The organism is Limnohabitans sp. Rim8 (assembly GCF_945901735.1).
GTDB lineage: Bacteria > Pseudomonadota > Gammaproteobacteria > Burkholderiales > Burkholderiaceae_C > Limnohabitans_A.
Genome location: NZ_CAMDLM010000008.1, coordinates 55458 through 111451, shown reverse-complemented (window position 1 = coordinate 111451; position 55994 = coordinate 55458). Strand labels below are relative to the sequence as shown.

Below are 55994 nucleotides of genomic sequence, written 5' to 3'. Positions count from 1 at the left end.
GACGCCCATTTTTTATCCGGCATCTGCGCTGCCCGCCGCCTACCAACCGCTCATGTTCATGAACCCGCTGACAGCCCCCATCGAAATGGCGCGTGACCTGATGTATTGGGGAAAACTGCCAAGCCTGAGTTTGCTCGCCGTCTACGGAGCAGGAGCGCTAGGTTTTGCCCTGCTGGGCTTTGCCTGGTTTCAGAAGACCCGCAAAGGATTTGCAGATGTTCTCTGAACACACCACCCCAGACAGCACCGAATACGCCATCGAAGTCAATGCCTTGAGCAAGTGCTACCAGATCTATGACAAGCCCAGCGACCGCCTTAAGCAAATGCTGATGCGCGGACGCAAGCAGTACTACAAAGAATTCTGGGCACTCAAAGACGTCAGCTTCAAGATCAAAAAAGGCGAGACCGTAGGCATCATTGGCCGCAACGGCTCGGGCAAGTCCACCTTGCTGCAAATGATCTGCGGCACGCTCAACCCCACGGGGGGCGAAGTCAAAGTCAATGGCCGCGTGGCAGCGCTGCTGGAGTTGGGGGCAGGCTTCAACCCGGAATTTTCGGGTGTAGAAAACGTCTATATGGCGGCATCGCTTTATGGCCTGAGCAAAGAAGAAGTCGATCAGCGCTTTGATGCGATTGCCGCCTTTGCTGACATTGGCGACCACATCCACCAACCCGTCAAAACCTATTCCAGTGGCATGTTTGCTCGCTTAGCATTTTCGGTTGTGGCCCATGTTGAACCAGATGTTTTAGTGGTTGATGAAGCTTTAGCTGTTGGAGATGCTCGTTTTGTTGCCAAGTCAATGAAGAAAATAAAGAAACTTCAAAATTCTGGGTCAACAATAATTTTTGTTAGTCATGATGTCGGCTCCGTACGAACCCTATGTCAACAAGCTATTTGGTTGCATGCTGGGCACTTAATGGATTTGGGTGAGGTCTTCCCAGTGACCGGCAAATTCACAGAATATATTTTTAAAGATCCTGATTTAGACGATACAGCCGAAGATAAAATAAAAGCAGTTGAAAATCAACTCGCAAATAATATTATTTCTAATAAAGATGATATAGATTTTAATGAAAAAATTATAAGCAATTCAATTAAATTTATGCCAATTAGAAATCCGAGACATTTGGCGCATTGGGGATCGCATCAAGGTTTGATATTGAGCTCCAACCTCACCAATTCCGAAAACCAAGAACAAGACGTTTTCAACTTTAGCGAATCATTTAAAATTTATGTAAAAGTCAAAGTACCAAAAACAATCCCAAGGAACACGCTCGGCGTTGCAATATCCATAAAGGACCTAAAAGGTACAGATTTGATTGTTTCATCAACTTATGACTCTCAAGTGAGGATATTACCAGAAGGTGAAAATTTCCAAGTTGTTTTTTCAATGATAAATATATTAGCTGAAGGAGAGTACTTGCTTGTTGTAGCACTGGAAAGCAGAGAGCATAACAGCATACATTACTATGAATACATTGAGGGAATTCAATATTTTAAAACTTTATCAAATAGAAAAATATTTGGAATTTTTCAACCACAAATCGATCAACAGGTATTGGCACATCCATGACAAATACTGATGAAATAAATACGCAAAGATACTGGGATGGCCGCTTCAATGAAGACTGGGAGCAGTTTGACGGTCCGGCACAGTCAAGATTTTTTTCAACCATTGCTCTTCAAAATATACCCGATTGGCTATTGAATGAAGCAAAAGGCAATAAATTAACCATTGCTGATTGGGGGTGCGCTCAAGGTGATGGAACTAGTGTTTGGGCTGACTATGTAGCATCGATTCAGATTACAGGTATAGATTTTTCGGAGGCGGCAATCCAAATTGCAAAAAAACGTTATCCAGATATTAAATTTTTGGCTGAAAACTGGCTGGAACCGAGTTTTAATTCAAATTTAAAATATGATATTGTTTTTTCATCAAATACGCTGGAGCATTTTCACAAACCTTTCGATATTTTAAATAACATATCCAATCATGCGGAAAAAATATTAATTCTTGCGCTGCCATACAAGGAGCATCAAAGAATTGATGAGCATTTTTTTACATTTATTCCGGAAAATATCCCCAGTGTAATTAAAAGAAAATTTCATCTAGCTTGGTCACGAGTTATTAATTGCAAAGACATTCCGGCCAGCTATTGGCCTGGCGAGCAAATAATCTTGATTTATATAGATTCCGAATGGATGGAATCTTTGAATTTGAAGTTATCAGATATTTCATTGGAGCGAGATGATTCAATTTTTTTGCGAGAGAATCATGGTGTATTACTGGCCGAGCGTGATCAGGCAATAAATGAGCGTAATCTAGCGATAAATGAGCGTGCTCGTGCTGATGTAGTGCGCGAGCATCTACAAATGCAGCTTCAAACGATGCTGACAAGCAATTCATGGGCAATAACAAGACCGCTGCGTTTCCTTGGCCGGATTGCCCGATACGGGCTGACAAAAAACGATACTCACCGTCTCGCAATCATCGTTAAACCTTACTGGCACATGCTCCCTATATCGCATGAGCTTAGGCAAAGCATCGGCAAGCGCATGAGACGTTTTCTTGCTCGCGTTGCAACTGTGGCATCGGTGAACTTGAAAAAACCTGAATCATTGCCAGAACTTGCAACTAACGAGGTCGGCAAGCCTGACTACTTTGTTTTTTCAGTTATTGACTGGCATTTCCGTCACCAGAGACCGCAGCAGTTAGCGCTCCAGATCGCGGAGACTGGCCGCAGAGTCTTTTACATCTCAGTCGATTTTGTAGACCATGCAGAGCCAGGCTTTGCGCTGGAATCACTTGATTCAAGTGGCCGGTTGTTCAATCTGCACCTGCACCTGCAAGGTGCACCCTCGGTGTACGGCAAACCACCTACTGCTGCCCAAATGAGTCAACTCACTCTCAGTATGGGGAGCTTGCTCGAGTGGACTCAATCGACCTCGGTTGTCTCTTTGATACAGCACTCCTTCTGGTCAGGGCTGGCCGCCCAGATGCCCAATAGCCGCTTGGTGTATGACTGCATGGATCATCACGAAGGTTTCGGCGGTGTATCTGATGAAATGATCGCCCACGAACGGGCCTTGCTTGCAGCTGCGGATTTGACGGTGACGACCTCCTTGTGGCTTGATAACGAGGTCGGCAGCAAAACTAGCCGTCATGTCTTGATACGCAATGCGACAGAGTTTGAACACTTTGCCAAAGCGCCCACTGGCGACATCTACAAAGATCCGCAAGGTCGTCGCATCATTGGTTACTACGGTGCAATTGCCGAGTGGTTTGATGTGGATTTGGTGGGCAAGGTTGCACAAGCATTCCCTGACTGCGCCATTGTGTTGATTGGTGCAGACACAGTAGGCGCGCAGCGTAAGTTGTCAGCATTTACAAACGTCAAATTCCTTGGCGAGATTCCATACAAGCAATTGCCATCTTACGCGCACGCATTTAATGTGTGCCTTTTGCCCTTCAAGGTGATTCCGCTGACTTTGGCGACAAACCCTGTTAAAGCCTACGAGTACCTCAGCATGGGCAAGCCTGTTGTGTCTACAGATTTGCCTGAAGTGCGCGAGATGGGCTCCGTTTGCACGGTAGCCACTGACGCCAGCGATTTTGTGGCTCAGATCAAGAAAAGTCTTGATAACTCTGGTACGCCCGAAACCCGGCAGACTTTTGCACAAGAACAGACATGGGCACATCGCGCACAAGCTTTGATCGCGGCCAGTGAGGACGCCTCGTATGACCCCCTGGTAAGCATTGTGGTGGTCACTTATAACAATCTGGACTTGACCAAGAAGTGCCTTGCCAGTCTGGACGCCTACAGTGACTACGCCAATATGGAAATCATTGTGGTTGACAACGCTTCTAGTGATGGTTCGCAAGCTTGGTTAACCGAGTGGGCAAAAGAAGCGCTCAATCGCAAATTGGTGTTGAACGAGGACAACCGTGGCTTTGCTGCCGGCAACAATCAAGGGCTTACATTGGCCGGTGGAAAGTACCTTGTCATGCTCAACAACGACACCCATGTTACGCCAGGGTGGGTACGCACAATGGTTAACCATATGCGTTGCGACGCAAGCATAGGTTTGCTTGGCCCAGTGACTAACAACATTGGTAACGAAGCGCGTATTGAAATTTTTTATGACGACATGGCGCAGATGCTCCAGCGTTCTGCCAGCTACACCCACGCACACGTTGGCCAGTTGTTGCCTTTGCGCACAGCGGCCTTTTTCTGCGTCATGCTGCGGCGTGAAGTCTTCGAAAAAATTGGCCCGCTGGACGAAGCGTTTGGTCGTGGATTTTTTGAAGATGACGACTATTGCCGCAGGATAGAACAAGCTGGCCTGAGTGTTTATTGTGCTGAAGATGTGTTTATTCATCATCATTTATCGGCCTCTTTCAACAAACTGCGCAGTTCAGAACGACAGGCTTTGTTTGAAAAAAACAAGGCCACTTACGAGGCAAAGTGGGGGGCATGGATTCCCCATGAATTCAGGCAATAAAAGTAATGAGCAAGAAAATTCTTTGTGTAGTAGGTACCCGCCCTGAGGCCATCAAAATGGCCCCCGTCATCCTCGCACTGCAACAAGAACCCTGGGCACAAGTGCGAGTACTTGCCACAGCGCAGCACAGGCAAATGCTCGATCAGGTTAATGCCTTCTTTGGGATTGAGCCTGATATTGACCTCAACATCATGCGTCCCAATCAAGCGCTCACCACCTTGGCGGCACGCTTGCTGCTGGAAATGGACGAAGTGCTGCTGTCCGAAAAACCCGATGCCGTGCTTGTGCAAGGTGACACCACCACCGTTATGACCGTCGCGCTCGCTTGTTTCTACCATCGCATTCCCATTGGGCATGTGGAGGCAGGCTTGCGTACATGGGACATGCAAAACCCCTTCCCGGAAGAAGCCAACCGCGTGATTGCCAGTAAATTGGCGCGCTGGCACTGGGCGCCGACCGAAGGCTCTAAGCAAAACCTGCTGAAAGAGGGTGTTGCCGAAGAAGACATCGTTGTCACTGGCAATACCGTGATCGACGCTTTGTTGATGACTGCCGCCAAAGACCTGAATGTAGGTATCGAACTGGATGCAAACAAGCGCTTGATCCTGGTCACCTCGCATCGCCGCGAAAATTTTGGTGAACCCTTTCGTAACATTTGCCGGGCCTTGCGCACCTTAGCCGAGCAAAACCAGGACGTTCAATTTCTATACCCGGTGCACCCAAACCCGAACGTCAAAGATGTGGCATACGAATTACTGGGGTCGCTACCGAACTTCTTCCTCTGTGAGCCGCTGGACTATGCACGCTTTATTGCTGCGATGAAGCGTTCTTACATCATTCTGACCGACTCCGGCGGCGTGCAGGAGGAGGCGCCAGCACTTGGTAAACCTGTCTTGGTTTTTCGTGAAGAAACCGAGCGCCCTGAAGCCGTAGACCAAGGGGCGGTCAAACTGGTTGGCCCCAACTACGACCGCATTGTTTCTGAGACCCAGCAGTTGCTCGATGACGAAAATGCTTACAAGGCCATGGCTCGAGGTGTGTCGCCCTATGGAGACGGATTGGCAGCGCAGCGTATCGTACAAACCTTGCGCGCACACTTCGTTGGTGAATGATGCTGTGGTTGGCGCAATGACAGTCGTAGCACGCATATTGATTTTGCGCGCACTGCCCTACGGTGCTGACTCACGTGCCGTGAGGTGGGGGCAGATATATTCTGCACACCCTACGTCTTGGGGTTGTTGGGGGTCAAAAGATCCGGCACATCAAGCCAGCAATATTCTGAAAAATCGCCCCAGTACTGGTTACTGGGGCTTTGTTTTTGGCTATTGCAAATTCATATTTGCCGCTTTTTTCTTTGCGTATCATCGATTGTCTGCTGGCGACACTGTGGTGTGTGTAGACCTTGAAACTGCTGTTCCAGGCATGCTGGCGGCAAGGCTGCGCGGTGCGCGTGTTCACTTTGATGTAGCGGACCCGTTTGATTTGGCAAAGCCCGTTCCACTGAAGCGATTTTTCCGTTGGCTGGAGTGGTGGGTGGCTAAGCATGCAGATGTTGTCACGGTGCCCCATTCCTCACGCCTTGATCTTTATGGCAGACCTTTAACAAATGCGCAGATTGTAGAAAACGTACCGCTGTTACCTTTTATGCAACAGCTTCGAACATTTTTAAAAGATGCCAATGGTCAGGCTGCCATGACCTTTGGCTACTTTGGAACGCTTGAAACCCATCGTGGACTGGAAGACATTGTAAAACTGGCCATGGAAAACGAAGCGGTGTGCTTCAAGGTAGGCGGTCGGGGTGCATTGGAATCCTTTATTCGTAAAGCCAGCGCATCTTGTCCTCGTATCGAATTTGTAGGTGAATATCTTCCGGCTGATCTGCCTGGGCTTACGCGAGGCGTAGACGTATATTGCTCCCTTTATTATTTAAGCAAGCCCTTGCACCGCTATGCTGCACCCAATAAGTTTTTTGAGCACCTTGCATTAGGGTTGCCTGTATTGATGTCAGCCAATACGCCCTATGCCAAGGATGTTGTGGAAGGCGAAACTGGTTGGGTGATTGAGGATGGGTATGAATCATTACAGGCTTGGTTTGCATCTACGCGCCTGTATAAAAGTGCATTCGAAAGCGCCTCGGAGAATGCACAGAAAAAATGGCAAAGTAGTTATCAAAACTGGCTTACTCAACAAAAAGAGAAGTTGCTCGCTTTCAACACGTAATGCGAACAGGTCTTGTTGTCCCCACCCGAAACCCCGGCACCCTGTGGCCTCGGTGGCTGGCTGCAGTGCAGGCGCAGGCTTTGGCTGGGGGTGTGGCGCTGATCGGCGTGGTGGTGGACTCTGGTTCCACCGACGGCACCACCTTTTCCGATTTACCTCAGGGCTGGCAGTTGCAGCCTATTGCGGCTTCAGACTTCAACCACGGCGGCACCCGCAATATGGCGCTTTCACATTTGCCGGCTGGCACAGATGTAGTGGTGTTCACGACGCAAGACGCCTTGCTCTCAGACCCACACGCCATCTCGCGCTTAGTGTCGGTGTTTGCAAACCCTTCGGTGGCCTGTGTATACGGCAAGCAGTTGCCCCATACCGATGCTACGCCCGTGGCGGCGCATGCCCGCTTGTTCAATTACCCCGCAGAATCCCGTGTAGTCAGCCTGGCCGACAAGGCAAGGCTGGGCCTCAAGGCCTGTTTCATGTCCAATTCTTTCGCGGCCTACCGTGTGGCAGATCTGCAGGCGGTGGGGGGCTTCCCGTCCGATGTGATTTTGGGCGAGGACATGTCGGTCGCGGCGCGCTTGCTCATGGCGGGCAAGTCGGTGGCTTATGTGGCCGATGCTTGTGCCTACCACTCGCACAATTACAGCGTGATGCAAGAGTTCCGCCGGTATTTCGATACCGGCGTCTTCCATGCACGAAGCCCTTGGCTTTTGGCTGAGTTCGGTTCTGCCGGTGGCGAGGGATTGCGCTTTGTGCGATCTGAGCTGGCTTATTTGTGGCGTCATGCCCCAGGGTGGATTCCGTCGGCGCTGGTGCGCACGGCTGCCAAACTGATCGGTTACCGCCTGGGGCGTTTGGAGTCGCATTGGCCTTTGTGGTTCAAGCGCTGGTGTAGCATGCACAAGGGGTTTTGGGGCTGAGCAGCCAAGGCAGATCATCCTGTCGTTTGAACAGCGGGGCAATCAAACAGACATCCTTGACCAAGTCTGTCGATGTGAGTTTGGACATTGAAGGTGTTGCCGAGCTGTGATGAATCTACAAGTTTGCCGGCATCAATGGCCAACATACACTGTCGTTGTCAGGCAGTTGTAGAGATGTGTATTTTGCGAACAGTAACAGCCGGTTAGACCGGCTTTTTTGTTATTTGGGGTGGATGTGTTGGATAAGAAAAGTCAAATCTGGCGACGATTAAGCCCGCTGCAGATCCGCATGACCAAGGCGGTTTTACTAGGGGTTGATGTGGTGGCCTTGCTGGTATCGGGGCTGCTGGCGGCACTGCTGGCGCAGTTGTGGGCTGAGCCCCCAAATGCGCAGTGGTTGGTGACGCAGGATGTGCAGCGGTATTGGGCTTGGCTGGGTGTAGCGGGTGTGGGCTTGGGTTTCTTTTTGGTGCGCTTTCGCCATTACAGCGACCGCAAACCTTTTTGGTCTGAGTTGGGCGAGACGATGATCGCTTTGCTGGTGTTGGCCGTGCTTGATTTGGCGGTTCTGGCCCTGACGCGCTGGAACTCTTCGCGTTTGTGGTGGGCCCTGGTGTGGCCGTTGGCCATGCTGTGTGTGCCGCTGGGCCGGGGCTTGGCGAGGTCGCTGATGCGGCGTGCGGGCGTATGGCAGCGCCCCACCTTGATCGTGGGCAATGGGCCCAATGCGCACGAGGCGGTGGCCGCCCTGAACAGCGAGCCGGCTTTGGGTTTTGCAGTGGTGGAGTTCATCGATGCAGCCCAGGCTTCAACGGCATTGACAAAAAAGCTGAAGCAGTGGGCCCAAGTGCCCGGCGTGCAGTTTGTGCTAGCTTTGGAGCACGGTCAAAACGATTTGCGCGAAGACTTGCTGCGGCGCTTGGCGCACTGGAAGGCCGAAGACGTGAGCGTGGTGCCGGCCATGCGGGGTGTGCCTTTGTTTGGCACCGACATGTCGTATTTCTTCTCGCACGAGGTGGCGATGCTCAAGTTGCGCAACAACTTGCGCTATTGGCCCGCTCGCTTGCTCAAGCGGGTATTCGACTTGTTCGCGGCTTTGGTGCTGCTGGTGTTGGGGGCCTTGCCTTTGCTCTACATCGCCTTGCGCATTCGGCGCGACGGCGGCCCGGCCATGTTTGCGCACCAGCGGGTGGGGCAATCGGGCAAGGTGTTTCCGTGCTTCAAGTTCCGTACCATGCAGGTAGATGCCGAAGAGCGCTTGCGCGAACTGCTGGCCAATGACCCGGCCGCACGCGCCGAGTGGGAGCGCGAGTTCAAGCTGCGCAACGACCCGCGCATCACACCCATCGGCCAGTTTTTGCGCCGCACCAGCCTGGACGAGCTGCCGCAGTTGTTCAACGTGATCCGCGGCGAGATGAGCCTGGTGGGCCCCCGCCCTGTGATCCGCGCCGAGCTGGCACGTTATGGCGACGATGTTGATTACTTTTTGATGGTGCGCCCAGGCATGACAGGCCTGTGGCAGGTCAGCGGACGCAACGACACCAGCTATGAGACCCGGGTGTACCTGGACACTTGGTACGTGAAGAACTGGTCCCTGTGGTATGACATTGCGATTATGTTCAAAACAATACGCGTGGTGCTGAACAAGGACGGCGCATATTGAAGCCTGTAGCCCTGACTTGTGCCAGTCTGGGTCAGTGGTGGTGGCCCACCACTTCGCCGGCTTTGAGTTTGTAAACCGTACCGCAATAGGGGCACTTGGCCTGGCCGGATTTGGCCACGTCCAGGTACACCTTGGGGTGGCTGTTCCAGATTTTCATGTCAGCCTTGGGGCTGGGGCAAAACACACCGCCCTGGGGGTTCAGGTCGGCGGTCAGCAGTTCAACAGTCGCGTTGCTCATGGGTCAAACCTGGGTCAGCCAGTGGGCGTATTGGGGGTTGCGGCCGTTGACGATGTCAAAGAAGGCGCTCTGGATTTTCTCGGTGATGGGGCCGCGGCTGCCCACGTAATCGCCCTTGCCCAGCTCGATGCGGTCAAGTTCGCGAATTGGGGTCACTTCGGCGGCGGTGCCCGTAAAGAACGCTTCGTCGGCGATATAGACCTCGTCGCGGGTGATGCGCTTTTGCACGATCTCTAAACCCAAGTCTTTGGCAATGTGGAACACCGTGTTGCGGGTGATGCCGTTCAGGGCGCCGGCCGACAGGTCGGGCGTGTAGATCACGCCGTTTTTCACCACAAAGATGTTCTCACCCGCGCCTTCAGACACAAAGCCCGAGGTGTCGAGCAACAGGGCTTCGTCGTAACCTTCGTCGGTCACTTCCATGTTGGCCAAGATGCTGTTGGTGTAGTTGCTCACCGCCTTGGCTTGCGTCATGGTGATGTTGACGTGGTGGCGGGTGTAGCTGCTGGTCTTCACGCGGATGCCGCGCTTCAGGCCTTCTTCGCCCAAATAGGCCCCCCAAGTCCAGGCGGCCACCATCAGGTGGATGGTGTTGCCCTTGGGGCTGACGCCCAGCTTCTTGTCACCAATCCAGGTCAGGGGGCGGATGTAGCCCGACTCCAACTTGTTCTCGCGCACCACGGCGCGCTGGGCTTCGTTGACCTGCCCTTGCGTGAAGGGGATATTCATGCGCAAGATCTTGGCGCTGTTGAACAGCCGCTCGGTGTGCTCTTGCAGGCGGAAGATGGCGGTGCCTTGCTCGGTTTTGTAGGCGCGCACGCCTTCAAAAGCGCCGCAGCCGTAGTGCAGGGTGTGGCTCAGCACATGGATCTTGGCGTCGCGCCAATCGACCATCTGGCCGTCCATCCAGATTTTGCCGTCACGGTCTGACATGGAGGGGATGACAACGCTCATGAAAGTGTCCTTTGAAGAAGGGGCATTAAACAGTGCAAAAGGGAGATTTTAAGGGCTGACCTGCTCGGGCCGCTGCAGCGTCCATTCGGTCAGCTTGCCGCCCACAAAAGTGCAGCTCACGCTCGACTGGCCAGTGTCGGTCCAGCGGTACACCTCGGGTTGGGCGTCTTTTTCGGTTTTCAGCTCGCCCAAGGCGCGGGTCATGGCGATCACATGCATCAAGGTCGCGCCTTTTTTCAGCTTGGCGTTGAGCATCACCGCACTGGCCACATGGCCGATCGGGCGATCGGCGGCTTTTTTGAGGATGGTGAGCAGGCGCGTGAAGTGCAGCAGCACCCACATGACAATGCCGCCCACGGCCAGGGCGATGCCCGGCCATCCAAAGGCATGCCAAGCCCCAACGGTCAGGGCGGCGATGGCGGTGAGGGTGAGGATTCGGGTGAAATTCATGGGGGCCGATTGTGCCTTGCTGGCGCGACTGGGTGCGCCATCAGCTGGATTTTTTCAGGGCCAAGGCCTGATCGTACAAGGTGTTTTTGGATTCGCCCGAGATCTCGGCCGCCAGTTTGACCGCTGTTTTGAGGGGCAATTCGGGCAGCAGCAGCTGCAAGACCCGCAGGCCTTCGCCCGTGGCGTCGTCTACCGGCGCGTCGTGCAGCACCAGCACAAATTCACCCCGCAGGCGCTCGGGCTTTTCGGCCAGCCAGGCGCTCAAATCTTGCGCGGGCAGGGTCTCGATTTGCTCGAATTGCTTGGTCAGCTCGCGCCCCAGCGTGACGCGGCGCGGGCCCAGCAGCGCCAGCGCCTGGGCCAGGGCTTCGATGCGGTGCGGTGCCTCCAGCAGCACCACGGCGCGGCTTTCTTGGGCCAGCTTTTGCACGGCCAGTTGCCGCTCGGTGGCTTTGCTGGACAGGAAACCCGCAAACACAAAGCCGCCGTCACCGGTCATGCCCGCTGCGCTCAGGGCGGTGGTCACGCTGCTGGCCCCGGGCAAGGGCATGACCCGAAACCCGGCTTGACGCACGGCGGCCACCAGCCGGGCCCCTGGATCGCTGATAGCGGGCGTGCCCGCATCGCTCACATAAGCCACGCGCTGGCCTTGCCCCAAGCGCTCCAGTACGTTATGCGCCGCTTCGGCTTCGTTGTGCTGGTGCACCGCCAGCAGTTGGCTGCCCGGACGGTCCAGCCCATAGGCGCGCAGCAATTGCTGGGTGTGGCGGGTGTCTTCGCAGGCCACCACGTCCACCTTGGACAGCACATGCAAGGCACGCAGGCTGATGTCGGCCAGGTTGCCAATCGGGGTGGCCACGACATACAGTGTGCTGGCCGGGTGGTTTTGTGCACCAGCGGCTTCGTGCGCAGCCGCCAGGGCGTTGGCAAACGAGGCAGACAAGGGAGACGGAGTCAATGCAATTCCTCAAAAAAGACAAAGTGGGTCAGCCCTCGGCCAAAGCCCGGGGTGATGCGGGCGAAGACGAGGCGCTGGCCTTTTTGCAAGCACGCGGCTTGCGGTTGTTGCAGCGCAATTATCGGACCCCCGGCCGAGGCGGGGGCGAAATAGACCTGATCATGCAAAGTCCAGACGGCACCGTGGTGTTTGTCGAGGTGCGGCAACGCAGCCGAAGTGACTTTGGCGGTGCGGCCGCCACCATCGGCCATGTCAAGCAACGGCGCATTGTGTTTGCAGCCCGGCATTACCTGCTCAGCTGGCGTCAGTTGCCGCCGGCCCGCTTTGATGTGGTGGCCCTGGATGCCGCCGGGCCGCAGTGGCTGCAGGCGGCCTTTGACGCCAGCTAGCGTTCCGGTTTCCCGTAGGTCGGTGGCTTTAGCCCCGACATTCCGGGCTAAGGCGCGGGCTGAACCGGGCTGACGGGGTTATCATCCCGGCCTATGTTAGACCTGCGCATTCAACAGCATTTCATCGACAGTGCCGATCTGCACTACCAGGTGGCCGATGGCTTGGCCAAGCCTGTTGATTCGGCCGTTCAGGCCGTTTTGGCCTGCGTGACCGGTGGCGGCAAGGTGCTGACGGCTGGGCTGGGTGCATCGGCAGGTCTGGCGCAATATTTGGCGGGGTTGCTGGTGGGCGGCTTTGAGCGAGAAAGACCGGGCCTGTCGGCCATGGCCTTGTCGGCCGATGCCCAGATGGCCACTTTGTGGCCCGAAGAGCAGGCTGTGGCCAGCCAGGTGCGTGCCTTGGGCCACACCGGGGATGTGCTCTTTCTCATCAGCGCCCATGGGACTGAAAACACCCTGGTGCAGGCGGTGCAGGCCGCGCACGAGCGTGAAATGAGTGTGGTGGCACTCACCGGTCACCAAGGCGGCGCATTGGCCAGCCAACTGCGCGAGACCGATGTGCACGTGTGCGTGCCCCATGAGCGCGTGGCCCGAATTCGCGAGGTGCAGCAGTTGGTGCTGCACTGTTTGTGTGATGGCATTGACACCCAGTTGTTGGGTGAACAGGAGTCTTATTAAATGAAACGTCAACTTCAAACAGTGGTCTACAGTGCCGTGATGCTGGCCACTTTGGCCAACCTGAGTGCTTGCGCACCTTTGATCGTGGGGGGCGCTGTCATGACCGGTGTGGTGGCCACTGACCGCCGCACCACGGGCACCCAGGTCGAAGACGAAAGCATTGAGATCAAAGTGGCCAGCGCCGTGCGCCAAGAAATGGGCGATCGCATCCACCTGAACGTGACCAGCTTCAACCGCCAAGTGCTGCTCAGTGGCGAGGTGCGCACCGCTGCGGACAAGGAGCGCGCCGAAAAACTCGCGTCGAGCCAGGAAAACGTGAACGCGGTGGTGAACGATTTGACGGTGATGCCCGTCAGTTCACTGACCCAGCGCTCCAAGGACATCGTCATCACCGGCAGGATCAAAGCGGCCTTTGTGGACGCCAAAGATCTGCAGGTCAACGCCTTCAAGGTGGTGACCGAGCGCGGCATCGTCTATCTGATGGGCCGCGTGACTGCGCGCGAGGCCAAACGCGCCACGGACATCGCCCGCGGCATGAGCGGTGTGGCCAAGGTGGTGCGCGTATTTGAAGAAATTCCCGAGCAAGAGCTTCAGCGCCTGAGCCGTCCGACCCAGTAATCGGTCCGATGTCAGCCGGCGCGCCGTCTTGGTCGACCGCCTCACCAGGTTTCTATGGCCAAGCTGCCATCAGAGGGCTTCACGCGCCCGGCTTCCAGACCCGCCACCAACCACTCCCGCGTGGCGGCGGGATCAATCACCGCATCAATCTCTAAGGTGGCCGCCATGTTGATGGCGCTGCCGTTGTCGTATTGCTGCGCCAGCAGCTGCTCAAACAGCGCTTCGCGCTCGGGGCCTTCGGGCAGGGCCTCCAGTTCTTTGCGGTAACCCAAGCGCACAGCCCCTTCCAGGCCCATGCCGCCAAACTCGCCTGTGGGCCAGGCCACAGTGGCCAGCGTTTCATGAAAGCCCCCGCCGGTCATGGCCATCGCGCCCAGGCCATAGCCTTTGCGCAGCACCACGCTCAGCAGTGGCACCCGCAGGTGCGCGGCCGCCACAAACATGCGCGAAACATGGCGTACCTGCGCCGTGGCTTCGGTGTCCGGCCCGACCATGAAGCCGGGCGTGTCCACCAAACTCACCATCGGCAAGCCATGCGCGTTGCACAGCTGCATGAAGCGGGCGGCTTTGTCGGCGGCGTCGGCGTCGATCGCGCCGCCCAGGTGCAGCGGGTTGTTGGCCATGAGGCCCACCGGGCGCCCCGCGATGCGCGCCAGCGCGGTGTGGATGCCCGCGCCAAAGCCGGTGCGCAAAGGCAACAGACTGCCTTCGTCGGCAATGCCCTGCATGGCGGCGCGGGTGTCGTACACGCGCAGGCGGTTTTCGGGCACCACATGGCGCAGGGCTTCGGCGGGTGGGGCGTGCCATTCGGTTTGCGCACCCTGAAAACACGACAGGTAATGCCGCGCTGCCGATACCGCCTGCGCTTCGTTGTCCACCAGGATGTCAATCACGCCGTTGCCGTGCTGCACGGCGCTGGGGCCAATCTGTTCGGGCTTGAAGACACCCAGGCCCCCGCCTTCAACCATGGCCGGGCCACCCATGCCGATGTTGCTGTCTGCCGTCGCAATGATCACGTCGCAGCAGCCCAACAAGGCCGCGTTACCCGCAAAGCAGCGCCCCGCCACCACGCCCACCACCGGCACCCGGCCGTTCAGACGCGCAAACGAGGCGAAAGTGGCCAGATTCAGGCCCGCGACGATGGCGACATCGACATCCCCAGGTCGTCCCCCGCCGCCTTCGGCAAACAGCACCACAGGCAACTTGTTTTGCAAAGCGATGCCCAACATACGGTCGGTTTTTTGGTGGTTGCGCATGCCTTGCGTGCCGGCCAGCACGGTGAAGTCGTAGGCCATGACCACCACGCGCTGGCCGTGGATGCAGCCGATGCCGGTGACCATGCCGTCGGCGGGCGTGTTGCGCACAAGATCCTCGGCACTGCGGCGGCGGCTTTGCGCGGCCACGGCCATAGCGCCATATTCCACAAACGAACCCGCGTCACACAGATCGGCGATGTTTTCGCGGGCAGTGCGCAGGCCATTGGCGTGGCGCTTGGCCACCGCTTCGGGGCGCTGTGCGTCGAGCGTGAAAGCCAGGCGGTCTTGCAGTTTTTTCAGGTCAGCCCGTTCGGCAGGTGCCACCGGCGGTTCATCAAGCTGGGGCTGATCAGGCACGGCGCTGGCCACAGACTCAGACAAAGGCGCCAATGTCACCAGCACATCGCCATCCCCCACCGTCTCGCCCGCCTGGAAGAACAGCTCGGCCAAGCGCCCGGCATGGGGGGCACGGATTTCGTGCTCCATTTTCATGGCTTCCAGAATCACCAGCACATCGCCCGTGGCCACGGCATCACCGGCGGCCACCAGCCACTGCACCACTTGCGCTTGAAGGGGGGATCGAATGTCTTGCATTCGGCCATTGTGCGGCGCGCCCCGAAGGGCAAACGGTCAAGTTCGGGACAATGGGCGCGGCCTTTTCATGCCCGGCAGCCCAAGGGCCGCCAGCATGGCGGGTCAGTGCCCGCTGGTGGCGCTGCGCACCCGCGCCACAGCTTGATCAAGCCCTGTCCAGGCGGGCTGGCTCGGGGCATAACGCTGGCGCATGTAACGCGCCAGATCGGCGATTTGCTGGTCGTTGAGCGCATGGCGGAAACCCGGCATGAAGCCCACTTGTGGCCCCGGCACCTCTTGCACGCCATCCAGGATCACGCGCAGCAGGTTGTCTGGCCGCTCACTGTGCAAGTTGGTGTTCAGTGCCAAAGGCCGGTTGACGCCCAACAGCTTGGGGCCGTCGCCTTCGTGGTGGCAGGCGCTGCAAGCGCCATCAAACAAACGCTGACCGGTGCTGCCCACCAGCCGGGTGCGCTGCTCGGCCGCTTGTTGCACCACCTGGCGAGCCAGGCTGGCGCTGTCGGTCTCGGGCGGGTTGAAGCTGGCCAAATAGGTGGCCATGGCGCGGATGTCGCTGTCGGGCACCTGGGCCAGTTGCTGCACCACCGGGGCCATGGGGCCTGCGGCCATGCCATGGTGTTCGGTGTGCCCATGGCGCAGGTAGCGGAACAGCTCTTCAGCGCTCCAAGGCACGGGCGCACGCGACAAGGCCGTCAGAGCCGGGGCTTCCCAGCCGTCCACCATGGCGCCGCTCAAAAATGCCTGGCCGCTGCGCTCTGCGCCCAAGGCGTTGCGCGGCGTGTGGCAAGCACCGCAGTGGCCCACACCATTGACCAGATAGGCACCGCGGTTCCATTCGGCAGACCGGTCCGGAGCGGGCACCCAGGGCTTTGCATCGAGAAACAGGCCATTCCAGGTCGCCATGAAGGCCCGCTGGTTGAAAGGAAAGGCCAGCGAGGTGGTGGGCGGCGCCGACGCCACGGCAGGCTGGGCCATCAGGTAGCCATAAATCGCCATCAGATCGTCGTCGCTCATTTTGGCAAACGACGTGAAAGGAAAGGCCGGGTACAGATGCCGCCCATCGCGCGAGATGCCCTCGCGCATGGCCCGCTGAAAGGCACTGAAGGACCACCGGCCGATGCCGTGCTCAGGGTCGGGTGTGAGGTTGGTGCTGAAGACCGTGCCAAAAGGCGTGCTCATGGCGCGGCCCCCGGCGTTGGACACGCCGCCTGGTGCGGTGTGGCACACCACGCAGTCCCCGGCTGCCGCCAGTTGACGGCCCCGCTCAATGGTTTCGGCGGTGTACAAAGTGCCAGGGCTGAAGGCGACCGGCGCAATGGCCGCCCGCCCGCCCAGCAGCGCCAAAGCGGTGCCCAAGACCCCCAGCAAAACCGCCCCCGCACGCGACCAGACCGGCCAGCGCTGGGGCCAGCGCACGCCTTGCGGCATCACCGTGGGTGCACGTGTGGGTTGGGGCGTGGGCGACTCGGTGGGGGGGGCGTCGCCGTGCAAGGCCGCACGCACCCGCTCGGGGGTGAATGGTGGCTCCCGAAAGCGCACACCGGTGGCGTCAAAAATCGCATTGGCAATGGCCGCCGTGCCGGGCACCGACGACGACTCGCCCGAACCCAAAGGCGCTTCGTGCTGGCGGGGCAGGGTGACGACTTCGACCACCGGCACGTTACGGAAATTCAAAATCGGGTAACTGCCCCACTCCTGTGTGGCCACGGTGTTTTTGAGCGGTTCGATCTGCACTTGCTCATGCAATGCGCGGCTGGTGGTTTGCAACACGTTGCCGTGGATTTGGTGTTCCACGCCAGCGGGGTTGATCATCATGCCGGCGTCATGGCCCACCACCACACGGCTGACATGCACCTCGCCCGTGCGCCGGTTGACCTCGACATCGGCCACCCAGGCCGCCCAGGCCGCGCCAAAGCCCGGCCATTTGCTGTGCACATAACGCGCATAGGCCACGCCTTGGCCCCGAACCACCTCACCGTTGGTGCCGGCCACAGCTTGCTGCCGGGGTGCTGTGCGCACCTGCCATCCAGCGCGCTCGGCGGTGGTCGCCAGCAGCTCGGCAGCGCGCGGATCTTTGAGGTACTGCAAACGGAATTCGACCGGGTCTACCCCGGCAGCCGTTGCCAACTCGTCGATGTAGCTTTCGTGCGCAAACGAGTTGGGCAAGGCCGACACACCGCGCAGCCATGAGGCCCGCAAAATCGGGGCCATGTCGTTCACACTGACCCGCAGGTGGGTGTAGTCGTAGGGGGGGCGTGCGGTGCGGTCACCCATTTCATAGGCTTGCGCCAGTGGCTCCACCGTGCGGGTGAGCAAGAGCGCCAAAGTGGGCGCTCCGTTGGAGGGGTAGCTGGTTTCAAAATCATAGGCCGCCACCGAACCATCGGCGTTCAGCCCGCCGCGCACATCCATCAGCTGGGCTGCGCCCTTGGGCTCCCAGGCATGTTCTTGTTCGCGCGTGAGTTGCACCCGCACCGGTGCCCCCACGGCGCGGGCCAGCAAGGCGGCATCGGCGGCCACATCGTCGGCACCGTTGCGACCATAGCAACCGGCCGCTTCCATGCGGACCACATCGATGGCGGTGTCGGCCAGGCCCATGAGCCGTGCCAGGTCAGCGCGCAGCACATGCGGGTTTTGCGTGCCCGCCCAGACGATCAGGCCAGGTTGGTTTGGATCTGCCGCATCAGCCGCATCCGGCGCTTGACCCTGCCACAGCGCCACGGCACAAGACGGGCCAATCGAGCCGTGCAGCTGGTAGGGCCACACATAAGTGCGCGACAAATGCTGCGACGCCTGGGCCAGTGCAGCGTCCACATCGCCCTCGTCCACCAGTCGGCGCTGGGTGGACGGGTTGTTGCGCAAGGCTTGCTCAACATCGCCGAGTTCAGGCAGTCCGGGCCAGTCTTTCCATTGCACGCGCAACTCGCGCATGGCTTGCTCGGCCTGTTCTTCGCGCTCGGCAACCACCCCCACAAAATCACGGATCACGACCACCGCACGCACACCGGGGATGTGCGCGATGGAAGACTCGTCCACCGACGCCAACGTGTTGCCGATGAAGTCACCATGGTCAGCCCCGGCATATGGAGGCCGCACCACGCGCCCGTGCAGCATGCCAGGCACACGCATGTCGTGCACAAACACCTGCTCACCGCTGACCTTGGCCGGAATGTCCACCCGCTGCACGCTCTGGCCGATGAGGCGGTGCTCGCTGACAGGCTTCAAAGGGGTCGCCAGCGCCAAAGTCAGCGCGACGTGTTGTGCCTGCAGCAGCTGGCCATAGGGGCAGTGCCGTGATGGGTCCGAACGCGAGGACACCACACCGTCTTGCGCTAGCAGGTCATCGGCCGGAACACCCAGCGCAACGGCCGCCTGAGCCAGCAACCAAGCCCGGGCCTGCGCCGCAGCGGCGCGCAAAGGCACGGCATGAATTTGCAGCGTGGCACTGGCAATCGTGGCCCCCTGGTTGGGGGCCAGCGTGGTGCTGCCCAGCACTGTGTGCACTTGGGACAGCGCCACATCCAGTTCATCGGCCACCAACTGAGACAGCGCGGTGCGAATGCCCGTGCCCAGGTCCACATGCCCATTCAGGGCTGTCACGCTGCCGTCGTCCCACACGGCCAACAAAATCTCCACACCCTCGGCCGGATTGCCCGGCACCGCCGAGGGTTGGCCTTTGACGGGCGGCGGCGGGGGTGGCGGCTCACGCGTGATGAGCAACACGCCTTGTGCTGCATGAAAATCAGCGCGCCGCTTTGGCAGTTCGGCTCGGCGTGTCATGTCGACTGGCCCATGCGCTGGGCAGCCAACAGCACCGCCTGGATGATTTCTAGGTGTGTGCCGCAGCGGCACAGATTGCCGGACAACTCTCTGCGCACATCGGCCTCACTCGGGTTCGGATTTCGGGCCAGCAAGGCCGCGGCCATCATGACCATGCCATTGAGGCAATAACCGCACTGGGCAGCCTGGGCATCGACAAAGGCTTGTTGTACCGGGTGCAAGGCACCCGTTTGCCCATGCAATGCGGGCAAGCCCTCGAGCGTGGTGATGCTGCGCCCGGCGACCCCATGCGCAGGGATCACGCAGGCCCGCGCAGCCACCCCGTCCACCCACACCGTGCAAGAACCGCATTCGCCCAAGCCACAGCCGTATTTCGGGCCGTTGAGCTGCAGATCATTGCGCAGCACATGCAACAAGTTGGCACGGCGCGTGGTCTCGGTCAAGGCATGCCGGACCTGATTGACTTGGACAAAGGCTTCGGTCATGGCGAGGGCAGGGTGGAATCAGGCAGTTCAAACGCTCAGATACGAGCGCCTGACTTCTTCGTTGGCGGCCAATGCCTGCATGCTCGCTTGGTAACGGATCTGGCCTTTTTCAAGCACATAGGCCCGGTCTGACACCAGCTCGGCAAAGTGCATGTTTTGCTCGGACAGCAAGATGCTCACGCCCTGGGCTTTGAGCGCCAGGATCATCTGCACCATCTGCTCAATGATGACCGGCGCCACGCCTTCAGAGGGCTCATCGAGCAGCACCAAAAACGGATTGCCCATGAGGCTGCGGGCCACGGTGAGCATTTGTTGTTCGCCGCCGCTCATGCTGCCACCGTGGCGCTGGGGCATTTCACCCAGGTTGGGAAACAGCTCAAACAGGCGTTCGGGCGTCCAGTGGGGTGCGGTGGTGCCATCGGGCCACTGGCGAATGCGCTGCCGACCCACTTCCAGGTTTTCCATCACGGTGAGGTCGGTGAACACCCGGCGGTCTTCCGGCACAAAGCCCAAGCCCAGACGGGCCGCATGGTGCGGTTCGCTGTGCGACAGGTCATGCCCCATGAATGTGATCTGTCCGCGTCTGCGACCGATCATGCCGATCAAGGCTTTCAGGGTGGTGGATTTGCCCGCGCCGTTGCGGCCCATGAGGGCGACCACCTCGCCGCGGCGCACCTGCAGGTCCACGTCGTACAGGATTTGCGCTGCGCCATACCAGGCGGCCAGGCCTTTGGCGTCGAGCAGAATGTCTGGAGTGCTCATGCCTTGCTCTTTTCAAATGTCTTGCCAGTGCCGAAATAGACTTCCTGCACCTTGGGGTGGTCCCGAATTTCCAGGGGTTTGCCTTGCGCAATCAAGCGGCCCCGGGCCAGCACGATCATGCGGTCGGCATAGGCAAACACCACGTCCATGCTGTGCTCGGTGAACAACACCGCCATGCCGCGCTGGATGACCAGATCTTTGGTCAGGGCCATGAGCTCGTTGCGCTCTTTGGGCGCCATGCCTGCGGTGGGCTCGTCCATCAACAACAGCTTGGGATTGTTGGCCATGGCCACCGCCAATTCCACCCGCTTGACATCGCCATAGGCCAACACATTGCAAGGCCGGTCGGCCTGCGCCTTCATGCCCACCTGGTCGAGCAGGGCCAGCGCGTCATCGCGGCGATGGTTCGCAGCGCGCCGCCACATGGAAAACAACAGGTCGTCGTGCGAGAGCAAAGCCATTTGCACGTTTTCCAACACCGTGAGCGAGGCGAAGGTTTCGGCAATCTGAAAGGTCCGCCCCACGCCCTGACGCCAGATGTCACGGGGCTTTCGGCCCACCAGTTCATGGCCTTGGAGCTGGATGGAGCCCTGGTCGGCAAGCAGCTGACCATTGACCATGTTGAAGGTGGTGGTCTTGCCTGCCCCATTGGGGCCGATCAGGGCCAGCAGTTCGCCCGGGGACAGATCAAAGCTGATGCCGTCGACGGCCTTGACGCCGCCAAAAGACTTGCCCAGGTTGTTCACTTGCAAAAGCGGTGCAGTCATGATGAAGCACCCCCTGCAGTCGAAGATGTGGCCGAAAATCTGGACCGCAGTCGCTCCCACAGCCCTTGCACCGATCCGGCAATGCCTTGAGGAAACAACAGCACCAAAATCAAGATGATGGCGCCCAGCATGGCGCGCCAATAATCGGTGTTGCGCGCCACCACGTCATGCAGCCAGGTGAAACTGAAAGCGCCCACCACCGGCCCTGCCAGGGTTTGGATGCCACCCAGCAACACCATCACCAGGCCATCCACCGACTTGCCCACACTCAAGGATTCGGGCGAGATGCTGCCCTTGGAGAAGGCATACAGCGCCCCCGCCAGCCCGGCCACACCTCCCGCCAAAATGAAGGCCAGCCATTGCATGCGCTTGACATCGATGCCAATCGCATCGGCGCGCAACACCGAGTCACGCCCTGCGCGCAAGGCATAGCCAAAAGGCGAAAACAAAATACGGCGCAACCACAGCACACCCGCAGACACCAAGCCCAGGGTGAGCCAGTAGTACATGCGCTTGTCGCTGAACAACTCGGAAGGCCACACGCCCGTCAAGCCATTGCTGCCACCGGTGAAACTGTCCCACTGGAAGGTGATGGCCCAGGTGATTTGCGCAAAAGCCAAGGTGAGCATGGCCAGGTAAACCCCCGACAGACGCACGGCAAACCAGCCAAAGATCAAGGCACCGAAGGCCGCGACCAGCGGTGCCACCAGCAGCGCCATCTCCATGGACAAGCCTAAAGAGCGCACCAGCAGCGCCGCGCCGTAAGCGCCCAGGCCGAAGTAAGCCGCATGTCCGAAGGAGTGCATGCCCGCAGGCCCCATGATGAAGTGCAAGCTGGCCGCAAACAAAGCGGCAATCAGCAGGTCAATCAAGAGCACCGTGGTGTAAGGCGAGCTGGCCGTGAGCATGGGCATGGCCACCATCACCAGACCCAACACCGATGCAACCACCAAGTAGGCCTTGCTGGCGGGGCGCAAAGGCTCCTCGCGCATGCCCACGTAGCGGCTAGGTGCCTGGGCTTTGCCCAGCAGCCCCCAGGGCCGCCACACCAGCACCACCGCCATGACCAAAAAGTCCACCACCAGGGTGAGCTTGGAAAAAGACACCGACACACCGAACACATCCACCACACCCAGCCAGATGCACACGGCCTTGACCTCGGCAATCAGCAAAGCTGCGAGATACGCGCCGGGGATGGAGCCCATGCCCCCTACCACCACCACAACAAAGGCCGCACCGATGATGTGCAGGTCCATTTCGAGGTTGGCGGGCTCGCGGGGCAACTGCAAGGCACCGCCCAATCCGGCCAGCAATGCACCCAGCGCAAACACGGTGGTGAACAACCAGGCCTGGTTCACCCCCAGGGCGCTGACCATTTCGCGGTCTTGCGTGGCCGCACGCACCAAGGTGCCAAAGCGGGTGCGGGTGAGCAGCAGCCACAACAAGGCCAGCACCACCGGCCCCGCCACAATCAAAAACAAGTCGTACATGGGAAACTGCCGACCCAAAATAGACACCGAACCGGCCAGGCCCGGCGCGCGCGGCCCGAGCAACTCTTCCGGGCCCCACAGCCACAGCACCGCGTCCTTGAGCACCAGCACCAGGGCAAACGTGGCCAGCAACTGGAACAACTCGGGTGCCTTGTAAATGCGGCGCAACAGCAGCATCTCGATGATGGCCCCCAGAACACCCACGGCCAGGGCAGCCACGGCCAGCGAAGGCCAAAACCCGATGCTGCTGGCAAAGCGCTCCACCACGCTGTAGGCGATGTAGATGCCCGCCATGAAAAACGAGCCGTGCGCAAAATTCACAATGCGCGTCACACCAAAAATGAGCGACAGCCCTGCTGCCACAAAAAACAAGGACGATGCAGCCGCCAGTCCGTTGAGGAGTTGAACTAAAAATCCGGAAAAGCTCATGAGTCGGTCATTTCTAGAAAGGCCCAGCGCGGCATCCCCATGGGGCATGTTCCCAGGGGATGTCACACACTCAAGCGTGGAACAAATCCATCAGTCGGCGTTGCGCGTCTTCTTGACTTCGGCGGCTGGAGGTTGGTACTGCGCACCATCCAGATAACGCGCATCCACCATCACGCCTTTGCCACCTTCGTTCTTGGTGCGGCCCACAAAAGCGCCCATGGTCGACTGGTGGTCTTCGGCGCGGTAGGTGATCTTGCCAAATGGTGTGTCCACCTGCAGGCCACGGAAGGCCACGCGCAGTTTTTCAGAATCGGCGCTCTGGGCCTTGGCCACACCGGCCGCCACCGACTTGATCATGGCGTAACCCACCACCGAGCCCAAACGAGGGTAGTCCTTGAACTTGGCTTGATAGGCCTGCAAGAACGCGTTGTGCTCTCGGGTGTTGTGGTTGTTCCAGGGGTAACCCGTCACGATCCAGCCGTTCGGGGTTTCGTCCTTGAGCGGGTCCAGGTACTCGGGCTCGCCGGTCAGCATGCTGACGACTTCACGGCCCTGGAACAAGCCACGGGTGTTGCCTTCACGCACAAACTTGGACAGGTCGGCGCCAAACAACACGTTATAGATCGCATCGGGCTTGGCATCGGCCAGGGCCTGCACCACGCTGCCCGCGTCGAGCCTGCCCAGCGGTGGCGCCTGCTCGGCCACAAACTCCACGTCGGGCTGGGCGGCTTTGAGCAAGGTCTTGAATGCGGCAGCGGCAGACTGGCCATATTCATAGTTGGGGTAAACCACAGCCCAGCGTTTTTTCTTGAGCTTGACCGCCTCAGGCACCAGCATGGCGGCCTGCATGTAGGTGCCGGGGCGCAAACGGAAGGTGTAGGCGTTGCCGCCTTGCCAGGTCAGCTTGTCGGTCAGCGGTTCCCCGGCCAGGAAGAAAGCTTTTTTCTGCTTGGCAAAGTCGGCAACGGCCAAACCGGTGTTGGACAGGAAGGTGCCGGTCAGCACATCGATCTTTTCACGCGAGATCAGCTCTTCGGCCACGCGCACGGCATCACCCGGGTTGGCGTTGTCGTCGCGTGTGATCAGTTCGAACTTCTTGCCCATCACGCCACCCGCCGCATTGATCTCTTCAATGGCCAGCTCCATGCCCTTTTTGTAGGGCTCTAGGAAAGCGGGTTGGGCTTTGTAGCTGTTGAGTTCCCCGATCTTGAAGGTGTTTTGGGCCTGCGCGGGCACGGCGACCCAGGCAAGGGCTGCCAGCGCAAGGGCGCGGCGTAGAGGGTTGGCTGCTTTCATAAAGGATCTCCTTGGGTGGGGTGAAAAAAACGATTTTTTGAACGAGGGGCCTGCACGTCAACGCAAACCGTCCTGACCTTGTATCTCATGCACTTGTAAACCGCCGATGCGCGGCAGTGGACGTCCGCTGTCCGTCACCACCACCGCGACCACAATTTCTTGCGCGCGCGGTGCATCGCTCACACGTGCTTCCATGGCATCAAAATGACTGCGCACAAAAGCCGCATCCTTGTGGCCCAAGGGCACATCAATGGCTGTGCCCATGCCGCCACGTTTTTTGGCGGAAGGCACCAATGCAGCGCCTTTTTCGACGGCTGCACGCAAAGGCGCGCCCAGCTTGGGGTGCAAGATGGCGGCGGCGTGTTCCAGCTCACCGGCTTCCCCCACGATGGCGGCTTTGCCATAACTGTGTGCCTGGCCAGGCTCAATGCCCAAAGCCTGCACGCATTTTTGACCCAGCAAAGCACCCAACTCTTCACCGATGGTGATCAACTCGTCCAGGTTTTCGCTGTAGCGCCCAGCATAGGGGTTGGCAATCACGGCCATGGCCAAAGCGCGGCGTGTGGGGGGCGTGACGGCACGGCCCATTTCAAGCCGTGTCTCGTCCACTTGAACAATGATTTTTCGGATGTGTGCGGTCATTGAAGACGTCTCCTTGAGGGGTTGTGGGGTGGTCGTGCGGAATCAGCGCAGGCCGTTCCACTGGTGGATGTCTTGGGCACGCAAACCACCCACGCGATCATGGATGCGGTAGCCGGTGGTCATGGCCAGAATGAAGACGATTTCATCGGCCAGCGGTGCGCCAGGGACACGCACCTCGATGGCGTCAAACTGGCCGCGCACGTAAGAGGCGTTGATGTTGGTCAACGGTACATCCAGCGAGGCCCCGGGGGGGCCGACTTTTTTGGTTGACGGCACGATGGCCAAGGCATTGCCTGGCTGACCCGTGGGCTTTTCATCGACCTTGCCCGACTTGTAAGCGGCGCGGTCCCCCTTCCAGCCCAGCAATTCGCGCATGGCATAGCCTCCCGGCACATGCCACAGTGCACCATGCTCCAGTTCACCGAATTCACCCACAATCGCCCCCTTGCCATACGTGGCGATGCGCTCTGCAGGCACTGCCATGGCCACCAACAGCTGGCGCGCCATGTCAATGCCAACGTCCTGCAAGGCCTCCATCATGGGCAGGATGTTGGGCTCGTAGCGGCCGGCATAGGGGTTGGCCAGCACCGCGCCAATGGCCCCGCGCAGCAGTGACTGGGCCGGTGCAGGACCGAACTCATGGAAGATTTCTTCCACCTGGGTGAACACGCGTCGTATTTCAATCATTTCATCACCATAAACATTTCTCAGGCCAAGGCCAGAGGATTTTCCTCATAGGAGATGGGCTCAGGCGTAGCAGCCATGGCTAACAACCGCGATTGCCCCTGACACACCAGTGCCGCCGCTGCGATCAAGCCCTGCGCCTGACATTCTCGTGCGCGCTGCCACCCTGCATGAAGGGCACATTGAACCCACTCTACAGGCAAGCTCGGCACCGCCACTGTCACTTGCAAATCACCCAGATCGGTCATGTCCCGCAGGCTGTTGGCGGGCTGACGAACGATGCCTGGATGCGCCACATTGACGGCATTGGCAATGATGCTGGCTGCCGCATCGGCTTGCGCAGCCGTGGCGGCCAGCACCGTCACGCTGTCGGCAATGCCCAAAGAAAAACTGCGCCCGCGCCAACCACTGGTGGCAACGCCACGCACCGGCAAGGGGTGCGCAATTTCGAAAGCACCATCAAGGTTCAGCCCTTGCATCAACTCTTGCACTTGCAAACGCGCCAGATCGGCGTACAGGCCCACCCGCACCGACTGGCCTGGTGCCAGGTGCAAGGCGATGTCGCCCCCGTTGTTGACCCAGGCCCGCGCCACGCCTGCACGGGCATAACAAGCCAACAACTCTTGCGCCACGCTGCCCGCCACCGCCGCCATGGGCGTGATGTGGGTCTGGTCTGCCCAAGGTGCACAGGCCCGCCACATGCGCCGCGCCACGCCACCTTGCAAAGGACATGTTGTGCCCGCTTGCACCGGCAAGCGCAACACCGGCCATTCATCCATCAGCTCTGTCAGCAAGGGCTCAAAACGCATCCAGGCTTGTTCGTGCGCGAGCGCCACGGCCGCTTCGCCGTCTGGACCCCAAGGGTCAGCGCCGATCACGATGTCCATGGGGCCATGCTGGAAATGCCAGCGACCGCCGGGCAAGCGATGACGAGTAGCACCCACGCGCGGCCCCTTATCCGAGCATCGGGTCTTGCCCGAGCGGCCAGGGGTTAGCCTGTGGCTGGGCCTGCCACGACAGGGCTGTTGGGGCGCCGTCGCTGTGCCAGGACCCTTGCTTCAAGACCTCTTGCAGCGAGCGCACATGCGCCATGTGCCCCCCCAAAGCTTGGTAGTCCGACAGTCGCATGCTGAATTCAATCGGGGCAATGATGGCCGGCGTGGGCACCGTGCCGAAACTGTTGTCTGGCATGCGCAGGACATCCGACATCACCGTGATGCCACCGCCAGGCCAGACAAAGGCGGGCGCACCGCCACACGTCACATTGACCAAAGCCTGCTTGATGGCGCGGGTGAGCAGCACCGGATTTTCGGTGACGCCGGCTCGCAAACTGCCGCCTGCGCCCGCCAGAAACATCACGCTGCACAGCGAGGGTTCGCAATTCTCGCCAATGCGTTCCACGATGTCCCGCACCGCCGCAGGCATGTCTTGCGGCACGGCCTGCAATTGCTCGTTGAGCACATACCAAGCCGCATGCTCACCCGTGGTCGAGGTCATGAGCATGCGCAAGCCCGGCCAGGCCACCTGCGGGTCCCAGCCTTCGATGATGGACAAGGGGTCTGCAATGTCGGTGCCACCCCAGCCATTGCCCGGATTGGCCACCTGAAAATACCGCCCCGGCGTCGATTTTCGCCCCCGCATGTCAAGGCCCGAAGGCTTCATGTCCAAGCAGCGCCCCGCCTGGTGCTCGGTCAGGACGCCGGTGATGTGGTCGTCCAGCACCACCACCTCGTCGGCCAATCCTAAAAATTGCTTGGCAAAAATACCCACCACGGCCGAGCCACAGCCCACGCGCATGCGCTGCTCCAGCACGCCGTTGACAATGGGTGCAAGTCCCGCTTGGATCACCAGCTGCGCGCCGCCATCGATGGTCAGCTCCACCGCTTGCTTGTTGCCTAAAGCCTGCATCATGTCCACGGTGACACGGCCTTCTTTCTTGCTGCCACCGGTCAGGTGGTGCACCCCACCGAGCGACAGCATTTGCGAGCCATATTCGGCGGTGGTGACATGCCCCACCACCTCGCCCTTCATGCGCACATTGGCTTGCTCCGCACCCAAGAAGCGATCGGTGTCGATCTTCACCTTGAAACTGCAGTAGCTGAAAATGCCTTCGGTGACCACGGTCACCATGTCCACACCGTCGACCTGCGAAGACACGATGAAAGGTGCCGGTTTGTAGTCGGGATAGGTGGTCGACGCGCCGACGCCGGTGACAAACACCTGATCGGTGTGCAGCAGGTCACCACGCCACTCGGCAGGCCCTTCATCAGACGCACCCGCCGCAAACGGCACGAGCAACGGCTCGTCTTTGTCGAGCGTGCGGCGCAAAAAAACCACCGGGTCCACACGCACCAGCAGACCTTCGCGGTTGGCATAACGGTCACAAGCACCCAACCGGCCCTCAGAAATTTGGCAAAGGACGGGGCAGGCATTGCACTCGATCTTGGCACCGCTCATGCGCTCATTGCGCGGCTGGGCACGTTCAGGCACCTGCTGCGTCGCAGGGGTCTCCATGCCGGGAAGCCCATCGGTTTTTGAGTGTTCGGTCATCTCGGGTTTTGCTTGTCAAAAAGCCGAAGTGCGCACTTGCACGACGGATTCATTCTGTGTAGCATTCACAACACCAAAATGTTGCGTTCACTACATTAAAGTCAATGTAGCGCATCCTGTTTTGCTGTGCAACAGTGTTTTCCCCAAGCTGTCGCGCACTGCCCTGCAAAGGGTTTTTGCTTTGTCCAACCTGACCTTGATCGACCATGAGCGCCTTTCTTGAAGAACGTGTCTTGAGCGTGCACCACTGGACAGACCGCCTGTTCACCTTCACCACCACACGCGATCCATCGCTGCGTTTTTCCAATGGCCACTTCACCATGATTGGCCTGCGATTGAATGGCAAACCGCTGCTGAGGGCCTACAGCATCGCCAGCCCCAACTACGAAGAACATCTGGAATTTCTGAGCATCAAGGTCGAGGAAGGCCCCTTGACTTCCCACCTGCAACACATCCAGGTGGGCGACACCATCATCGTCGGCAAAAAGCCCACAGGCACCTTGCTGATCGACTACCTGACGCCAGCCAAACGCTTGTACCTGCTGTCGACCGGCACCGGCTTGGCACCCTTTCTGAGCATCATCCGCGACCCCGAGACCTATGAAAAATTTGAAACTGTGGTGGTGGTGCATGGCGTGCGTCAGGTGGATGAACTGGCCTACCATGACCTGATCGTCGATCACTTGCCGCAACACGAATTTCTGGGCGACATGATCGGCCAACAGCTGCGCTACTACCCGACAGTCACACGCGAGACTTACCGCAACATGGGCCGTGTGACGGCGCTGATTGAAAGTGGCAAACTGTTCACGGACTTGGCCTTGTCCCCCATGAACCCGGCCCAAGACCGGGTCATGTTGTGCGGCAGCCCGGGCATGCTCAACGACCTCAAGCGCATGCTGGAGGCACAGGGCTTTGTGGAGGGCAACACCAGCACCCCGGGTGACTTTGTCATTGAACGGGCATTTGTCGAGAAATAAACACCCATGGTGACTGCAGCACGCCAACCCAAGCCCAGCCTGGCCAAGCCAAGTGCCAAGCGCGTAGTAGGGGTGCGCGAACACAACGCGCAACAAACACGCGAGAGCATCTTGCGCGCCGCGATCAAGGTGTTTGCGCAGCACGGTTATGAAGGCGGCAGTGTCGAAAAAATTTCTCGGCAGGCCATGTCCTACGACCGCATGATCTATTACTACTTCGGCAGCAAAGAGGGCTTGTTCATCGAAGTGCTGGAGACGATTTACCGCCGCATGAACGACGCAGAAGCGCAATTGGCCATCGATGTGAGCACGCCGCGGCTTGCCTTGGAGCAAGTGGTTCATTTTGTGTTGGACTATTACCGCAGCCATCCGGAATTCGTCACCCTGCTCAACACGGAAAATTTGCACAAAGGCAAGCACATCGTGAAATCGCTGCGTGCGCGCGAATTTTCTTCGCCAGCCATCGCTGTGATCCATGACATCTTGCGCGCTGGTGTATTGCAGGGGCTTTTTCGCGCCGACATATCGGCCCGCGATGTTTACTTGTTGATCGCAGCCACCGGTTATTTCTACATGTCCAACCGGTACACGCTGTCGGCCTTTTTGGGCGAAAACATCGATGCTCCGCAGGCTGTGGCGCAGTGGAAATCTTTCGTCATTGACACCGTGTTCCGCGTGGTCAATGTCCCCCTTGCATCCCACCCTTAAGGAGACTCCTCATGGCAGACATCAGCACCACCGGCGCATCCGGCAAAGTCGTCATCAAAAACATTGGCTTGCTGCTCTCGGGCGACCTGGACCAGCCCATCTTGCAGGCGGACACTATCGTCGTGCATGACGGCCTCATCACCGCCGTAGGCCACGAAAAAGATTGCGATCTGGAAGGCGCCCAGACCGTCATCGATGCGCGTCAAACCTGTGTTTGCCCGGGTTTGATCGACAGCCATGTGCACCCGGTGTTTGGCGACTGGACTCCACGCCAAAACCAGATCGGCTGGATCGACTCGACCATGAATGGCGGGGTGACCACCATGGTCTCGGCTGGAGAAGTGCACTTGCCTGGCCGCCCCAAAGACATCGTGGGCCTCAAAGCCCTGGCCATCACGGCACAACGCGCTTTTGACAACTTCCGCCCCGGGGGCGTGAAGGTGATTGCAGGCGCGCCCATCATTGAAAAAGGCATGACCGAGCAAGACTTCAAGGACTTGGCCGATGCGGGCGTCACGCTGCTGGGTGAAGTTGGCCTGGGTTCCGTCAAGGCCGGGTACGAGGCCCAGCAAATGGTGGCTTGGGCCCGCAAGCACGGCATCCAAAGCACGATCCACACCGGCGGTCCCTCCATTCCGGGATCGGGGATGATCGACAAGGATGTGGTGCTTGAAGCCGATGCCGACGTCATTGGCCATATCAATGGCGGGCACACCTCGCTGCCTGAAGCCCATGTCTGCGAGTTGTGCGAAAAGTCTTCCCGTGCGATCGAGATCGTGCACAACGGCAACGAGCGGGTGGCCATCGCGGCGGCACGGGCGGCCCTTGAACTGAAGTGCCCGCACCGCGTCATCTTGGGCACCGATGGGCCTGCAGGCTCTGGCGTGCAACCGCTGGGCATGCTGCGCATGGTGGCGCTGCTGTCCAGCCTGGCCAACATCCCCGCCGAGCTGGTGTTTTGCTTTGCCACCGGCAATACGGCCCGCATCCGCAACCTCAACTGCGGCCTGATCGAAGTCGGACGGACAGCCGATTTTGTCTTTATGGACCGCGCCCAGCACACCGCAGGCAAAACCCTTCTGGAGAGTATTCAGCTGGGTGACATCCCCGGCATTGGCATGGTCATGATCGACGGCATCGTGCGTTGCGGCCGCAGCCGCAACACGCCTCCCGCCACCGAAATCCCGGTGGTGCTGGGCAGCCATTGACGCTGTGGCTGCAACGCTGGCCGCTGTGTGGCATCCCGCTGATCACCCTGCTCCAGCGCTTTCGCGGTGACAGCGGCGCAGCCGATGGGCGCCTTCCACTTGTTTTCAATACCGACCTCCAGCCCATGAACTTTGAACCCCTGATCGAACTGACCCGCAATGGCATCCAGGAATGCGTGCACATGGGCGCACTGGCCGTGACCGACACCGAAGGCCGCGTGCTGGCGCAAGTGGGCAACCCGCATTGGCTGTGCTTCACCCGCTCGACCCTCAAGGCCATGCAGGCGCTGCCGCTGGTGCAGTCGGGCGGCGTGGCGCATTTCGGCTTCACCCCCACCGAGCTGGCCATGATGTGCGCCAGCCACAACGGTGAAGACATGCACGTCGAGCAGGTGGCGTCCATCTTGCGCAAATGCGGCAGCACCACGCGGCAGATGCGCTGCGGCTGCCATGTGCCTTACCGCTTCACGTTTTTTGACCAACCCATGCCCGAAGGCTTTGCGTACGACGAGCGGCACCACAACTGCAGCGGCAAGCACAGCGGCTTTTTGGCCTACTGCGTGCAGCATGGCCTGTCCACCGACAGCTACACCGAAGTTGACCACCCTTTGCAGCAGCAAGTGCGCCGAGCCGTGGCGCATCTCGCGGGGTTGAGCGAAGCAGAACTGTCGTTGGGCATTGACGGCTGCTCGGCCCCGAACTACGCCATGCCTTTGTCACGCTTGGCGCGCAGCTATGCGCGTCTGGCGCAACCCGAATCGGACGGGCTGTACGGCGAGAGCCTGCAACTGCTAGGGCAGGCCATGACTGCGCACCCCGAGCTGGTGTCGGGCACCGGACGCAACGACGCCGACTTCATGCGCGCCGGTCGGGGCGACTGGGTCACCAAGGTGGGGGCCGATGGGGTGCAGGTGGTGGGCAGTCGCTCGCGGGGCCAAGCCCTGGGCATCAAGATCATGGACGGCAACAAGGCGGCGTTGTTTGCCGCCACCGTGGAGGCCTTGGACCGACTGGGTTGGTTAGACGATGCGCAACGCACCGCACTGGAGCCTTGGCGTGCGCAGGTGCTGCTGAATGTGGCGGGCGCGCCGGTGGGCGAGCGGCGCAGCGTTTTTAAGCTGCGCTTTGGTGAGACCGTTTGAATGACGGTGGCGGGCCGGTGACCGGTCGGTGATGGGGCTGAGAGGGATGGTCAGGGTTGGCCCCGAGCCGCTCAGCGCTGGCCAAAAATCGCCGTGCCCACCCGCACCATGGTGCTGCCTTCGGCGATGGCCGACGCCATGTCGGCGCTCATGCCCATTGACAAGGTGTCCAGCGGCAAGCCTTGCTGGCGCAAGGATTCAAACAAGGCTTTGGCCTGGGCATGCACAGCCCGCATTTGCACGTCGGTCTCGGCAGGTTCGGGAATGGTCATCAGGCCGCGCAGTTGCAGGCGCGGCAAAGCGGCCACGGCCTGCGCCAGCGCGGGCAGCTCTTGTGGGCTCACGCCCGATTTGGTGTCGCCGCCGTCCACATTGACCTGGATGCACACCTGCAAGGGGGGCAGGTGTTCGGGACGTTGCTCGGACAGACGCTGCGCGATTTTCAGGCGGTCCACACTGTGCACCCAGTCAAAGTGCTCGGCCACCAAACGGGTTTTGTTGCTCTGAATCGGGCCGATGCAATGCCAGACCAGTGGCAAATCGCGCAATGCCGTGATCTTGTCCACCGCTTCTTGGATGTAGTTTTCGCCAAAAGCGGTTTGCCCTGCCGCATGGGCTTGGCGCACCGCTTCAGGCCCCCAGGTTTTGGAGACAGCCAGCAATAGCACGCTGTCTAAGGCGCGCCCTGATGCCTGGCAAGCGGTCTGAATCTGCACCCTGACGCGGGCGATGTTGTCGGCAATGGATGGGCTCATGGATGGAGCGTACCAAAAGCAGCGATGTCACCCAATGGTCAGCCCAAAGCACCCGGTGCACACCAGACCACCCACGGGCTGCCAAAATAGCCTATTTATCCACTCCACAACGAGACACGCCATGAGCCAAATTGCTGCCAAAACCTACGAAGCCGCCCCCGCCAAAAAAGTCGCCTTTTTGGGCCTGGGTGTGATGGGCTACCCCATGGCGGGCCATTTGGCCCGTGCCGGTCACCACGTCACCGTGTACAACCGAAGTGCGGCCAAAGCCGCCGCCTGGACGGCCGAATGCCCCGGTAACGCCAGTGCCCCCACGCCACGCGAGGCCGTTGCCGGTGTGGACATCGTGTATGCCTGCGTGGGCAACGACGCCGATTTGCGCAGCGTGGTTTTGGGCCCGAACGGCGCCTTTGTCGGCATGAAGCCCGGTGCCATTTTTGTAGACCACACCACGGCGTCTGCTGAGATTGCACGCGAGCTGTACGCCGAAGCCCAAAAGCTGGGCCTGCACTTTGTCGACGCCCCCGTCTCGGGCGGCCAGGCGGGTGCGCAAAACGGCATGCTTACCGTGATGTGCGGTGGCGACGCAGTCGCCTTTGATGCCGTCAAGCCAGCAGCCATGGCGTTCTCGCGGGCCTTCACTTTGCTGGGCGCATCGGGCGCGGGCCAGCTGGCCAAGATGGTCAACCAGATCTGCATCGCGGGCCTGGTGCAAGGCCTGTCCGAGGCCATCGCCTTTGGCCAGCAAGCGGGTCTGGACATGCACCAGGTGCTGGAAGTGATCGGCAAGGGTGCCGCGCAAAGCTGGCAACTTGACAACCGCGGCAAGACCATGGCCGACGACAAATTTGAATTCGGTTTCGCAGTGGACTGGATGCGCAAGGACTTGGGGCTGGTGCTGGACGAAGCCAAGCGCAACGGGGCGCGCCTGCCGGTCACCGCGCTGGTCGACCAGTTCTATGCCGATGTGCAAAAAATGGGTGGCGGCCGTTGGGACACCTCCAGCCTGATCCGCCGCTTGCGCTGAATTCGCACTGAACCTCAGGGCTTGCGCAAGCCCAGCCACAGAACGGCGGCCACCACCACGGCCGCCCCCAGCAACTGCATGGGGGCGATGGCCTGGCCCAGCAGTGCCCAGGCCAGCACCAGCGCAAAGATGGGCTCGACGTTCATGATGGCCGAGTTGCCCACCACGCCCAACTTGGGCAGCACGGTGAACATGATGGTGAAAGCCGTACCATACAGAAAAGTCAGCATCGCCAGACCCCACCAACCGGGCACGGCCTGCGGCCACTGAAAGCTACCTTGCGTGATGGCCACGCTGGCGGCCAGCACGCCCACGGTGGCCATGGTGGTGAAGGTGCGCAGACGTCCGTCCACCCCCACCGTCTCGTGCTGGGTGAGCACCAAGGCCAGCCCAAAGGTGGCCGAAGCAGCCAGGGCAAAACCCACGCCCGCCCCAATCTCTGTCCATTGCCGCGCCGCACCCAGGCCCGAGGCCGCGCCCAGCACGTCCAGCGCCAAGGCCAGACCAGCCACCATCACCGGCATGGCCCACAGCACGGCGCGCTCGGGTCGGTGGCCGTACAACATCCTGGCCCACAGGGCCGTGGTCAGCGGGTAAGTGTTGAAGGCCAGCAAGGCCAGGGCGACGGGCAAACGCGCCACCGCCGAATACAAACACACGCTTTGCACCGCGATCAGCAGGCCCACCGCGGCCAGGTATTTGCGCTGCGCGGGCAAAACCCGAAAGGCCACTTTTTGCTGCCACAAGATCAGCGCCACCACGCTGGCGGTGACCACGCTGCGCACCGTCACCGCCGTCACCACGTCCAGCCCATGGTTGAAAGCGGTGCGGGCAGCCACATGGTTGGCCCCCATCATGAAGGCGATCAGCAGCAAGGTGCCAAAGGCGGCACCGGTCAAACCCGGCGGCGAGGAAAGGCGGAGTGAGCTCATGCGCTCATGGTGGCGGGTAGAGCCCCAAGCCCCTGGCATGCAGGCGGCTGAGGCCCAGCAAGGCGTCGGTGAAGGGCGTGGCCACACCGGTCAGCTGGCCCAACTCCCGCACCGAGGCCACCAGGGCATCGAGTTCGACCGGCTTGCCCGCGTCCACGTCTTGCAGCATCGAGGTGCGAAAGGCCCCGAGTTTGCGCGTGACGGCGTGGCGGTCTTCGGGCGTCTGCGCGATTGGGATGCCGATGCGCTCGCCAATGGCCTTGGCTTCGAGCATGACGCTGGAGACAAAGCCGCGCACCAGCGGGTCGTCCAGGATCACGTCGGTGGTGGCCCCGGTGAAGGCGCTGATGGGGTTGATGGTCATGTTGCCCCAGAGCTTGTACCAAACGTCTTTCTGAATTTGGGGTGAGGCTGTGGCGTTGAAACCCGCCTGCACCAACAAGGCCACGAGCGCCTGCACACGCGGCGTGTCGGCCCCACTGGGCTCGCCCACAATCAAGCCGTTGCCAAAGTGGTGACGGATCACGCCCGGCATGTCCACCATGCAACTGGCGTGCACCACACCGCCGATCACCCGGTCGGCGGGGATGTGCTGGGCAATCCCGCCAGACGGGTCCACCGATTGCAAGGTGGTGCCCGACAAGCTGCCGCCAAAGCCTTGCAAAAACCACCACGGCACGCCGTTCATTGCTGTGAGTACGACTGTGTTGGGGCCGATGAGTGGCCCGATGCGCCGGGCCACGTCGGCCATGGCGGGCGCCTTCACGGCCACGATCACCAGGTCTTGCACGCCCAGATCGGCCGGGTTCTCGCGTGCGATCAGTGAGGTGCGAATTTCCTGATCAGCTTGCAGCAGCACCAAGCCATTTTGTTGCAGGGCTTCGAATGTGGCGCCTCGCGCCACCGCGCTCAGGCTGCAGCCTTGCTGCGCCAGGTGCGTTCCGATCCAGCCGCCGATGGCGCCAGCGCCGTAGATACAGACTTTCATGCGCGCCACCCCTTGTCTTGCCGGTCGACTTGGCGCACCAGCGATTGAAATACGTCTTGGCCCGCGCCGTGGTTCGGGTTGAACTGCAAGGCGTCCCGGGTGCATTTGTCGGCAATGGCCTCGGGCACAGCAATGGGCTGGCCCATGCTGAACGTGGCCAGCTGGATTTCGCAGGCGCGCTGCAAGGTCCACAGCACCGCAAAGGTTTGCGCCAAGGTGTGCCCCCAGGCCAGCAGGCCGTGGTTGCGCAAGATGACGGCTTGTTTGTCGCCGATGCTGCGCAGCAGGCGCGGCGCTTCGTCCGCGTGGATGGTGATGCCCTCGAAGTCGTGGTAAGCCACCATGTTGTGCAGCTGGGCGCTGTAAAAATTGGTCTGCTGCAAACCGCCTTGTACACAGGCTACCGCCACACCCGCCGTGGTGTGGGTGTGCATCACGCAATGCGCTCCGGCCAGGCCTTCGTGCACGGCGGCATGCACCGTGAAGCCCGCGGGGTTGACAGGGTAAGGCGAGCCATCCAGTACCCGGCCTTGCACGTCGATCTTGACCAGGTTGCTGGCCGTGACCTCGCTGTAGTGCAGGCCAAAGGGGTTGATCAAAAAGTGTTTGTTGCCCCCCGTGACGCTGTCTGGCAGGCGCAGCGTGATGTGGTTGTAAATCATCTCGGTCCAGCCCAGCAGGGCAAAGACACGGTAACAAGCGGCCAGCTCCAGTCGGGCTTGCCATTCGTCAGGGTGCACCCGCGCTTGCAGCGAGGGCACCACCGGTTGGGGGGAGGGGAACATCGTCGTTTCCTTGTTCATTGAATTGGGGGCACTTAATTGGGGTCAGATCCCAATTAATAATTGGGGTCAGATCCCAATTAATAAGTCGCGCCTTTGGCGGGTGCGACCACGGGGGTGGCTGATTTGAAATGCGCCGCCAGCTCGGTGGTGTGTCGCATCAAGAGTTGGGTGTCCAGGCCCACGGCGACAAACACCGCGCCCAGCTTCAGGTAATGAGCGGCCAGTGTTCGGTCAGGAGAGAGGATGCCTGGGGCTTTGCCCGCTTTCAATATGCGGGCAATGCCGTCTTCGATGGCCGCTTGCACTTCGGGGTGTGCGGCGTTGCCCACATGGCCCATGCTGGCCGACAAATCGGCCGGGCCAATGAACACACCATCGACCCCGGGCGTGGCGGCAATCGCATCGAGGTTGTTCAGGGCTTCGCGTGATTCGACTTGCACCAACAGACAGACCTCTTCGTTGGCGCGTTGAAAGTAATCCTGTAAATGACCCCAACGCGAAGCGCGCGCCCCGGCCATGCCGCGTACGCCGCCTTGCCCATCGTCTTGTGGGTAGCGCATGGCTTGCACCAGTTGCGCGGCTTGCGTGGCGGTGTCGACCATGGGCACCAGGATGGTTTGCGCGCCCAAATCGAGGTATTGCTTGATCAGCGCCGTCTCGCCCATAGGCACGCGGCACACCGGGTGGCTGGTGGGGTAGGCGGCCACGGTCTGAAGTTGGGACTGAATGCTGTGCAAGTCGTTGGGCGCGTGCTCGCCGTCGATGACCAGCCAGTCAAACCCCGCCAAGGCGCAGATTTCGGCGGTGTAGGCGCTGGCCAGACCCATCCAGAGGCCGATTTGGGGCTGTTTGTTTAAAAGAGCTTGTTTGAATAAGTTCACAGGGGTGTTCATGGCTAAGTTCCTCTCGTTGATGGGGTCAAGGTTGGCAGGTTGAGGGTGTCGTGGCTTCGATGAGGGGGCTGATCGGGTCCGGTGGGCCTGTCCGGGCTCAGAGGCGCTTCGCTTTGCCACATCGCCCAGCCAGGCCCCCCGGACCCGACCAGCGCGGGCGTTCGAAACATTCTGGTGTTAAACGAATTTGAACTCCAGCTTGCCCAGCGGCCCATAGTCCACATCAAACACATCGCCCACTTTGGCCACCGCCGGTTTGGTGAACGAACCGGCCAGCACGATTTCGCCCGCTTGCAGGTGCTCGCCCCATGGCGCCAACTTGTTGGCCAACCAGGCGATGCCCACTGCGGGGTGCCCTTGCACGCCAGCGGCCAGACCGGTTTCTTCGACCACGCCGTTTTGGCGCAGCACCGCGCCGCACCAGGGCAAGTCGGTGGTCAGCGGATCGACCCGCTTGGCCCCGAGCACGATGCCCGCATTCGCCGCGTTGTCGCTGATGGTGTCGTAGACCTTGCGCATGACCTGGGTGTGGCGGTCGAACTGCTCGATGCGCGAGTCGATGATCTCGATGGCGGGCGTGACGTAATCGGTGGCCTCGAGCACTTGTTGCACGGTCACGTTGGGGCCGCGCAGCTCTTTTTTAAGGACGAAGGCCAGCTCGACCTCGACGCGTGGCGCGATGAAATCGGTGAAGGAAATGTCCAGCACCTGGCCGGGTGTGCAGTCGTAGCGCATGTCGTCCAGCAGGGTGCCGTAGTCGGGTTCATCGATCTGGCTGGACACTTGCATGGCGCGGCTGGTCAGGCCAATTTTGTGCCCGATCAGGGTGCGCCCTTCGGCGAACTTGAGCTGCATCCAGGCGCGGTTGATGCGGTAACCGTCTTCGATGGTCATGCCCGGGTAGCGCTTAGAAAAGTGCTCGATCTGCACCTGGGATTTTTCGGACTGGTTGAGCTCGTGCGCGAGCTGCTGGATCAATGCGTCGTCAAACATGGTGTGCCTCCGCAGGAGCGGTCTCTGACCGCGATGTGTTTGTTTGAAAGCTTGATCGCGGTCGGAGACCGCTCCTACACAAAGTGCGCATCTTCATGGTTGGGCTTTCTGAAACAGCGGGTGCAGATTGCTGAGCTTGGCGTCAAACACTTCGGGGCCGACATCGATTTGCAGCGTGATGCCGATGTGGCGCTGGGCCATGACGGGGGCAAAAAAGGCCTTGGCCACTTCGAGCAGGGTTTGCCCAGCGCGTTGCTGCGTGGCCTCGCTGCGGCCCCGGCCCATGCGCACGTTCAGGTACACAAAGGCGTAGTCACCTGAATCACCGGCTGCCTGCCCCGCTGCCCCGCCATCGGCCACCGCGTAATGCGGCGCGGGGTAGGCCAGCACACGCGTGCCGCCAGTCGGGAAAACCTGTTTGCCCTCTTCGTCTTTGACGGTGAGCATGGCGTTGGCCATCTGGCGGCACAAGGTGGTCATCTGGACTTCGGCGTCCAATTGCCCGGTGTAGAGGATGACGAGATGGGGCATGGCTAGGTCTTTGTAGGTCGAACCTTCAGGTCCGACATTCGTGGTTCGGCAAAGGACCATGTCGGGGCTAAAGCCGCCGACCTACGGGGAAAGTTCATAGCCTGGTGCTCACAGCCGTGTAACCCGCCGCGCTGCTGGCTTGCGCGGGTGGAATGTGCGCGCCCTTTTGCGGCGTCACCTCAAAAATCGCGTTGAGCTGGCCCGTGCCACTGGCACCGAAATACGGGGTCACCATGTCCACCGCACCGTCGTAATCGGTCCAACCCAGTGCCCCCATCAGCATGGCCGTGTCGTGCATGAAGCCTTCGCCGTGGCCCTTGCTGGCGTATTCGGGCAGCATCTCGCAAAAGTCCTTCCACTCGCGTTGATCCCACATGCGCAGCACCTGTTCGTCGAGTTTTTCGAGGAAGGGGCTCCAGATTTTGTGGGCGAACTCCGGGGCCAAACCGTTTTGCGCAAAGCGGTGTGAGAGCGAGCCACTGGCCAGAAAAGCCACCTTGCCGTCGTGATGCTTTTCCACCGCCTCGCGCAGGGCCCAGCCCAGGCGGGCACTGTCGTTCAGGTAGTGCGAGGTGCACAGGGCCGAGACCGAAATCACTTTGAAGTGCTGGTCTTCGTTCATGTAACGCAGCGGCACCAGGGTGCCGTATTCGGGCTGCAAGGTGGTGGCGTCGTGGGCCAGGGTTTCCACGCCGTACTCGTTGGCCACTTGGGCCAGCAAGTGCCCCAGCGCCGGGTTGCCAGGTGACTCAAAGGCCATGTTGCTGATGAAGTGCGGCAGTTCGTTGCTGGTGTACACACCTTTGAAGTGCGGGCCGCAATTGATGTGGTAACCGGCATTGACCAGCCAGTGCGTGTCGAACACCACCAGCGTGTCCACGCCCATGGCGCGGCAGCGGCGGCTGATTTCCTTGTGGCCGTCGATGGCGCTTTGGCGTGTACCAAAGCGGGGGCCTGGGATCTCACTCAGGTACATGCTGGGCACGTGGGTGATTTTGGCGGCGAGTGCAAGTTGGCCCATGGGGTGTCCTGTGGTGACGTTTAGGGGCAGATCAGATCAATGTCTGGAAAGTAGCTGCGGTAGCGGCCTGCATCGCGGGTGAGCAATTGAAAGCCCTCGGCTTGGGCGTGAGCCCCGATGAAGAAAGCGGGTAACACGCCGGTTTTTGTGCCGCCTTGTCGGCGGTACTGACGAAAAGCTTGTCCGGCCAGCCTGGCTGCAGGTCTCGTCAGCTCTGCCAAGCGGATATTCAGTGTGTCCAGAAAAGTATCCAGATGGGCAGGTTCTCCCGGGTGCCCAGCCAGTTCGGCATAGACCACCATGTTGGTGCCCAGTTCTCCGGCTTTGGCGCTGCGCAGTTGTTGCAAAGACCAAGGCATCCAGATCGGGTCGGCTTTGTAGATGTCGAGCAAGACGTTGGTGTCGACCAGGATCATGTTTTGTTCCAGTCCTCGCCGCGGGTGATGGCCATCCATTCGTCTGTGCTGGGGCCATCCTTGACGATGCCAATGAATTGACGGATCGGGTCCTCCGGCGCCAGAAACGACAGATCGGGCTCAGGTGCCGCGTTGTGGCCGGAGGCCGTTTTGGCTGCCACCAAATACTCGGCCAGGGCTTCTTGCACGACGTGCGATTTGCTCAGTTTGCGCACAGCGCAATACTGGGTCAATTCGCGTTCAACGGTTTCGGGCAGGCGGACAGACAGCATGGCTCACTCCTTGTCATACACATTCGAGATGAATGTATGACGTCAAGTATGACAGATGACGTAGGTTTGTCATACGCCCCAATGCGGAATGTGATGACCACCCAGCGACACCGCGATGTTCTTGGGCTCACAGAACACTTCGTAGCTCCAGGTTCCGCCTTCGCGGCCGGTGCCGCTGGCCTTGGTGCCGCCAAAGGGCTGGCGCAGGTCGCGCACGTTTTGGCTGTTCACAAAGCACATGCCTGCCTCCACCGCTGCCGCCACGCGATGGGCCTTGCCGAGGTTTTCGGTCCAGACGTAGCTGCTCAAACCGTAGTCGATGTCGTTGGCTTTTGCTATTGCGTCCTGCTCGTCTTTGAAGGGGATCAGGCAGGCCACCGGGCCGAAGATTTCTTCTTGGGCAATGCGCATGCGGTTGTCCACATCGGCAAACACGGTGGGCCAGACGAAGTTGCCGTGCTGAACATGCGCGGGCAAATCGGCCGCGTAGCCGGGCTGGCCCAAGCCACCGCACAGCAGGGTGGCGCCTTCCTTGGGGCCGAGTTCGATGTAGCTGCGCACTTTGGCCAGATGCGCTTTGGAGATCATCGGGCCGACGATGGTTTTCTCGTCGAGCGGGTCGCCCACCGTGATGCGCTTGGCGCGCTCGGCAAACTTGGTGGCAAAGTCGGCATAGATGCTTTGCTGCACCAGGATGCGGCTGCCTGCGGTGCAGCGTTCGCCGTTGTTGCTGAAGATCATGAAGAGGGCAGCATCCAGAGCGCGGTCCAGGTCGGCATCTTCAAAGATCACGAAGGGGCTCTTGCCGCCCAGCTCCATGCTGAACTTCTTTAAACCTGCGCTTTGCACGATGCGGTTGCCGGTGACAGTGGAGCCGGTGAAGCTGATGGCGCGCACATCGCGGTGCGAGACCAGCGGCTCGCCCGCCTCTTTGCCGTAGCCGTGCACCAGGTTGAGCACGCCTGCGGGCACACCCGCCTCCAGCGCCAACTCGCCCAGACGGGCTGCGCTCAGGGGCGAGAGTTCGCTCATTTTGAGCACGGCGGTGTTGCCAAAAGCCAGGCAGGGTGCGACCTTCCAGGTGGCGGTCATGAAAGGCACGTTCCACGGGCTGATCAGCGCGCACACGCCCACAGGGTGAAACAGCGTGTAGTTCAGGTGTGTAGGCGTGGGGTAAGTGTGGCCGTCCACGCGGGTGCACATCTCGGCAAAGTAGTGGAAGTTGTCGGCTGCGCGCGGCACCAATTGCTTGCCGGTCTGGCTGATGGTCTGACCGCAATCCCGTGTTTCGGTTTCCGAAATCTCGGGCACATGCTTGGTGATCAGGTCGCCCAGCTTGCGCATGATCTTGGCGCGCTCAGTCGCTGGCGTATTGGCCCATTTCGGGAAAGCAGCTTTGGCGGCGGCGACAGCGGCGTTGACTTCCGCCTCGCCGCCCGAGGCCACTTCGGCCAGCACTTCTTGGGTGGCAGGGTTAACGGTCTCAAAGTAGTCGCGGCCTGCGACTTGGATACCATTGATGAGGTGGTCGATTTTCATGTTCATGCTTTCACGAGGGTATTGGTCAATGCCCCGATGCTTTCGATTTCGGTGACCACCACATCCCCGGGGTTCACGTTCACGATGCCGTCGGGCGTGCCCGTCAGGATCAGGTCGCCGGGGTTGAGGGTCATGAAGCTGCTGAAGTATTCGATGAGCGTGGGCACATCGAACACCATGTCGGCGGTGTTGCCGCTTTGCGTGACTTGGCCATTGACAGTGGTTTGCAAGGCCAGCGCCATGGGATCAGGCACATCCGCCGCATCCACCAACCAGGGCCCAACCGGCGTGCAGGTGTCGCGGTTTTTCACGCGCAGGTTGGGGCGATACCAGTTTTCCAGGTAGTCGCGGATCGCGTAGTCGTTGGCCACGGTGTAACCGCCCACGTAGTCGATAGCGTCGGCCTTCTTCACGCGGCGTGCGGTGCGGCCAATGACCACGGCCAGCTCGCATTCGTAATGCATGTACTTCACATCAGCGGGGCGCTTCGTGAGGGCTTTGTGGCCGATCAGCGAGGCCTCACCCTTCATGAAAGCCAGCGGCTCTTCGGGGGCTTTGAAGGCGAGTTCCTTGGCGTGGTCGGCGTAGTTCAGGCCCAGCGCGATCACGCTGCGCGGCTGCGGCACGGGGGCCAGGGGCGGCAGCCAGACCACGTCGTCAAAGCCCACGCGGTGGCCCTTGTGCGGGCCTTGGGTGATCAGCAATTGGCCGTCGGATTCGATGGCGTGCTGGATGGCCCCAGACCAAGCAATGCGTGCGTGTTTCATGCGGCCTCTCCCTGCACGGTTTGAACCCAAGGCGCAAAGCCGGTAGCGGTCAGGCACACGGTGTCGCCGGCACGGGCGCGAGGTCTTTGGCCGTTGGCCAGCACATCGGTGCCCAGCATCAGCACATCGCCCGCTTGCAAGGTCATGAACTCGGCCACATCGGTCAGCAAACGCGCCACAGGCCGCACCAGTTCGGACAGTTGCACGGTCTGAACGCGCTGGCCATTGAGCTGCACCGTGATGCTCAGCCCGGAAGGGTTCAGGGTTGCCCAAGGCACCGGAGGGGAGCCGCAGCCCAAATAACCATCGCGGCAACGGAACTTGACGGGCGGTCGGTAATAGCTGTCGTGAGGCACGGACCAGTCGTTGAGCAGGACCACGCTGACCGGTGTGCCTTGGGCACCCATCACCAGACCGAGCGTGGCGCCGATGTCCACCTCTTGCACCCCGTCTTGCAACACCAATGTTCCGCTTGGGTTGAAGGTGTTGGCCGATTTGACATAGAGCACGGGTGCCTTGGGTGGGCCTTTGTGCGGTTCTTGTGCCATGCGCGGGGCCCACAGGTCCCATTCGCGCTGAAAATTGAGCAGGCAGCCGTACACGGTGCCAGCAGGTTGCCAATGCTTCATGGTGCAGCTTTCTTTTTGCGGGGTGACTCTGGTGGCTTGGCAGGTCCATCGCCCTCCAGGGCGATCACTTGGTCGAGCAAGGCATACAAATTTTGCAAGGCGGTTTTGCCCAGTTGTTCTTCCATCCAAGCGTAGTGAACTTCGATGCCGTGCGACAAGGCCTGCACTTTGGCCAATCCGACCTCCGTTGCACGAACCACCGTCCTTCGGGCGTCCTGCGGGCAGCGTTGGCGTTCGATCAGACCGTCACGCTCCATCCGGGTGAGCACACCCGTCAGACTGGGTCCGAGCAAAAACGCCTCTTTGGCCACTCGGCCGGTTTCCACCCCGCTGTCGTGGGCGTGTTCACCCAGTACCCGCAACACCCGCCATTGCTGGTCGGACAAGCCCTGCGCTCGCAGGCTGGGCCGGGTGTGGCCCATGACCGACTCGCGTGCCTGCAAAAGCAGGCGCGGCAGGTTGCGGTGGAGGAATGGGGTGGTTGACATGTTATTTAACATGTTAATTGATCAGCCAGATTTTGATCTGGGTGTTTTCCCTTTTTTTTGCAAAGGGGTGAACAAGTACCCTCATGTTAATGGGAACTAAAAAAAATTAAACGACATTGAATACGCTATTTCTAATGTAAAAATAGGGCGCAGCACAGGCCCAGTGCGTCGATCACACCGCAGGCCGTCATGCGGCGAGCTTGGTGTGCGAATGGCTTTCATGTCCCCGCACCGCGCTGAAAAACCGCAACAAACTCAAACGTACGCCGATCAGGCATTAAAGTGGACCCCATGTCACATGCCTTCACACAATGGGGTCTGAACGCGCCCATTTTTCAAGCCCCCATGGCGGGCGCGCAAAACCACCGTTTGGCCTTGGCCGTGTGCCAAGCCGGTGGGCTGGGTGCACTGCCTGCGGCCATGCTCAGCCCGGACGCCCTGCAGGCCGAACTTCAAGCCCTGACGGTGGCCACCCGTGCGCCCTACAACGTCAACTTTTTTTGCCACTCGCCGCCCGCGCCCTCGCTGGAAGCCCAAGCCCGTTGGCAGCAGACCCTTGCCCCCTATTACCGCGAATTCGGACTGGACCCGTCCGATATGCCCGGCGGCCCAGGACGAGTGCCTTTTGGGCATGACAGCGCCGATGTGCTGGAAGCCTTTCGCCCCGCCGTGGTCAGTTTTCACTTCGGTTTGCCTGCGCCCGACTTGCTGGCCCGCGTCAAAAGCTGGGGATCGCTGGTGCTGTCATCGGCCACCACGGTGGCCGAAGCGCAGTGGCTGCAGGCCCATGGCGCAGACGCCATCATTGCCCAAGGGCTTGAAGCCGGGGGCCACCGGGGCATGTTTCTGACCGAAGACCTGAGCACGCAAATCGGCACCTTCGCCCTGTTGCCGCAAATCGTGCGGGCCGTGCAGTTGCCGGTCATCGCCGCTGGCGGCATCGCCACTGTGCAGGGGGTGGCCGCGGCCAAGGCGCTGGGGGCATCGGCCGTGCAAATGGGCACCGCTTATTTGTGCAGCCACGAAGCCACCACCAGTGCGCTGCACCGCGCGGCCTTGCAATCGCCCGCTGCTCAGCACACGGCTTTGACCAATGTGTTCAGCGGACGCCCAGCGCGCGGCATCGTCAACCGGCTGATGCGCGAGTTGGGGTCTCTGTGCGCACAGGCCCCGGCGTTTCCAATGGCCACAGCCGGCATCGCACCCTTGCGCTCAGCCGCTGAGGCGCAGGGCAGCAGCGACTTCACGCCGCTGTGGTCTGGCCAAAACGCCAGCGTTTGCCGCACCGCTGCTGCGGCCGACATCACCCGAGATTTTCTGCGCGCTTGGCACGCAGCCTGAGCCCCAGCCTCAGGCACACTTGCGTCCCATGGCCAAAGACAAATCGATATTCACCTGCACCGAATGCGGCGGCACCAGCGCCCGCTGGATGGGCAAATGCCCGAGCTGCAACGCCTGGAACACCTTGATCGAGGGCTCGTCTGAACCTGCTGTGGGCAAAAACCGCTTTGGCTCGGTACACGCCTCGCTGGCCCCCACGTCTGAAGTGCTGCCATTGGCCCAGATTCAAGCGGCCGATTTTGAACGCCACCCCACCGGCATCGACGAGCTTGACCGGGTGTTGGGCGGCGGCATGGTCGAAGGCGGCGTGGTGCTGATCGGCGGCGACCCCGGCATCGGCAAGTCCACCTTGCTCTTGCAGGCGGTGGATGCGCTGCAGCGCAGCGGCATGAACACCCTGTATGTGACGGGCGAAGAAAGTGGCGCGCAAGTGGCCATGCGCTCGCGCCGCTTGGGTCTGCCCGACTCGCAAGTGCCGGTGCTGCCCGAAATCCAGCTCGAGAAGATCCTGCACACGTTGCAATCGCGCCAACCGGGCATCGCCATCATCGACTCGATCCAGACGGTGTATTCGGACCAGCTGACCAGCGCTCCGGGATCGGTGGCGCAGGTGCGCGAATGTGCCGCGCACCTGACGCGCACCGCCAAATCCACCGGCACCACCATCGTGCTGGTGGGCCACGTCACCAAAGAAGGTGCGCTGGCTGGCCCCCGTGTGCTCGAGCACATGGTGGACACGGTGCTGTACTTTGAGGGCGACACGCATTCGAACTTCCGCCTTATCCGCGCCATCAAAAACCGCTTTGGTGCAGTCAACGAGATCGGCGTCTTCGCCATGACCGAAAAAGGACTGAAGGGCGTGAGCAACCCCAGCGCCATTTTTTTGAGCCAGCACGCCGAGCCCGTTCCCGGCAGCTGCGTGATGGTGACGCTGGAGGGCACGCGCCCGCTGCTGGTGGAAATCCAGGCACTGGTGGACAGCGGTGGCCCTTCGCCACGGCGCCTGTCTGTGGGTCTGGACCGCGACCGCCTGGCCATGCTGCTGGCGGTGCTGCACCGGCATGCGGGCGTGGCCTGTATGGACCAGGATGTGTTTGTCAACGCGGTGGGCGGCGTGCGCATCAGCGAGCCCGCGGCCGACTTGGCGGTCATGTTGGCCATCACCAGCAGCCTGCGTGGCAAAGCCTTGCCCAAAGGCTTCATTGCCTTTGGCGAGGTCGGCTTGGCCGGTGAAGTGCGCCCAGCACCGCGCGGACAGGACCGCTTGAAGGAGGCGGCCAAACTCGGCTTCAAGGTGGCGGTGGTGCCCAAGGCCAACGCCCCCAAGAAAAACGACAAGGCCTTTGAAGGCCTGACCATCTACCCGGTGGAGCGCATCGAAGAGGCCATGCAGGTGGTGCGCGGGCTGGACTGAGGGCGCGCCCCTGAGGTCTTTGCCAAGACCCTCAGAAACGTTCCAACTCCGGGTGCTTGATGGCGCCTGCACGCACCAGCATGCGGCCGTACTCGGCGCAGCGGTTGAGCGTCGGGATGACCTTGCCGGGGTTTAAAAGGCCTTGCGGGTCAAAGGCGCGTTTGACGGCGAACATCTGTTCGTTTTCTTCGGCGGAAAACTGCACACACATGCTGTTCACTTTCTCAATGCCGACGCCGTGCTCGCCTGTCACGGTGCCGCCCATGGCCACGCTGGTCTCTAAAATTTCAGCGCCAAACAGCTCACAGCGGCGCAACTGGTCGGCATCGTTCGCATCGAACAAAATCAGCGGGTGCAGGTTGCCGTCGCCCGCATGGAACACGTTCAGGCAGCGCAGCGCGTACTTTTCTTCCATCTGTTGGATGGCTTGCAGGATGTCGGCCAAGCGCTTGCGCGGGATGGTTGAGTCCATGCACATGTAGTCGGGGCTGATGCGGCCCGATGCGGGGAAGGCGTTCTTGCGACCGCTCCAGAACTTGAGACGCTGGGCCTCGTCGCGGCTGACCGAAATGGCTGTAGCCCCGCAGTGGCGCAGCACTTCGCTCATGCGGCCGATTTCCTCTTCGACTTCTTCGGGCGTGCCGTCGCTCTCGCACAGCAAAATGGCCGCCGCGCTCAGGTCGTAGCCTGCATGCACAAAGTCTTCGACTGCGATCGTCATGGGCCCGTCCATCATCTCCAGCCCGGCCGGGATGATGCCTGCGGCAATGACAGCGGCCACCGCGTCACCGGCTTTGCGCACGTCGTCAAAGCTGGCCATGATGCAGCGCGCCAGCTGCGGCTTGGGCACCAGTTTGACGGTGACTTCGGTGGTCACGGCCAGCATGCCTTCGCTGCCCACCAGCACGGCCAACAGGTCGTAGCCGGAGGTGTCGAGCGCGTCGCTGCCAAATTCGATCGGGTCGCCTTCGACGGTGAAACCGCGCACTTTGAGCACGTTGTGCACCGTGAGGCCGTATTTGAGGCAGTGCACCCCGCCCGAGTTTTCGGCCACGTTGCCGCCGATCGTGCAGGCGATCTGGCTGGACGGGTCGGGTGCGTAATACAGGCCGTAGGGCGCGGCCGCCTCGCTGATGGCCAGGTTGCGCACACCGCACTGCACCAAGGCCGTGCGGCTCACGGGGTCGACGGTGTTGATCTGGTTGAAGCGCGCCATCGACAGCGTCACACCCATGCGGTGCGGCATGGCCCCGCCCGACAAACCCGTGCCTGCGCCGCGTGCCACCACGGGCACCGCCAAGGCGTGGCAGGCTTTGAGCACGGCCTGCACCTGCGCCTCGGTTTCCGGCAGGGCCACCACCAGAGGACGCTCTCGGTAAGCAGTCAGGCCGTCGCACTCGTAGGGCGTGGTGTCTTCGGGGGTGTAGAGAATGGCATCGGTGGGCAGCACCCGACCTAAGGCCTGCACCACAGCGCGTTGGCGCTGGGCACGTTCGGTGGCGGTCAATTGCTGTGTTTCGACAGGGGTGTGGGCGCTCATGGCATGCAAAACCTTGAAATGAGGGCTTGACTGTACGCGCAAGCCCGCTGCGTGGGGCTGAAGAATCTTTGAAGAACTTGTGAATTTAGCCGTCACAACAGCCTGTTGGACAAGGGGAGGGCTTTGTGCAGGTCGGCAGCTTCAGCCCCGACATGTCAGGCCAGCGCTTTTTGTAGCCAGTCGGCAAAAGTAGCACATTCCCAACGCTCCATGGTTCCGGTGCGCCAGCACAGGTAATGGGCGTGGGGGCTGGGCACGCTGCGCTCGAACAAGCGTACCAGCTGGCCGCTCTCGAGCCAAGGCGCGCCCAGCTTGGTGCGGATCAGACCGATGCCCAGGCCTTGGGCGGCGGCGTCGCACATCAGGCCGATGTCGTTGAACGACGAGCCGTCGATCGGCTCGGGCCAGTCGAGGTCATGTGCAGCGAACCAGGTGCGCCAAGGCTCCAGGGGGCTGCGCAGCAGGGGTTGTCCCTGCAGGTCTTCGGCGCTGGCAAAAGGACCGTTTTCGCGCAGCCAGGCGGGTGAGGCCAGGGGTGTCACGTCGTCCTTGGCCAGACACACGTGCTCCACGTCCGAATAACGGCCGGTGCCAAAACGCACCGTCAGGTCGGCGTCTTCGGCCACCACGTCGAGCAGGGGAATGCTGACCTGCAAGGTGATGTCGATTTCGGGGTAAGCGTCCAGAAAGTGTTTCAGGCGCGGCATGAGCACCGAGCGCGCAAAGGTGGGCGTGACCGCCAGCCGCAGCTTGCGGCGTCCGGGCGTGTTGCTGGCGCTGGGAAAGCGCTGCAGCGCCACCAGGCCCTCGCGCACATGGGCCAGGTATTCGTTGCCTTCGGTGGTGAGTGAAAAATCGGCCCGGCCAAAAAGTTTGGTGCCAATGATTTGTTCCAACTGCTTGACACGGTGGCTCACTGCGCTGGGCGTCACGCACAACTCTTCAGCGGCCTGGGTCACGCTGCGCAATCGGGCCAGTGCCTCAAACGTGAGCAGGCACTGAATGGGCGGAATGCGTGAGGCGGCGGACATGGTCAATCAGTTGGGGGCGGCGTTGAAAATCATTTTCACCAAGCTTAATCGGTTGGGGACAGAGCTGAAGATCTGTCCCGCAAAGATACTTATTTGAAAATCACGGTCTTGTGGCCGTTGATCAGCACGCGGTGCTCGCTGTGCCACTTCACGGCGCGGGCCAGCACCTGGCTTTCGGTGTCGCGGCCCTGGGCGGTCAGGTCTTCCACGGTTTTGCTGTGGTCCACCCGAGCCACGTCTTGCTCAATGATCGGGCCTTCGTCCAAGTCGGCCGTCACGTAATGGGCGGTGGCACCGATCAGTTTCACACCCCGGTCGTGCGCTTGGTAGTAGGGTTTGGCCCCTTTGAAACTGGGCAAAAAGCTGTGGTGGATGTTGATGGCCCGACCGGCCAGTTTGCGGCAAAGGTCGTCTGACAAGATTTGCATGTAGCGCGCCAATACCACCAATTCGGCCCCCTCGGCCTGGATGATTTCGTATTGCTTGGCTTCGGCCTGCGCCTTGTTGTCCTTGGTCACCGGGATGTGGTGAAACGGCACGTTGTAACTGGCGGCCAGTTGGTAGAACTCGCGGTGGTTGCTCACGATGGCGCGGATATCGAGCGGCAGCAGGCCACTCTTCCAGCGAAACAGCAAGTCGTTCAGGCAGTGGCCTTCCTTGCTGACCATGATCACGGTGCGCATGGGCTGGGCGGTGGCGTGCAGGTCCCATTTCATTTGAAAGGTCTGGGCAAATGCAGCCCACTGGGCGTTCAGGGCGTCGCCATCCCTCTGATCGCAGGCGAATTGCACCCGCATGAAAAACAGACCCGTGTCGTGGTCGTTGTACTGCGCCGCCTCTTCGATGTTGCCCCCCCGCTCCAGCAAAAAGCCCGACACGGCATGCACGATGCCGGTGCGGTCGGGGCAAGAGAGGGTGAGGGTGTAGGTGGTGGTCATGGGTGGAATGCTTGTGAAAATCGCTTGTTTTAGACAGGCGGCTTGTGAGGGCGCTATTGTAGAGAACCCCTTTGAAGAGGCCTGGTGGGATGTCGTTGTCCGGTGTTGGACAGTCGACCGTGTCCTGTCTCTATGGCCGGTGCTGTGGCAGGCGTAAACTGTCACGCTTGTTTGTTGCAATCAATCAGGAGCTTTTGCCATGGCCCACACCGACCTGAACATGGACAACCAATGGTTGCCCTTCACGCCCAACCGCACTTTCAAACAAGACCCACGCGTGTTTGTGGGGGCCGAAGGCATACATTTCACCACGCACGACGGCAAAAAAATCATCGACGGCATCTCCAGCCTGTGGTGCGTGGGCGCGGGGCACAACCGCCGCCCGATCAACGAGGCCATCAAAAAGCAGCTCGATACCCTGGACTACGCCACGGCGTTTCAGGCCAGCAACGACAAGGCTTTCAAGGCGGCACAGATGATTGCCGACATGGCCCCCGGCGACCTGAACAAGGTGCTGTTTTGCAACTCGGGCTCTGAGGCCGCAGACACGGCCCTGAAAGTGGCACTGGCCTACCATCGCGCCCGGGGTGAAGGCCACCGCAATGTCTTCATTGGCCGCGAAAAGGGTTACCACGGCGTCAACTTCGGCGGCATGAGTGTGGGGGGCTTGCCCGCCAACCGGAAGGTGTATGGCGCGCAGTTGCTGCCGCGTGTGGACCACATGCGCTTCATCCACGACCCGGTGAACCATGCCTATATCCACCACGAAGAGCCCGTGTGGGCCGAAGACCCGCTGCTCGAACTGGAAAACCGCATCCTGGTGCTGCACGACCCGAGCAACGTGGCGGCGGTGATCGTGGAGCCGATTGCGGGCAGCGCGGGTTGGTACCTGCCGCCCAAAGGCTATGTCAAACGCTTGCGTGAGATTTGCGACAAGCATGGCATCTTGCTGATCTTTGACGAGGTGATCACCGGCTTTGGCCGCTTGGGCGTGAACTTCGGCGCTGACTTTTACGGCGTGGTGCCCGACATGCTGAACTTTGCCAAAGCGGTGACCAATGGCGTGATCCCGCTGGGTGGCGTGATTTGCCGCGACTTCATCTACGACGCGATGATCAACGCCAACGCGCCAGACCACGCCATCGAGTTTTTCCATGGCTACACCTATTCGGGCCACCCTGTGGCCTGTGCAGCGGCCATTGCCACCCTGGACCTGATGAAGGAAGAAAACCTGTTTGCCCGCGCGGGCCAGCAAGGCAAGAAACTGGGCGACGCGATGCACAGCGCCATGAAGGGCTTGCCCAATGTGATCGGCATCCGCACTTTGGGCTTGGCCGGGGCGGTGGAGCTGGCCAGCATCGCTGGCTCACCGGGCAAGCGGGCTTACAACATCTTCATGGACTGCTTCCACCACGGTGTGTGGGTGCGTCCGGCCGGCGAAAACATCGTGATTTGCCCGCCGTACATCGTGGAAGACGCGCACATCGACCAAATCGTGCAGACGGTCGCTGACAGCATCCGCCATCACGCCTGATGCATTGGGCAGTCGGTGCCGGGGTGAACGCTTGAAGTTCTGGCAGCGCACCTTGGGCACTTTGGCCGCCGCTTGGCTTGCGGCCGAGGGGTGCGTCTGGTTGGGCACGCCCATTCCCTGGATGCTGGGGCCCTTGCTGGTCACCGCCCTGGCTTCTATGGCGGGTGCCCCCACACACAGTTCCAACCTTTTGCGCAACAGCGGTCAATGGGTCATCGGGGCCGCGCTGGGCCTGTATTTCACGCCCCAGGTCAGCGCCTTGGTGCTGGCCCAGTGGTGGGCCATTGCGCTGGCCGTGGTGTGGGCGCTGGCGCTGGGGGCCTTGTTTGGTCTGTGGTTGCAGCGCCAGCATGGTGCTGAGTTGGCGCATTTATCGCCCCGCGCCCTGTTTGCCACCACGTATTTTTCCGGCTCGATTGGCGGTGCGTCCGAGATGACGCTGCTGGCCGAACGCTATGGGGCACGCACCGATCTGGTGGCGGCAGCGCACAGCATGCGCCTGGTGATGGTCGTCATTGCCGTGCCTTTTGGCATGCAGTGGGCACAACACCAGTGGGGTTTGACGGTGGACGCTTCCTTGTTGCCCGGCCCTCGCCTGGCGCAATGGCCGGGTTTGCTATGGTTGGGCCTGGTGACGGCGGCTGGCGGCTGGGTGTTGCTGAAGCTGGGTCGGACCAACCCGTGGTTCATGGGTTCGCTGCTGGCGTCGATGGCGGTGACCCTGGCGGGCTGGGAATGGTCGGCTGTACCCAACGCACTGTCCAACGCTGCACAGTTGGTCATCGGCGTGAGCTTGGGCATCCGGTTTCGGCGCGAATTTGTCAAAACGGCACCCCGCTGGCTGGCCTCGGTGGCCTGGGGCTCGGTGTGGATGATGGGCGCGTCCGTGCTGTTTGGCTTGACCCTGGCATGGGGTACGGGCTTGCACCCGGCCATGTTGGTCTTGGGTACAGCACCCGGGGGCATCACCGAGATGGCCATCACGGCCAAGGTGCTGCAGCTGGGGGTGCCGGTGGTCACGGCTTTTCAGGTGTGCCGTTTGGTGGCCGTGCTGCTGATTGTGGGGCCGCTGTTTGCCTGGCTGGCGCGCCGGCTGGCCAAGGCCTGAGGGTTGCTCAGTGCACCAGCACGGGCTGCTGGGCCAAGCCTGTGTAGCCCTCGAGCGTGTTTTCGACTTCTTCTTGGGTGGGGGTGTGCTGTTGCCAGGCCTGAATTTGCTGCTGGAACATCTCGGCCCAAGAGCCGTCCAGGTAAACCTCTTTGCCCGAGCGTTTGTCCACGATTTCAAAACCATGGCGCTCCAGCTGGGGTTGGCGGCTGGGGGCGGATGTTTCGACCGGCGCGTTGGCCAGCATGTGCATCACGGCGAAGGTTTCCGATTCGTACAACAGGTTCATGCGTTCATTCTCCCTCAACTTGTGGTTTGCAAGTGGGTGCACATGTAACAACTTCAAGTGGGTGGGGTTTTTGGTGCGCGCTGGGCCATAAGGGTGGGGTTATGGCGTGAGGGGCAAAGCGCCCAAGACTTGGCGTCCTGTCAGTTGCAGGTCGATGAAATTGCCGCTGACTTGCGTGATGCGGATGCGAGCGGGCAGCCAGTCGTGTGCGGCCGAGACCCAGAACTCGACTTGCGCATCAAAGCGGTTGCGTGGCTGACACACCCATTTGACCGCCTGCAGGCTTTGGCCGTCCACCTGCAGTGTCTCCAGTTTTTCCAGCGTCAAGAGCCAGGGCAAGGCGTCGCGCACGGTGGCGGTCTGGATCTGCAAGCGGGTGCCGGGTGTCATCCGCTGACCTGAATGGGCCATGGCGGCGGCCAACTGCACATACAGGCTGACCTGGTCTTGTGCGCCGGGCTGCAGGGCCACAGTGGGGGCGTTGCTGCTGAACACGATGCGCTGGTTCGGGCGATCAAAGTGGGCCGCCCGTTCGCTGCGCCAGCTGTCAGAAAAGCGCGTCGGGGCCAAGCCGGAGGCGTTGATCTGGCCCACGCTGCGCCAGTGCCTTGACCCCAGCAAAAAGGCTTTGACCGTCAAGCTCATGGCGTAGGCACTGTCGTTGTGCTGCCAACGCAGCTCGCCTGAGGCTTGGTAATGGATGCCTTTTTCCTGGCCACTGAGGCGGTAGCTTAGCAAGGCCGGGGCGGGCAGCGAGCCCAAGGCCAGCTCGGGCAAGGCCATGGTGGCGTTGGCGATGCGCTCGGGCTGAGGTGCGCCGGGCTTGGCGTCGGATTCGCTTGGGCTGGCGCTCAGGTTGGGGCTTGGACTGGGCTCAGGCGCCTCAGGCTTGGCGGTGTTCGGGGTCTGCGTGCCAGGGATCACAGCAAGGGCCGCCTTGTCCGCGTTGGGGTTTGTATCGGCCTCGGTGAAAGGCTGCTGAGCTGGCAGGGGGTCTGGGGTGGCCAGGGTGGCGACTTTGTCCAGGTCTTTATTCAGCGCTTTATCCACCGCCTGTTCTGGCACGGGTGGGTCAGCGGGTGGAGAGTTCTTGTCTGCTGGCGTCGTGTTTGGGGCCGCTGCAGTTTTCTGTGCGTCTGGCTTGGGTGTGGGCGCAGGTTTGGGCGCAGGTTTGGGTTTTTCAACCAAGGCCACGCGCGTGCGGGCTGCAGGGGTTTGGCTGGGGTCTGTGGCCACCGTGGCACCCGCTGGGGCGGGGATGGTTCGGGTCTGCATGGGGCCCGTGCGCAGCGTCTGCGGGCTGCTCAGTGGCCAGTCCAGTGTGCCCGCCAGGCTCAGCAGCACAACCAGGTGCAGCGCCAACACCAGCGCTCCCCAGCGCAGCAAGCTGCGTGTGCTCGGCCGATCGGGCTGCTGGGCTTCGGGCAGCGGCTGGGGGTGAGTGAGCAGCACCGGCTTCATGGGTTCACTCGGCTTGGGTCAAAGGTGTGGGCATGAGGGAGGCCGTGAATGCCCATCCGAATGGGTGCCGCACTCAGGCGGCGCGCCAGCCCAGGTCGGTCGACAACTGCTGTGCAAATGCGCGCAGCGCCAGGGCCACAGGGCCTTGCCAGTTGGCGTCGAAGGTGGCCGACGACCCCAGCGACACCACGCCCAAGGCCAGGTGCCCGCCCGCATCGAACACGGGCGCACACAGGCCTGAAATGCCCGGCAGCAGGACATTGACCACCCGGCCCAGACTTTGAGCCCGGGTCTCGCTCAGCATGGCTTTCACCTGTGCAGGGGTGGACGGCAAATCGCTGCGGCCCAGCTTGCGGGCCAGGGCCAGCTCGGTTTCGATCATGGGTCGGGCCTTGTCGGCTGCACCGCCGTGGCCAATGAAGGCTGCAAAACACCGGCCAGTGGCCGACGACAAGAGGGGCATCACATCGCCCAAACGCAGGCTCAGAGGCATGGCCAGTGGCGTTTCTTGCCAGTGCACCAAGGTCGGGCCCCGGTTGCCCCAGACGGCCAAGGCCAGGGTGTGGCCGGTTTGGTCCATCAACGTAGGCAAGCGCTCGCGCGCCAGCTTGACGGCGTCCAGCCGGGACAAGGTGGCCAGGCCCAGTCGCAAAGTGGCGGGACCGAGTTCGTAACGGGTGTTGGCATCCTGCACCACCAAGTTCAGGCGCTGAAAGCTCACCAAGTAGCGGTGGGCCTTGGCGGCACTCATGCCCGCCGCACTGGCCAGGTCGCGCAGCATCAGCGGGCCAGGGGCTTGGGCCAGCACATCCAGCAGGGCAAAACCCACCTCCACCGACTGAATGCCCGCGCGTTCTTTGTCCCCGTCCGGGGCCGTGTCCAAGGTGCTTTCACTGGCCATATGCTCTAGAATCAGGTTTCGTTTAGTTAAACGAGT

At 60.7% G+C, this 55994-nt stretch carries 53 protein-coding genes and 1 pseudogene (1 of these 54 only partly in view); 19 read left to right on the top strand and 35 right to left on the bottom strand.

Annotated elements, in window-relative coordinates; all coding sequences use genetic code 11:
* The 7 genes from Q0O99_RS06025 to wbaP form a co-directional block, all read left to right on the top strand.
* Positions 1–226, top strand: the final stretch of a protein-coding gene (locus Q0O99_RS06025; RefSeq protein ID WP_293749558.1) for an ABC transporter permease. The gene continues 596 nt to the left of window position 1, outside the view; 226 of the gene's 822 nt are visible here — the last part of the coding sequence; its start codon lies off the left edge, out of view; it ends in the stop codon at positions 224–226.
* A complete protein-coding gene (locus tag Q0O99_RS06020; protein ID WP_293749556.1) occupies positions 216–1574 on the top strand; it encodes an ABC transporter ATP-binding protein in 1359 nt (452 codons plus the stop codon). Before Q0O99_RS06025 ends, Q0O99_RS06020 begins: the two co-directional genes overlap by 11 nt.
* Entirely contained in the window at positions 1571–4504 is a 2934-nt protein-coding gene (locus tag Q0O99_RS06015; RefSeq protein ID WP_293749554.1) for a glycosyltransferase, read from the top strand. The genes Q0O99_RS06020 and Q0O99_RS06015 overlap by 4 nt, the downstream gene beginning before the upstream one ends.
* 5 nt (positions 4505–4509) lie before the next feature.
* Positions 4510–5616, top strand: a complete 1107-nt coding sequence (gene wecB, locus Q0O99_RS06010) for a non-hydrolyzing UDP-N-acetylglucosamine 2-epimerase (RefSeq protein ID WP_293749553.1) — start codon at positions 4510–4512, stop codon at positions 5614–5616.
* A complete protein-coding gene (locus Q0O99_RS06005; protein WP_293749551.1) occupies positions 5609–6724 on the top strand; it encodes a glycosyltransferase in 1116 nt (371 codons plus the stop codon). Before wecB ends, Q0O99_RS06005 begins: the two co-directional genes overlap by 8 nt.
* The gene (locus Q0O99_RS06000; RefSeq protein WP_293749550.1) at positions 6724–7644 is read left to right on the top strand and encodes a glycosyltransferase; all 921 of its coding nucleotides are present in this window, start codon (positions 6724–6726) and stop codon (positions 7642–7644) included. The genes Q0O99_RS06005 and Q0O99_RS06000 overlap by 1 nt, the downstream gene beginning before the upstream one ends.
* Positions 7645–7933: 289 nt before the next feature.
* Positions 7934–9307 (top strand): undecaprenyl-phosphate galactose phosphotransferase WbaP, encoded by a 1374-nt coding sequence (wbaP, locus tag Q0O99_RS05995; protein WP_293749548.1) that lies wholly within the window; start codon positions 7934–7936, stop codon positions 9305–9307.
* A gap of 31 nt (positions 9308–9338) precedes the next feature.
* Here the strand turns inward: wbaP and Q0O99_RS05990 are convergent, their stop codons facing one another.
* Genes Q0O99_RS05990 through rsmI form a run of 4 tightly spaced genes read right to left on the bottom strand, consistent with a single transcriptional unit; the run spans position 9339 to position 11892 of the window.
* Positions 9339–9545 (bottom strand): zinc-finger domain-containing protein, encoded by a 207-nt coding sequence (locus tag Q0O99_RS05990; protein WP_293749546.1) that lies wholly within the window; start codon positions 9543–9545, stop codon positions 9339–9341.
* A gap of 3 nt (positions 9546–9548) precedes the next feature.
* Positions 9549–10499, bottom strand: a complete 951-nt coding sequence (locus Q0O99_RS05985) for a branched-chain amino acid transaminase (RefSeq protein ID WP_293749544.1) — start codon at positions 10497–10499, stop codon at positions 9549–9551.
* Between the two features lie 48 nt (positions 10500–10547).
* Positions 10548–10949: a glycerate kinase gene (locus Q0O99_RS05980; RefSeq protein WP_293749542.1), complete on the bottom strand. Its 402-nt coding sequence runs from the start codon at positions 10947–10949 to the stop codon at positions 10548–10550.
* A 40-nt stretch (positions 10950–10989) separates the two neighbouring features.
* Positions 10990–11892, bottom strand: coding sequence for a 16S rRNA (cytidine(1402)-2'-O)-methyltransferase (gene rsmI, locus Q0O99_RS05975; protein ID WP_293749589.1), 903 nt, complete (start codon positions 11890–11892; stop codon positions 10990–10992).
* Between the two features lie 14 nt (positions 11893–11906).
* Between rsmI and Q0O99_RS05970 the strand changes: the two genes are divergently transcribed.
* The 3 genes from Q0O99_RS05970 to Q0O99_RS05960 all read left to right on the top strand — a co-directional run bounded on the left by Q0O99_RS05970 (position 11907) and on the right by Q0O99_RS05960 (position 13592).
* Positions 11907–12296 carry a YraN family protein gene (locus Q0O99_RS05970; protein ID WP_293749540.1) on the top strand — a complete coding sequence of 130 codons (390 nt, stop codon included), beginning with the start codon at positions 11907–11909 and terminating at the stop codon, positions 12294–12296.
* A gap of 93 nt (positions 12297–12389) precedes the next feature.
* Positions 12390–12974, top strand: coding sequence for an SIS domain-containing protein (locus tag Q0O99_RS05965; protein WP_293749538.1), 585 nt, complete (start codon positions 12390–12392; stop codon positions 12972–12974).
* Positions 12975–13592, top strand: coding sequence for a BON domain-containing protein (locus Q0O99_RS05960; RefSeq protein ID WP_293749535.1), 618 nt, complete (start codon positions 12975–12977; stop codon positions 13590–13592).
* Between the two features lie 41 nt (positions 13593–13633).
* On the opposite strand, the pseudogene Q0O99_RS05955 reads toward Q0O99_RS05960, so the two are convergent.
* The 11 genes and pseudogenes from Q0O99_RS05955 to Q0O99_RS05905 all read right to left on the bottom strand — a co-directional run.
* Positions 13634–15433 (bottom strand): annotated as a pseudogene (locus Q0O99_RS05955) (carboxyl transferase domain-containing protein); the annotation flags it as partial.
* A 111-nt stretch (positions 15434–15544) separates the two neighbouring features.
* Positions 15545–19222, bottom strand: a complete 3678-nt coding sequence (locus tag Q0O99_RS05950; protein ID WP_293749534.1) for a molybdopterin cofactor-binding domain-containing protein — start codon at positions 19220–19222, stop codon at positions 15545–15547.
* A complete protein-coding gene (locus Q0O99_RS05945) occupies positions 19219–19707 on the bottom strand; it encodes a (2Fe-2S)-binding protein (protein ID WP_293749532.1) in 489 nt (162 codons plus the stop codon). Before Q0O99_RS05945 ends, Q0O99_RS05950 begins: the two co-directional genes overlap by 4 nt.
* Positions 19708–19734: 27 nt before the next feature.
* Positions 19735–20469 carry an ABC transporter ATP-binding protein gene (locus Q0O99_RS05940; RefSeq protein ID WP_293749530.1) on the bottom strand — a complete coding sequence of 245 codons (735 nt, stop codon included), beginning with the start codon at positions 20467–20469 and terminating at the stop codon, positions 19735–19737.
* A complete protein-coding gene (locus Q0O99_RS05935) occupies positions 20466–21236 on the bottom strand; it encodes an ABC transporter ATP-binding protein (RefSeq protein ID WP_293749529.1) in 771 nt (256 codons plus the stop codon). The genes Q0O99_RS05940 and Q0O99_RS05935 overlap by 4 nt, the downstream gene beginning before the upstream one ends.
* Positions 21233–23155 carry an ABC transporter permease gene (locus Q0O99_RS05930; protein ID WP_293749527.1) on the bottom strand — a complete coding sequence of 641 codons (1923 nt, stop codon included), beginning with the start codon at positions 23153–23155 and terminating at the stop codon, positions 21233–21235. The genes Q0O99_RS05935 and Q0O99_RS05930 overlap by 4 nt, the downstream gene beginning before the upstream one ends.
* Positions 23156–23245: 90 nt before the next feature.
* Positions 23246–24451, bottom strand: a complete 1206-nt coding sequence (locus tag Q0O99_RS05925; protein ID WP_293749525.1) for an ABC transporter substrate-binding protein — start codon at positions 24449–24451, stop codon at positions 23246–23248.
* A 57-nt stretch (positions 24452–24508) separates the two neighbouring features.
* A complete protein-coding gene (locus tag Q0O99_RS05920; protein ID WP_293749523.1) occupies positions 24509–25093 on the bottom strand; it encodes an amino acid synthesis family protein in 585 nt (194 codons plus the stop codon).
* Between the two features lie 42 nt (positions 25094–25135).
* Entirely contained in the window at positions 25136–25780 is a 645-nt protein-coding gene (locus Q0O99_RS05915) for an amino acid synthesis family protein (protein ID WP_293749521.1), read from the bottom strand.
* 20 nt (positions 25781–25800) lie between these two features.
* On the bottom strand, positions 25801–26721 hold the full coding sequence (locus Q0O99_RS05910) for a UPF0280 family protein (RefSeq protein WP_293749519.1): 921 nt from the start codon (positions 26719–26721) through the stop codon (positions 25801–25803).
* 10 nt (positions 26722–26731) lie between these two features.
* Positions 26732–28327: a 6-hydroxynicotinate reductase gene (locus Q0O99_RS05905; RefSeq protein WP_293749518.1), complete on the bottom strand. Its 1596-nt coding sequence runs from the start codon at positions 28325–28327 to the stop codon at positions 26732–26734.
* Between the two features lie 206 nt (positions 28328–28533).
* Here Q0O99_RS05905 and Q0O99_RS05900 point away from each other — a divergent pair, with 206 nt between their 5' ends.
* The 4 genes from Q0O99_RS05900 to Q0O99_RS05885 all read left to right on the top strand — a co-directional run bounded on the left by Q0O99_RS05900 (position 28534) and on the right by Q0O99_RS05885 (position 32365).
* The gene (locus tag Q0O99_RS05900; RefSeq protein WP_293749517.1) at positions 28534–29307 is read left to right on the top strand and encodes a ferredoxin--NADP reductase; all 774 of its coding nucleotides are present in this window, start codon (positions 28534–28536) and stop codon (positions 29305–29307) included.
* A 6-nt stretch (positions 29308–29313) separates the two neighbouring features.
* On the top strand, positions 29314–30015 hold the full coding sequence (locus tag Q0O99_RS05895) for a TetR/AcrR family transcriptional regulator (RefSeq protein ID WP_293749515.1): 702 nt from the start codon (positions 29314–29316) through the stop codon (positions 30013–30015).
* 11 nt (positions 30016–30026) lie between these two features.
* The gene (locus Q0O99_RS05890) at positions 30027–31223 is read left to right on the top strand and encodes an amidohydrolase family protein (protein WP_293749514.1); all 1197 of its coding nucleotides are present in this window, start codon (positions 30027–30029) and stop codon (positions 31221–31223) included.
* Between the two features lie 125 nt (positions 31224–31348).
* Entirely contained in the window at positions 31349–32365 is a 1017-nt protein-coding gene (locus tag Q0O99_RS05885; RefSeq protein WP_293749513.1) for an asparaginase, read from the top strand.
* Between the two features lie 71 nt (positions 32366–32436).
* On the opposite strand, the gene Q0O99_RS05880 is transcribed toward Q0O99_RS05885, so the two are convergent.
* Positions 32437–33120, bottom strand: a complete 684-nt coding sequence (locus Q0O99_RS05880) for a YggS family pyridoxal phosphate-dependent enzyme (RefSeq protein ID WP_293749512.1) — start codon at positions 33118–33120, stop codon at positions 32437–32439.
* Positions 33121–33241: 121 nt separating this feature from the next.
* On the opposite strand from Q0O99_RS05880, the gene Q0O99_RS05875 reads away from it, so the two are divergent.
* Complete coding sequence (locus Q0O99_RS05875) at positions 33242–34147, top strand: NAD(P)-dependent oxidoreductase (protein ID WP_293749510.1); 906 nt, start codon at positions 33242–33244, stop codon at positions 34145–34147.
* Positions 34148–34161: 14 nt separating this feature from the next.
* Here Q0O99_RS05875 and Q0O99_RS05870 read toward each other — a convergent pair whose 3' ends face one another.
* From Q0O99_RS05870 to hpaR, 13 genes are all read right to left on the bottom strand, one after another.
* Positions 34162–35079 carry an EamA family transporter gene (locus tag Q0O99_RS05870; protein WP_293749508.1) on the bottom strand — a complete coding sequence of 306 codons (918 nt, stop codon included), beginning with the start codon at positions 35077–35079 and terminating at the stop codon, positions 34162–34164.
* 4 nt (positions 35080–35083) lie between these two features.
* Entirely contained in the window at positions 35084–36067 is a 984-nt protein-coding gene (locus tag Q0O99_RS05865; protein WP_293749506.1) for a 2-dehydropantoate 2-reductase, read from the bottom strand.
* On the bottom strand, positions 36064–36852 hold the full coding sequence (locus tag Q0O99_RS05860) for a class II aldolase/adducin family protein (RefSeq protein ID WP_293749505.1): 789 nt from the start codon (positions 36850–36852) through the stop codon (positions 36064–36066). Before Q0O99_RS05860 ends, Q0O99_RS05865 begins: the two co-directional genes overlap by 4 nt.
* Before the next feature lie 77 nt (positions 36853–36929).
* On the bottom strand, positions 36930–37745 hold the full coding sequence (locus Q0O99_RS05855) for an aldolase/citrate lyase family protein (protein WP_293749503.1): 816 nt from the start codon (positions 37743–37745) through the stop codon (positions 36930–36932).
* A 177-nt stretch (positions 37746–37922) separates the two neighbouring features.
* Positions 37923–38738 (bottom strand): 2-oxo-hept-4-ene-1,7-dioate hydratase, encoded by an 816-nt coding sequence (hpaH, locus tag Q0O99_RS05850; protein ID WP_293749502.1) that lies wholly within the window; start codon positions 38736–38738, stop codon positions 37923–37925.
* A 93-nt stretch (positions 38739–38831) separates the two neighbouring features.
* A complete protein-coding gene (locus tag Q0O99_RS05845) occupies positions 38832–39269 on the bottom strand; it encodes a 5-carboxymethyl-2-hydroxymuconate isomerase (protein ID WP_293749500.1) in 438 nt (145 codons plus the stop codon).
* Between the two features lie 94 nt (positions 39270–39363).
* Positions 39364–40290 (bottom strand): 3,4-dihydroxyphenylacetate 2,3-dioxygenase, encoded by a 927-nt coding sequence (gene hpaD, locus Q0O99_RS05840; protein WP_293749498.1) that lies wholly within the window; start codon positions 40288–40290, stop codon positions 39364–39366.
* 20 nt (positions 40291–40310) lie between these two features.
* Positions 40311–40706: a type II toxin-antitoxin system VapC family toxin gene (locus tag Q0O99_RS05835; RefSeq protein ID WP_293749497.1), complete on the bottom strand. Its 396-nt coding sequence runs from the start codon at positions 40704–40706 to the stop codon at positions 40311–40313.
* Positions 40703–40978: a hypothetical protein gene (locus tag Q0O99_RS05830; protein ID WP_293749496.1), complete on the bottom strand. Its 276-nt coding sequence runs from the start codon at positions 40976–40978 to the stop codon at positions 40703–40705. Before Q0O99_RS05830 ends, Q0O99_RS05835 begins: the two co-directional genes overlap by 4 nt.
* Before the next feature lie 69 nt (positions 40979–41047).
* The gene (hpaE, locus tag Q0O99_RS05825; RefSeq protein ID WP_293749494.1) at positions 41048–42517 is read right to left on the bottom strand and encodes a 5-carboxymethyl-2-hydroxymuconate semialdehyde dehydrogenase; all 1470 of its coding nucleotides are present in this window, start codon (positions 42515–42517) and stop codon (positions 41048–41050) included.
* Positions 42518–42519: 2 nt separating this feature from the next.
* Positions 42520–43284 (bottom strand): fumarylacetoacetate hydrolase family protein, encoded by a 765-nt coding sequence (locus tag Q0O99_RS05820; protein WP_293749493.1) that lies wholly within the window; start codon positions 43282–43284, stop codon positions 42520–42522.
* A complete protein-coding gene (locus Q0O99_RS05815; RefSeq protein WP_293749491.1) occupies positions 43281–43913 on the bottom strand; it encodes a fumarylacetoacetate hydrolase family protein in 633 nt (210 codons plus the stop codon). The genes Q0O99_RS05820 and Q0O99_RS05815 overlap by 4 nt, the downstream gene beginning before the upstream one ends.
* The gene (gene hpaR / locus Q0O99_RS05810; RefSeq protein WP_293749489.1) at positions 43910–44401 is read right to left on the bottom strand and encodes a homoprotocatechuate degradation operon regulator HpaR; all 492 of its coding nucleotides are present in this window, start codon (positions 44399–44401) and stop codon (positions 43910–43912) included. The genes Q0O99_RS05815 and hpaR overlap by 4 nt, the downstream gene beginning before the upstream one ends.
* Positions 44402–44692: 291 nt before the next feature.
* On the opposite strand from hpaR, the gene Q0O99_RS05805 reads away from it, so the two are divergent.
* Both Q0O99_RS05805 and radA read left to right on the top strand, forming a co-directional pair.
* The gene (locus Q0O99_RS05805) at positions 44693–45742 is read left to right on the top strand and encodes a nitronate monooxygenase (protein ID WP_293749487.1); all 1050 of its coding nucleotides are present in this window, start codon (positions 44693–44695) and stop codon (positions 45740–45742) included.
* Between the two features lie 28 nt (positions 45743–45770).
* The gene (gene radA / locus Q0O99_RS05800; protein WP_293749486.1) at positions 45771–47156 is read left to right on the top strand and encodes a DNA repair protein RadA; all 1386 of its coding nucleotides are present in this window, start codon (positions 45771–45773) and stop codon (positions 47154–47156) included.
* 31 nt (positions 47157–47187) lie between these two features.
* Here the strand turns inward: radA and Q0O99_RS05795 are convergent, their stop codons facing one another.
* The 3 genes from Q0O99_RS05795 to purU form a co-directional block, all read right to left on the bottom strand.
* Positions 47188–48696 (bottom strand): FAD-linked oxidase C-terminal domain-containing protein, encoded by a 1509-nt coding sequence (locus Q0O99_RS05795; RefSeq protein ID WP_293749484.1) that lies wholly within the window; start codon positions 48694–48696, stop codon positions 47188–47190.
* A 155-nt stretch (positions 48697–48851) separates the two neighbouring features.
* Entirely contained in the window at positions 48852–49727 is an 876-nt protein-coding gene (locus Q0O99_RS05790) for a LysR substrate-binding domain-containing protein (RefSeq protein WP_293749483.1), read from the bottom strand.
* Positions 49728–49816: 89 nt separating this feature from the next.
* The gene (gene purU, locus Q0O99_RS05785; RefSeq protein WP_293749481.1) at positions 49817–50665 is read right to left on the bottom strand and encodes a formyltetrahydrofolate deformylase; all 849 of its coding nucleotides are present in this window, start codon (positions 50663–50665) and stop codon (positions 49817–49819) included.
* A 199-nt stretch (positions 50666–50864) separates the two neighbouring features.
* On the opposite strand from purU, the gene Q0O99_RS05780 reads away from it, so the two are divergent.
* Both Q0O99_RS05780 and Q0O99_RS05775 read left to right on the top strand, forming a co-directional pair.
* Positions 50865–52199, top strand: coding sequence for an aminotransferase class III-fold pyridoxal phosphate-dependent enzyme (locus Q0O99_RS05780; RefSeq protein WP_293749480.1), 1335 nt, complete (start codon positions 50865–50867; stop codon positions 52197–52199).
* A gap of 31 nt (positions 52200–52230) precedes the next feature.
* Positions 52231–53307, top strand: a complete 1077-nt coding sequence (locus Q0O99_RS05775) for an AbrB family transcriptional regulator (RefSeq protein WP_293749478.1) — start codon at positions 52231–52233, stop codon at positions 53305–53307.
* A 7-nt stretch (positions 53308–53314) separates the two neighbouring features.
* Here the strand turns inward: Q0O99_RS05775 and Q0O99_RS05770 are convergent, their stop codons facing one another.
* The 3 genes from Q0O99_RS05770 to Q0O99_RS05760 all read right to left on the bottom strand — a co-directional run bounded on the left by Q0O99_RS05770 (position 53315) and on the right by Q0O99_RS05760 (position 55958).
* The gene (locus Q0O99_RS05770) at positions 53315–53596 is read right to left on the bottom strand and encodes a DUF3567 domain-containing protein (protein WP_293749476.1); all 282 of its coding nucleotides are present in this window, start codon (positions 53594–53596) and stop codon (positions 53315–53317) included.
* A 99-nt stretch (positions 53597–53695) separates the two neighbouring features.
* The gene (locus Q0O99_RS05765; protein WP_293749474.1) at positions 53696–55057 is read right to left on the bottom strand and encodes a DUF3108 domain-containing protein; all 1362 of its coding nucleotides are present in this window, start codon (positions 55055–55057) and stop codon (positions 53696–53698) included.
* A gap of 73 nt (positions 55058–55130) precedes the next feature.
* Complete coding sequence (locus tag Q0O99_RS05760) at positions 55131–55958, bottom strand: IclR family transcriptional regulator (protein ID WP_293749472.1); 828 nt, start codon at positions 55956–55958, stop codon at positions 55131–55133.
* Between the last annotated feature and the right edge of the window lie 36 nt (positions 55959–55994).

Coding starts and splice junctions, on each gene's coding strand:
- Q0O99_RS05815 (WP_293749491.1), bottom strand. CDS start 43,913: ATGAAGCATTGGCAACCTGCTGGCACCGTGTACGGCTGCCTGCTCAAT.
- Q0O99_RS05855 (WP_293749503.1), bottom strand. CDS start 37,745: ATGAACACCCCTGTGAACTTATTCAAACAAGCTCTTTTAAACAAACAG.
- Q0O99_RS05925 (WP_293749525.1), bottom strand. CDS start 24,451: ATGAAAGCAGCCAACCCTCTACGCCGCGCCCTTGCGCTGGCAGCCCTT.
- Q0O99_RS05940 (WP_293749530.1), bottom strand. CDS start 20,469: ATGAGCACTCCAGACATTCTGCTCGACGCCAAAGGCCTGGCCGCCTGG.
- Q0O99_RS05860 (WP_293749505.1), bottom strand. CDS start 36,852: ATGTTCCCCTCCCCCCAACCGGTGGTGCCCTCGCTGCAAGCGCGGGTG.
- hpaR (WP_293749489.1), bottom strand. CDS start 44,401: ATGTCAACCACCCCATTCCTCCACCGCAACCTGCCGCGCCTGCTTTTG.
- Q0O99_RS05875 (WP_293749510.1), top strand. CDS start 33,242: ATGAGCCAAATTGCTGCCAAAACCTACGAAGCCGCCCCCGCCAAAAAA.
- Q0O99_RS05770 (WP_293749476.1), bottom strand. CDS start 53,596: ATGAACCTGTTGTACGAATCGGAAACCTTCGCCGTGATGCACATGCTG.
- Q0O99_RS05930 (WP_293749527.1), bottom strand. CDS start 23,155: ATGAGCTTTTCCGGATTTTTAGTTCAACTCCTCAACGGACTGGCGGCT.
- Q0O99_RS05980 (WP_293749542.1), bottom strand. CDS start 10,949: ATGAATTTCACCCGAATCCTCACCCTCACCGCCATCGCCGCCCTGACC.
- Q0O99_RS05945 (WP_293749532.1), bottom strand. CDS start 19,707: ATGACCGAAGCCTTTGTCCAAGTCAATCAGGTCCGGCATGCCTTGACC.
- Q0O99_RS05950 (WP_293749534.1), bottom strand. CDS start 19,222: ATGACACGCCGAGCCGAACTGCCAAAGCGGCGCGCTGATTTTCATGCA.
- Q0O99_RS05870 (WP_293749508.1), bottom strand. CDS start 35,079: ATGAGCTCACTCCGCCTTTCCTCGCCGCCGGGTTTGACCGGTGCCGCC.
- Q0O99_RS05960 (WP_293749535.1), top strand. CDS start 12,975: ATGAAACGTCAACTTCAAACAGTGGTCTACAGTGCCGTGATGCTGGCC.
- Q0O99_RS05780 (WP_293749480.1), top strand. CDS start 50,865: ATGGCCCACACCGACCTGAACATGGACAACCAATGGTTGCCCTTCACG.
- Q0O99_RS05985 (WP_293749544.1), bottom strand. CDS start 10,499: ATGAGCGTTGTCATCCCCTCCATGTCAGACCGTGACGGCAAAATCTGG.
- Q0O99_RS05970 (WP_293749540.1), top strand. CDS start 11,907: ATGCAATTCCTCAAAAAAGACAAAGTGGGTCAGCCCTCGGCCAAAGCC.
- hpaE (WP_293749494.1), bottom strand. CDS start 42,517: ATGAAAATCGACCACCTCATCAATGGTATCCAAGTCGCAGGCCGCGAC.
- Q0O99_RS05915 (WP_293749521.1), bottom strand. CDS start 25,780: ATGATTGAAATACGACGCGTGTTCACCCAGGTGGAAGAAATCTTCCAT.
- Q0O99_RS05760 (WP_293749472.1), bottom strand. CDS start 55,958: ATGGCCAGTGAAAGCACCTTGGACACGGCCCCGGACGGGGACAAAGAA.
- radA (WP_293749486.1), top strand. CDS start 45,771: ATGGCCAAAGACAAATCGATATTCACCTGCACCGAATGCGGCGGCACC.
- Q0O99_RS05895 (WP_293749515.1), top strand. CDS start 29,314: ATGGTGACTGCAGCACGCCAACCCAAGCCCAGCCTGGCCAAGCCAAGT.
- Q0O99_RS05920 (WP_293749523.1), bottom strand. CDS start 25,093: ATGACCGCACACATCCGAAAAATCATTGTTCAAGTGGACGAGACACGG.
- Q0O99_RS06000 (WP_293749550.1), top strand. CDS start 6,724: ATGCGAACAGGTCTTGTTGTCCCCACCCGAAACCCCGGCACCCTGTGG.
- Q0O99_RS05790 (WP_293749483.1), bottom strand. CDS start 49,727: ATGTCCGCCGCCTCACGCATTCCGCCCATTCAGTGCCTGCTCACGTTT.
- Q0O99_RS05890 (WP_293749514.1), top strand. CDS start 30,027: ATGGCAGACATCAGCACCACCGGCGCATCCGGCAAAGTCGTCATCAAA.
- Q0O99_RS05845 (WP_293749500.1), bottom strand. CDS start 39,269: ATGCCCCATCTCGTCATCCTCTACACCGGGCAATTGGACGCCGAAGTC.
- Q0O99_RS05820 (WP_293749493.1), bottom strand. CDS start 43,284: ATGAAACACGCACGCATTGCTTGGTCTGGGGCCATCCAGCACGCCATC.
- Q0O99_RS05880 (WP_293749512.1), bottom strand. CDS start 33,120: ATGAGCCCATCCATTGCCGACAACATCGCCCGCGTCAGGGTGCAGATT.
- Q0O99_RS05905 (WP_293749518.1), bottom strand. CDS start 28,327: ATGACCGAACACTCAAAAACCGATGGGCTTCCCGGCATGGAGACCCCT.
- Q0O99_RS05990 (WP_293749546.1), bottom strand. CDS start 9,545: ATGAGCAACGCGACTGTTGAACTGCTGACCGCCGACCTGAACCCCCAG.
- Q0O99_RS06015 (WP_293749554.1), top strand. CDS start 1,571: ATGACAAATACTGATGAAATAAATACGCAAAGATACTGGGATGGCCGC.
- Q0O99_RS05935 (WP_293749529.1), bottom strand. CDS start 21,236: ATGACTGCACCGCTTTTGCAAGTGAACAACCTGGGCAAGTCTTTTGGC.
- Q0O99_RS05885 (WP_293749513.1), top strand. CDS start 31,349: ATGAACTTTGAACCCCTGATCGAACTGACCCGCAATGGCATCCAGGAA.
- Q0O99_RS05765 (WP_293749474.1), bottom strand. CDS start 55,057: ATGAAGCCGGTGCTGCTCACTCACCCCCAGCCGCTGCCCGAAGCCCAG.
- Q0O99_RS05830 (WP_293749496.1), bottom strand. CDS start 40,978: ATGCTGTCTGTCCGCCTGCCCGAAACCGTTGAACGCGAATTGACCCAG.
- hpaD (WP_293749498.1), bottom strand. CDS start 40,290: ATGGGCCAACTTGCACTCGCCGCCAAAATCACCCACGTGCCCAGCATG.
- Q0O99_RS05795 (WP_293749484.1), bottom strand. CDS start 48,696: ATGAGCGCCCACACCCCTGTCGAAACACAGCAATTGACCGCCACCGAA.
- wbaP (WP_293749548.1), top strand. CDS start 7,934: ATGACCAAGGCGGTTTTACTAGGGGTTGATGTGGTGGCCTTGCTGGTA.
- wecB (WP_293749553.1), top strand. CDS start 4,510: ATGAGCAAGAAAATTCTTTGTGTAGTAGGTACCCGCCCTGAGGCCATC.
- Q0O99_RS05965 (WP_293749538.1), top strand. CDS start 12,390: ATGTTAGACCTGCGCATTCAACAGCATTTCATCGACAGTGCCGATCTG.
- Q0O99_RS06020 (WP_293749556.1), top strand. CDS start 216: ATGTTCTCTGAACACACCACCCCAGACAGCACCGAATACGCCATCGAA.
- Q0O99_RS05805 (WP_293749487.1), top strand. CDS start 44,693: ATGTCACATGCCTTCACACAATGGGGTCTGAACGCGCCCATTTTTCAA.
- purU (WP_293749481.1), bottom strand. CDS start 50,665: ATGACCACCACCTACACCCTCACCCTCTCTTGCCCCGACCGCACCGGC.
- hpaH (WP_293749502.1), bottom strand. CDS start 38,738: ATGTTTGACGACGCATTGATCCAGCAGCTCGCGCACGAGCTCAACCAG.
- Q0O99_RS05900 (WP_293749517.1), top strand. CDS start 28,534: ATGAGCGCCTTTCTTGAAGAACGTGTCTTGAGCGTGCACCACTGGACA.
- Q0O99_RS05865 (WP_293749506.1), bottom strand. CDS start 36,067: ATGAAAGTCTGTATCTACGGCGCTGGCGCCATCGGCGGCTGGATCGGA.
- Q0O99_RS05835 (WP_293749497.1), bottom strand. CDS start 40,706: ATGATCCTGGTCGACACCAACGTCTTGCTCGACATCTACAAAGCCGAC.